Consider the following 54,887-nt stretch of genomic DNA (forward strand, 5'->3'; position numbering starts at 1 on the left):
CGCCCCCCCCCCCCGCCCCCCCCGCGCGCCGCGCCCGTCCCCGCCCCCCCCCCCCCCCACCCCCCCCCCCCCCCCCCCCGCGGCGCGCCCCCCCCCCCCCCCCCCCCCCCCCCCCACCACGGGTTTCGCGCGGTTAGGCGACGCCGCCTTCCTGCTCGACGTCCTCGATGCGCACGACGCTGGACGGCACGGTGATCGCGGCGATACCGCCCGGCGTCTCCACTACGACGGGCTTGGCCTGGGCGGCGAGTTCAGCCTTCGACAGGTCCATGGCGTTCTCCTCTTCTTCTCTGCTTCTCTGCGTGCGGCGCGGGCCGTTGCCCGTGCTGCGCCCCTCCCCTGGGCGGGGCGGGGGGTCGGTGCCGTCCCCTCTCGGGGGACGTGAAGGGACGGCACCAGGGCGCCGGGCCGAGGCCGGAGCCTTGCTCCTCGGGCCCGGTGCCGGTCTCAGGGCCGCCTGGCCTCGGCGGCGTACCGCATCAGGTGATCGACGCCTTTGGCCAGCAGCCGGAGCCGGGCGGCCGGATCACCGCCTGATTCACGGAGCAGCTTCTGGGCGTGCCGCAGGGTGCCCTCGGCGATGTCCCGGTCCCTGGTCTCGGCCTTGAGTGCGTGCACGTAGATCTCGGCGGGCTCGACGAGACCGACGATGTAGCCGCGCAGACGGCCCCGGACCGCAGTGGCCACGGCGCCGGTGGGGCAGGCGACGGCGAGGGCCATCGCGATCTCGATATCGCGGCACATGTCGATGCGTGTGGCGGTGTTCGGCATCTGGTCACTCACTTCCGGCCTCCGAAGCCCTCAGGGCCGTGGGCGAGTTGGGCCGGACAACCCACGGGCCCGTTGGTGGCCTTCGCGCTCGCGGCGCCGGCGTCGGTGGGTGTCGCTTCCGTGCTCTGGGGCATCAGGACTCCTCTCCGAACAGGGCCCATAAGGTCTGGCCGTCCTCGGAGACGCCGGAGGCGTTGGCCAGCTGGCTGATGAGGATCACGCCCGGCCCGTGGATCTGCAGGAACGACAGCGGCACGAAGCCGTGTGCGGCGATACGGATGCGGGTCCCGGCTGTCGACAGCGTCATCTCGATGCTGTCCGGCCGGGCGCCGAGGACGGCCGCGAACAACTCGTTCGCGATGAGCGGGGCATCGGGGTGTCCCAGGCGACCAGCCGTCCACACGCGAACGTTCCGGGCTTCCTCGGGAATCCCTTTGAAGGCCTTGCGCCAGGTGTGCCCCGATTCGGGCATGACCGTCCCCCAGGAACTTTCTGAGTACGGATAAAGCTTATCTGTACTCAGATTGTCGCGGCAGTTGGCGCAGGTCAAGGGGAAAGGGAGAGTATGTGTACACAGATTGACGCGATCATCCTGAACGGTGGTGTGGCAGTGGCACAGCCCGAGTACCTGCGGATCGCCGATGACCTGCGGCGCCGCATCAGCTCCGGCGAGTTCCGGTCCGGCGACCAGATCCCGACCCTGCCCGCACTGTGCGAGCACTACCGCGTCTCGGAAACCACCATCCGCAACGCGCTCGGGCTGCTCCGCAACGAGGGGCTCATCGAGACACGGGCCCGCGCCGGCACCCGGGTGCGCCCGCGGCCCCCGATCCACCGGATGGCCGCCGACCGCTACCGCACCACGCCCAGCGCCAAGTCCACGCCGTACACGCGCGATCAGGGCATCGGCTGGTCGGAGTACCGGCTCGACAAGCGCTTCGAGAAGGTCCAGGCCGGCGGCGAGCTCGCCGCCCTGTTCGAGTGCGAGATCGGTGAGCGGCTCCTGGCCCGGCACTTCGTGTTCTACGACAACGACCAGCCCACCCAGATGTCCACGTCCTACGTCCGCTGGGCCGATGTCGCCGGCACGCCCGTCGCCGACCCGATCAACGAGCCCTGGCCCGGCGGCACCCGGGCCCAGATGGCCACCCTCGGCATCACCGTCTCCCGCATCACCGAGTCGTTCACCTCGGGGATGCCAGACGAAACCGAGGCCGCGACCTTGCGGATAGGGGCCGGCGTCCCGGTCCTGCGCTACACCCGCCGCCATATCGCCGACACCGGACGCGTCGTCGAAGTGGGCCACCCCATCGTGCGCCGCGGCGACACCACCATCGTCGACTTCGTCATCGACCTCGCCGAAGACGGAAGTGTCTGAGCTGGTGTTCACGAGAGCTCCCGGTCCTGCGTCGAGTGGGTGCCTCAACCGTTTCAATTCGGGCTTTTGACGTCACGGTCGGCGGTGTCCAACTTTTTTGGCGCCGCCGCAGCATGACTGCCTGCGCGAACTGGATTTCTGCGGCGCTTTCTTGGGTGGATCGTGTCTCGCGCGAGCAGTGGGCAGGCTCCCCGCTGGGTTCCACGGTGGCTACGGTGAAGTCGTCCCTTCGCGCATGAGCAGGAGCGAGAGATGACGACACGTCCCCGGCCGGGCAGCAAAAGCGATCGGGATGCCCTGCGCCATGAGCTGGCCACAGCCGGGTGTGCACTCACGGAGATCGCCGTGGAGATGCGTGTTCGGTTTCGCATGCGGCCACGTGAAGCGTGGCGCCACGCCCACGGCTGGACCTTGCAGGAAACCGCAGACCGCATCAGTGACCTGCCCGGCCGGGCCCTGGCTGCGGACGCGTCGCTGATCAGCAAGTGGGAGAAGTGGCCCGGGCCCAGCACTCGCCGACCCAGCCTCTCCGCACTGGTGGCACTGGCATCCGTATTCGGCTGCCCCGTTGAGGACATCCTCGACGTCGACGACTACCGGGCACTGCCCGAAAGCGATCTGCGGGTGCTGCGCCATCAGACAGCTCCGCCGCCGGCAGAAGCAGCCCAACACCCCGTATTGATCCAGGTCGTGCCAGATCACCGGAACGACGTGCTCGTGGCTGCGACCGAATCCGCGGCATGGGCGCAGTGGGTGGAATCCACCAACGTCGGGGAAATCGCGTTGGAGCAGATCCTCGCGGACGTACGGAGTCTGGCGGGCGAGTACCTCACCGGCGATGCCGTCGAACTGTTCGGCCGCGCCCGTCGGCTGCGGGACCGGGTGTTCGCACTGGTCGAAGGGCACCAGCCGCCGCAGCAGTCAGTCGACCTTTACGTGTCGGCCGGCTATCTGTGCGGGCTCCTCGCCTGGATCTCCAGCGACCTGGGCAACCTTCGGGCGGCGGACACGCAAGGGCGTACGGCCTGGCTGTGCGCCGAGATGTCCGGTCATGCCGAGCTGCGGGCCTGGGTGGCCTCCACACGAAGCAAGGTGGCCTTCTGGGACGGCCGGCTGCGTGAGGCCATCCAGCACGCCCGCCGCGGCGCCTCCCATCACCCCCGCGGAACCGTGGGCGCCCTGCTCGCATGCCAGGAGGCCGACGCCTGGTCCAAGCTCGGCGCCGCCGACGAGACACAGGCCGCACTGCACCGAGCCGCCCTGGCCCGAGAGGACGTTGACCAGCCGGACGACATCGGCGGCATCTTCTCCTGCCCTGAGGCGCGGCAAGAGAATTACGCAGCCGGAGCGCACCTGCGCATCGGGAGCTTCGCCGATGCGCTGACCGAGGCAGATGCCGCGCTGGAACACCTCCGTGCCCAGCCGGTCCACGCCTACGGCACCGAAGCCCAGGTGCACATCACCCGCGCCATCGCCCTGCTCGGCAGCGGACAGCCCGAAGGCATCATGGCGGCCCTCTCCCCCGTACTCGCCATGCCGCCCGAGCAGCGCCTGGACCCCATCACACAACGGATGCAGGACCTTGCCCAGCTGATGGCCGTCGGCCGCGTGGCGACCGGTTCGGCCACCCTGGCGGCACGCCGGGTCCTGTCGGACTGGTGCCACGACTCAGCGCCGCGGCAGCTGGCCCTCTCGTCAGGCGATGGTCCGCACTGATTGGATTCCTGGTTATGACGACAGCACCCGAGCGCATGCGGGATCACTGGTACTGGCGTCCCGGTTGGGACGTGGGCCGCCGCTTCTATACCTGGCACCTCACCTTCGACGGCCAGGCAGATATCCACCGCTTCGCGGCCGCCTATCGCACCGTGCTCGAACCGGTGGGCGGCCTCGACCTCGTCCCGGACCGCTGGCTCCACCTCACCATGCAGGGCATCGGTTTCGTCGGCGAGGTCGACGAACAGGTCGCGCTCGACATCGCCGCGGCCGCCAAGGCCCGGCTCGCCGACGTACCCGCCTTCGACTTCACGCTGCACACGCCGGTCGTCGACCCGGAAGCCATCCTCGTGCCGGTCCAGCCCGACGGGCCCGTCCGGGCAGTCCGCGACGCCATCCGCGCGGCGATCGGCGATGTCCTGCCCGAAGTCCCCGAACGCGCCGAGGGCTTCAAGCCTCACGTCTCCCTCGGCTACAGCAACAGCACCGGCCCGGCCGCACCGTTCACCACCGCCCTCGCCGGCGCCGCCATCGCGCCGGCCCACGGCCGGATCACGCAGGCCGAACTGATCATCATCCACCGCGACCACCGCATGTATGAATGGGAGCCCCTCGCAACGGTGCCCCTCGGCTGAAGGAGAGCAGAGCACGACGCCTGCGCCACCTCCGCTCCACGTACGGCTCGTGCAGGAAGCGAGGATCGTGGAGGTCCCTTTCAACAGCGGTGGCGCCCCTGCCTATGCTGCCGCCATGGGACTGGACCTCACGCTCTGCATGGCCGACTGGGGGCAGCTACGCGAGATCCCCGTCGAGGACCACATCCAGGCACTGGACGAGGCGATCTGGCCGGCGGGGCTCGACTACGACGGCTACGACGCGCTGGGGTCGGCGGAGGGCTGGGTGTGGCCCCCGGGCCAGGATCCGGTGTGGTGCGCCGAGTACCGCTTCTGCTGCACCAGCGGCTCTTACAAGCCGCATTCCCGCGCAGGCGACGGCTGGGACGACATGCGGGTGCTCGTCGATGTACCCCTGCGCGACTCGATGGACCGCTTCCTGAACGGCCTGATCTGGGACGAGGACCCGGCGAGGGACCCCGCGCTGACCGGCGGCGGAGGCTTCTTCCCGTCGGCCACCGACCCCCGGCGGCCCCGCCTGCTCCTCGTCTGCCCGCCCGAGGCGGCACCCGGCAAGGCCCGTGCATGGGAGTGGGCGGCGCCGCGTCTGGAGCAGCTGAACGGGCCCTTCGCCGCGGAGTGCGAGGGCTGGGCTGGGCGCCCGGACACCTTCGATGAGTTCGCTGCCCTGCTGCGTGAATGGGGCGACGTGGTCACGGAGACCGCCCGCCGCGGCTGGGGACTCATCGGCCTGTCGTAGAAGCCTTTGGGTGTAGCTCGTCTGTAGGGCCTCGGTGGCGGGTCGTGTTCAGGTGCCGGTGTCGCGATGAGTGGCGTCGTACAGGTGCCCTGCATACAGCGGAAGCACGTCGCGGAGACGCTCGACCCTCACCCTCGCAAAGTCGGTCGCTGGGCGGCGATAGATGGCGTAGCTGTCGTCACTGCGCGCTTGGATGTGGTTCTCGGCTATCCACGTGGCTGCGGGGCGATGTGAAGGGTGGAACCAGACCACGAGGGCGGCTTTGCTGCCCTTGCCAGCAATGGCGATGCGTTCGAGGGAGTCCCAGCGCACCGACCACTGCTTAGTTCCCTCTGCGACCGTGAGCCCTTCACTGTCCAGAGTGAGGATGACGGGTTTGTTGAGGACGGCATTGACGACCCCTATGGGTATCCCGAGTGCGGCTCCCCAGCCGACGAACTTCAAGATCTTTGTGGCGTCGAGAGGCCCGGAGCCGGAGCCTATAGCCGCGCCGAGTGCCCATCCCATGACGCCCAAAAAGAGGAAAAGGCCAATGATCACCGCGCTCCCAAGTAGGAACGCCTGCCACGCCAGGTCTCGCCTGGGAACACTGATTGTTGTAGTGCTGCTTGGTGGAGTATGGCGTTGAAGATCTGGGCTCAGGGGCTGCGGGGGCTGGGCGTGTGTTCGTCGCCCGTCGGTGGTGGAAGGGTGGTGACTGAAAAGGTCCAGGAGGGCGTCTCTGACCTGGAGTGCGGAGGCGGTCCGGTCGGTGGGTTTCTTAGCCAGCAACTGCTGGACCAGACCGGTGAGTTCAGCGGGGATGTCGGGGCGAAGGTCGCCGAGATGTGGCGGCGGCGTGTTGAGGTGCTGGTGCACGAAGGCCGCTTGGGTGGGGCCGGGGAAGGGCGGCGTGCCCGCCAGGAGCACATGCAGGGTGACGCCGAAGGCGTACAGATCGGTTGCCGCGTCGGCCGGCTCGCCCCGCCACTGCTCCGGGGCCATGAATGGGGGCGTGCCCAGCACGCCGCCCGCTGGCGTGATCGGAGTGAGACGGTGGGCGGAGGCATCGGCGTAGCGGGCGATGCCGAAGTCGCAGACCTTCACCTTGTCCCCGCTCAGGCGCATGAGGTTGGCGGGCTTCAGGTCACGGTGCACCACCCCGCGGCGGTGTGCGTGGTCGAGCGCCTCGGCAACCTGGGCCATGAGCTTCACCGTGAGGTCGACGGGCAGCCCGCCCGGGTGCTCCTCCAGCAGGGCAGCGAAGTCCTGGCCTTCCAGGAGCTCCATCACGAAGTAGGGGCGGCCTTCGTGCTCGCCGACGTCGTGCACCACGGTGATGCCCGGATGCTGTAGGGCGCCCGCCGTACGAGCCTCGCGCCGCAGCCGCGCGATCAGCCCGGGATCCGTATCCATTCCCGCGAGAACGATCTTGATCGCGACCGTGCGATGGAGTTCCCTGTCGCGGGCTGTCCACACCTCGCCCATGCCGCCACGCCCCAGACGCCGCTCCAGCCGGTACCGGCCGCTCAGCACCACACCGGGTTCCATGCCCGTACTGTCCTTCCCCCGTAACCTGCCGCTCGCGCGTCCCCGCTCTCTTGGACAATCAGCAAGAACGCGGCGGGAGTTGCCCGACTTCACACACTGCCGGCGCGACCACGCGCCCGCCGGATGGTCGCAGCAAACCATGCGCCTTGTGAACCACCTGAGCCCAACCCCACTAAGGCGAGAGCGGAATGCCCCAACTTGCCCGTCGGGCTGCAGTTCCCCCCGGCGTGACGCCATTTCAATGGGTGTGGCTCCCCCTTCAGGGGGAGCCACACCCGAAGCCTTTCCATCAGCGGCTGGACGCTTCCACGGCAGGTGATGTGGAGTACCTGGCCTGCGATGCGTGCCGGAGCTCACGCCGGAGGGGTCGAGATCTCCCATCCGTCGCTGGTGGGGCCTGTCATCCTCAGGGATCTCACTCCTCAGCCGGCTGCGTAGGCGTACAAGTCCGCGACGGCCGGGTGGGCTCGGTGCGGGGCGAAGCGTTCGAGGGTTGTGTCGGCGAGCTGGATGCAGCGGGCTGCTTGGGTGGCGCGTGCGGTGGTGAGCGCTTCGCGGGCGATGCTGGTGGCCGTGGGCAGGTCGTGGCGGGCGAGGGCTCCTTCGGCGCGGTAGGCGAGCATGACGGAGCGGGTCCTGCCTCGGGCGGGGTCGAGGAGTTGGAGGCCTTCGGTCAGGGCGGTTTCCGCTCGCTGGTGTTTGCCGAGGTCGAGCCAGCAGCGTCCGGCGTCGATGGCGAGGTCGGCGGGTGACATCCAGGAGACCCAGGCGGGTGCGTGGCCCGGTCGGGCCCGGTCGAGTTCGTGCTCTGCGCTGTGCAGGGCGCGGCCGGTGTTGTGGTCGTCTCCGAGTGCGGCGAGGGCACGGGCTCGGCGCAGGTCGAGGAGGGAGCGGGCGGCTGCGGAGTGGGTGCGGGTGCGGGCGTGTTCGAGGATGTCGACGGCCGTGCTGGGTTGGTTGAGCCAGTTTGCGGCGTAGGCCATGTCGGACAGGATGCCGGCGCCCAGGTCGCGGTTGTCGGCGGCGTGGGCGGCGTGGAGGGCCCCGATCCAGTGGCGTACGGCGTGGGTGTGTTCGCCCTGGTCGAAGTGGAGCCATCCGGCGCACTGTGCGGCGGAGGCGGCGACCTGGTGCAGGCGGCGCCCGGAGGGGGCGTCGTAGACGCCGGTGTTGATCAGGCGGATTGTCGTCTTGAGCAGGGCGTCGATCAGGTCGGTGCACTCGGGCGCGGCGGTGTTGGTCAGGGCGCGCAGTTCGTCGGTGCGGGTCTCCAGCCAGGCGAGCAGGGTGGCATCCACGCGGCGGCCGTGCAGGGCTCCGGTGAGGCGTTCGGGTTCGATGGTGGCCCAGTCGCAGGCGGTGGTGACCAGGGCGCCGGTGGTGAAGGCGAGGAAGGCACGGCGGTCGGGGTGTTCCAGGGCCACCAGGACCTCCAGGAGGGCGGCGCGGCTGCCGTCGGCAGTGAAGGGGTGCGGAGTTTCGTAGGCCGGCAGCCACCAGGGCCAGCCGTGCCGGACGACGTCGTCGTGGTCGACGCCGAAGACGTCGGCGAGGAGCATCTGGTAGTCGCCGCTGGGGGCGTCGACGCGGCTGCTCTCCCACTTGTAGATCCGGTCCCGGCCGGGCCGGTAGATCAAACCGCGGCGGCATGCGGCGAGTGCGAGGCGCAGGGCGAGCTCGTCCATGCTCATGCCGCGGTTCTGGCGGACGTAGGTGAGCGGGTGCTGTGCGCGGCCGTCCCCGCCCATCACGGCCTCCCCGCCCCGGCTCCCGGTGTCTGTGCGTCTACGGTCCCGCGTGTTCGGGCCGGGCGGCAAGGGGCTCTGGCCGGGTCGGGCATACAGCGGGCATACAGACCCGTCGGGCGTGGGCGAGGACGGTGAGAACCATCGCCGATCCGGCGGTCGACCCAACCCACCAGCCCCGCAAGGGGTGTTCTCGCCGGGGCGATCGGGCCGATCGGCGCACCGTCACTTCGCACGGATGGGATCCCGTACTCATGGACAAAGTGCTTGTAACGGGTGGGGCCGGGTTCATCGGCTCGCACTTCGTCAAGCGTCTCCTGAAGGCCGATGACGTGGGCCAGGTGACCGTGCTGGATGCGCTCACCTACGCCGGACACGTGGAGAATCTGGGCGAGGCGTTCCTTAGCCCGAAGCTCGCCTTCGTCGAGGGCAACATCCTCGACATCCCGCTGGTGGATGAGCTGGTGGGCCGGCATGACGCGGTCGTGCACTTCGCGGCCGAGTCGCACGTCGACCGCTCGTTCCTGACCGCGGGCAACTTCGTGACGACGAACGTGCTGGGCACCCACACGCTGCTGGATGCAGCCAGAAGGCTGGGCGTCGGCAAGTTCGTGCACGTCTCCACGGACGAGGTGTACGGGCCGCTGGTCACAGGCTCGGCCTCGGAGCGTGATCCGCTGCGGCCCACCGTGCCGTACGCCGCGTCGAAGGCCGCCAGCGACATGGTGGCCCTCTCCCACTTCCACACCTACGGCGTGCCGGTGTGCGTCACCCGGTCATCGAACAACTACGGGCCCTGCCAGCACCCCGAGAAGATCATCCCGTTGTTCGTGACCAGACTGCTCAAGCACGAGCCGGTCACCCTGCACGGCCGTGGTGAGCATGTCCGCAACTGGCTGCACGTCGAGGAGAACTGCGCCGCGATCGAGCTCGTCCTGCGGGCCGGGGTGCCCGGCGAGATCTACAACCTCGGCGGCGGCACGGACCTGACCAACAAGGAACTCACCGGCCACCTGTTGCGCCTGTGCGGGGCCGACTGGGACGCCGTGCAGTACGTGCCGGACCGGCAGGCCAACGACATCCGCTACTCCATGACCTGGTCGAAGCTCTCCGCCGAACTGGGCTACCAGCCCCGCCGGGACCTCCAGGACGGGCTGGCGGAGACCGTCGACTGGTACCGCAACAACCCGGGCCGGTGGGCGCCTCTGCTGCGCAATCCCGCGGCCCCGCACGCCGAGATCCGCATCAAGCAGGCCACACAGAAAGGGATGAGCCATGCCTGACCGGGAACAAGCGTTCAGCCGGAACGCGAAACCGACCCTGCACGGAGGCGAACTCGACGCCGTGCGGGAGGTGCTGGACAGCGGCCAGTTCGGGCACGGAGAGATCACCGAGCGGTTCGAGGACGAGCTCGCCGAGTTCCTGGGCGTCCCCGAGGTCGTGGCCGTCGCCTCCGGCACCGCGGCCCTGCACATCGCCCTGCTCGCGGTCGGCATCGGGCCGGGCGATGAAGTGGTCGTCCCGTCCATGACGTTCTGCGCAACCGTGCAGGCGATCGTGGAATGCGGGGCGCAGCCGCGGTTCGCTGAGGTCGACCCGGTGACGATGTGCGTCACCAGCCGCGAAGTGCTGGAGGCGATCACGCCGGCCACGCGCGCCGTGGTCCCGGTCCTGTACGGCGGGCGGGCGGTCGTGCTGGACGACATCCAGGACGGCCTGGCCGAGCGCGACATCCGCATCGTGGAGGACGCCGCGCACGCCTTCGGCTCCTACCAGGACCAGCGGCGGGTCGGCGCAGACCGGAGTACTGCGACCTGCTTCAGTTTCGGGCCGATCAAGAATCTGACCTGCGGGCAGGGCGGAGCGATCGTCCCGCGCAACGGCCAGGAGGCGGCGCGGGCGCGGCGCATCCGCCTGCTGGGCATGGTCGAGTCTGCCACGGACCGGGCCGCGGCCACCTCGTACCGGGTCGTAGGGCCGGGGCTGCGCGCTCACCTCTCGCAGATCAACGCGGCCATCGGCAGAGTCCAGCTTCGCCGCTTCGCCACGGTCGAGGCCGGCCGCAAGGAACTGTGGCGCACCTACGCGGACGCGCTCAGGCCCCTGCGGGGGGGCGGGGTTGCCCTGGTGGATGTGGACGTGGAGCAGTCCGTGCCGTCCCTGTGCGTGGTGCGAGTCCCGGACCGCCGCAAGGTGTTCGCGGCCCTGCGCACGGCCGGCATCGGGGTGGGCGTGCACTACCCGCCCAACCACCTGCAGCCCGCGTTCGCCCGCTGGAACCGCCCGCTGCCCGTCACCGAGCAGACGGCCGGCGAGATCCTGACCCTCCCCTTCCACGGCGGAATGAGCAAGGGCGACGTGGACGTCGTCGTATCAGCCCTGCAAGGAGCGCTGCCGTGAGGCGGGCGGCCGTTCTCGGCAAGGGGGCACTTGCCGTGCACGCCTGCGAGGTGATCGCCGCGCTGCCCGACACCGTGCTCGACACGGTCATCCCGAACGCGGACGAACCGGCCTGGGACGACAGCCTGTCGGAGCACGTGGCCAGGCGCTGGCCCGAGGTCCGCATCCTGGCCTCGGGCGACTGGCGTGACCTCGAACCGGGCCGCTGCGCCCTCGTGTTCAGCGTCCTCTACGACAAGATCATCGGCCCCGGGCTGATCGACGCTACCGAAACGATCATCAACTGCCACCCCGGCCGGCTCCCCGAATACCGCGGCGCCAGGCCGGTGAACTGGGCCCTGCACAACGGGGAGAGCCTGCACGGCATCACGATCCACGCCATGGACACCGGGATCGACACCGGCCCCGTCCTGGCCGAGGCCCACTTCACCATCTGGCCCGACACCGACGAGGTCCGCGACGTGTGGAACCGCACGATGCGCTACGGCCGGGCCCTGATCAGCGACACCCTCCCGCGCCTTGGCCGCATCATCCCGCGGCCGCAGGATGAGACCCGCGCGGTGACGCACTATCTCCGCGACAACCACCAGCTCGGTGACCGCAGCGACTGGACCAGAGCGATGAGCCGTCAGCCCTGACCGGCCGCGGCCAGGATCACGTCGACCAGTCGCTCGGCCGCATCCGGCCTGCCGTGCGACCGGGCCCGCTCAGCCATCGCAGTACGGCGGGCGGGCTCGGTCAACAGCGGCTCCACCGCGGACTGCAGAGATTCCGGCGTCACCCCGTCCAGCAGGGCGACCGCAGCGCCGGAGTCGGCCAGGTGCCGCGCGTTGTGCGCCTGCTCGTTGCCCGCCGACGTGGCCAGGGGGATGAATACCGCCGCTTTGCCCAGCGCGGTCAGCTCGGCGAGCGTCCCGGCCCCACTGCGCGAGATCACCACGTCGGCCAGCGCCAGGACATCGGGAAGCTCCGCACCGACATAGGCCGTCAGGTAGTATCGGCCCGCCGACTCCCGGGGCAGGGAGGCGGTGGCCTGACGCAGCTGGTCGAGGTGGGCCGGCCCGCACTGGTGGACCACGTTGGCGTGGCCGAGCAGCCACGGCAGTACATCGCGCACGCACTCGTTGATCTGCTGGGCCCCCTGCGCGCCTCCGGTGACATACACGGTGGGCAGGCGACGGTCGAAACCGTGCAGGCCGAGCGCCGCGACCGCCTTGTCCGCCTGCCCGGAAAACACCTCCGGGCGCACCGGATTTCCGGTGACGACCGCCGCGCCCCGGGCGGATTCGGGCAGCAGTTCCAGGGTGGACGTTGAGGACACCGCGATACGCGTCGCTGCGCCGGCCAGAGTCTTGTTGGCCAGGCCCAGGCGGACGGTCTGCTCATGAATGACCAGCGGCCTGTGACACAGCCGTGTCGCCGCAATCCCGACCGGAACCGCGACGTAGCCGCCGGTGGCCAGCACCACCTCGGGGCGGAACCGGTTGATGACCGAGCGGGCCTGGACGACACCGAGCGGCACCCGGCTCATGTCCCGCACATTGGCCGGGGACATCATCTTCAGCGGATTGCTGGACCGGCGGATCTTGCCCGTGGCGACCGTCTCGAAGTCGATGCCCTCACCTGCCGCGACCCGGGACTCCAAGCTGTCGGGCTGCCCCACCCACAACACGTCGAGTGTGCCTCCGCCGACAGCGAGCCGATCCCGCAGCGTCCGTACCGCGGTCAGTGCCGGGTAGGTGTGCCCGCCGGTCCCACCACCCGTCACGATCAGGCGAAAGTTGTTCACAGAAGAGCTCCCCATCTGGCTACGACACGGCCCGCCCCGGAGCGGATTCAGGGCCGTACGGCTCGACGGCCCAGGCCAGCACGAGCCTGCCACACGCGCGAGCAGTACCCCTGCCCCAGCGCCCTTGCAGGAGAGGCGACCTCGCCCGCTTCCGCGCCCGCAGCCTATGAGGCGCGGCCGAACTCGACGAACGCTCCCGCGACTTCCTCGCCAACGCCCTCCTTTTCCGGGAGAGCAGGTAGGGCAGCGGCATTGGCACGGTGAAGGGCTTCCAACACGCGGGCGAGCAGGGCGGTGTCAGGCTCCCGCGACTCGACTGCTGCCCGGCCTTCCTCGTACCACTCGCCGAGCGCCGTTTCCCACGCGATCTCAGCTCGTATGACCTCGGCGCGCATCGCGTCCAGAACGCTCTCGGTTTCCATCCGCAGGAGAACGATGTCGGCAGGGGCCAGGCGGACGGTGAGGTGCCCGTCCTCGACACGGATGTGTTCCAGGGACAGCTCCACACAGCGGGACGGGTCGCCGTGCAGTTCGTCCTCGTCCATCAGGCGCAGCCTCACGACGCATGCCCCCGCTGCTTCGTGGGGTGGGCCTCGGCTTCGTGGAGGGCTACGCGGATGAGGAGGTCATCGATGTCGCCGCCCTGGGCGCACTCGTCACGCAGTCGCTGGCACGTCTCGCATTTTCTCTCCATCACGTGGCCTCGATGTTGTCGGCGGCCGTGGAGAACTCGATCCCCGAGGCCAGCCTGATGAAGGCGACGCGTACATACCTCCGGTCCTCACCCGCGCCGACCGGCTCGCGTACGACGCCGTTCAACTGCCCTGTCTGGCCGCTGGCGGTGTCGCGGACGCGGTGGCCGATCAGCGGGTGCGTCTCGTGCATCAGGGAGTCGTGGGCCATGGCCTTCTCCTTCTCGGGCGGGAAGTCCGCCCTCGTCGGGGGAGGCGGGGGCGGACTGTTCCTCATCGCGCCGGAGGGGGAGCCATCGCACTCCGGCGGCGTACGAACAGTCAACGAGATGTGCACACAGGGTGTGATCTGCCGCGCGGTCTGCCATCGTGTCTGCCAACGCGGCAGATTGACATGGGAGTTGGACTGTGCAGCAGCACCGGCAAGCAGGGATCGGAAAGGTGATCCGTGCGGCTCGCAAAGCGCACGACTTAACCCAGAAACAGCTCGCCGACCAGCTCAATGGCGTGTCCGGCTGGGGCACGTGCACCGCGAACGACGTCTACCGGTGGGAGACCGGGCGCCGCACGCCGGGGCTCTGGCTGCCGTTCCTGGTGGACGTCCTCTGCCTGGACACTGCTGCCGCACCGAAGCCCGGTTCGTGCACACTGCCGGAGGAGCCGCCCGCGCCCGGGGTGGCCATCCAGCCGTCCGCGCTCCTTGATGAGGACGATGTGCTCCGACGCTCGTTCATGAACGGCCTTGTCGCCGCGCCGCTGCTCGACCTGGCGGGGCTCGATCACCTCGCCGCCGCTGTCCGCGACGCCCACCGCTACAGCGACCGTCAGCTCGTCGAGCACCTGCGCAGCGCGCTGGACGAGACCGCCCGGACCGATGTCCGCACCGGCCCGGACCAGGCGATGCCTGCCGCCCTGGGCATCCTCTCCGTCATCAGCGCTACCGCCCGCGAAGCCAGGCCCGACATCCGCCGCGAGCTGTACGCTCTGGGCTCTCGCGCGGCCGAACTCGCCGCCTGGCTGCACCGAGCCGCCGGATCACCCCGGCAGACGGCCACCTACTGGCACAACCAGGCCAAGGAGTGGGCGACATTCACGGGCGACGGCGAGATGCACGCCTATGTCCTGCTGCGCCAGGCCCAGGCCCTGGGCCGCCACGACCCGGCACGGATCCTCGATCTCTCCGACGCCGCCACCGCAGGTCCCTGGACGCTGCCACCGCGCCCCCGTGCCGAAGCCCTCCAGCAAAAAGCCCGCGGTCTGGCGATGACCGGCGCCGGTGAAACCGAGATCGAGCGGGTACTGGGGCAGGCGCATGCCGCGCTCGACCGGGCCGCCGAACCCTCCGGCCCGCCCACCTGCACCGGCCCCCTCGGCGACGGCTACACCAGGGAACGGCTCATGGTGCAGACCGGGATCTGCTGGCGTGAGGCCCACCGCCCCGACAGAGCCGTCACCGCGTTCCAGACCTACATCCCCCGCGCCGCGTTCGGCCCCCGCGACCACACGCACTACAGCGCCTTCCTCGCCGGCGCACTCGCGGAGAGCGGTGAACCCGATGCCGCCGCCTCCGTGGCCCTGGAGGCCCTGGCAGTAGCCGGTCCGCCCCGCTACGGGCAGGCCCTCTCCGAGCTGAACCGCACGGCACAGATCCTGTTCCCGCACCGCGAACGCCCAGCGGTACGGGAACTGCGCGAGCGGCTCCTGGTCCTAGCGGCCTCCTAGTCGGCCAGGAACCCGGAGACCTTTGTGATGACCTCGGCCTGCCAGGCCTGCGACTGCGGGTCGGCGTACGCGGGGTCGTCGTGGACGGCGAAACCGTGCTGCGCGCCGTCGAGTTCGTAGAGTTCCGCGCCAGCGCCGAACAGCGGCCGGTAGCGCCGGGACAGTTCGATGTCGACGAAGGTGTCCTTCGTGCCGTGGACGATCAGCACAGGGGATTGAACTTCGGTACAGAGCTTTTCCGGGTCCAGGTGGAAGACCTCGTTCAGGAGCGCGCGGCCGGTCTGGACCGGCTGCCAGACGGAGAATCCGCGCTCGTCCAGCTTCGCTGCACGCTCCGGGGTCAGGTAGTCCCCGCGCCACCCGGCCTCTTGGGTCACGAATCGGTCCTGGTAGTTCATGCGGGGGTTGAGCAGGACGAGCTTGGCGACGTCGCTCGGCCGGGTACCGGCGTGCAGTGCCGCCGCGCCCCCAGAGAATGATGCGGCCAGGACGTGCACCGGACCGGGGCGGCCGGTGTGCTCGCTCAGGTGATCGGACGCGGCCCGGATGTCGTTGGCGATGCCTGAAATTGTGACGTCCTCCTGGCGCCCGCCGCTGGCACCGTGGGCGCGCAGGTCGAACCGGAGACACGTGATTCCGGTCGCGGCCAGAGCAGCGGCCAGGCGGCCGAAGAAGCCGCCCTCCTCGCGGGTCACGCCCGCACCATGCGCAAGCACCGCCAAAGCAGCAGGAGGAGCCGCAGACGGCGTGACCGTTCCGAACAGCTTCGTTCCGTCCAGCGACCGGAATGCCGTCTCGTAGTCAGTCATCGGGACCTCCGTGGGTACTCCGGATGCAATGACCACACGCTAGCGGCTGGCGTTACAAATCCGATAGGAACAAGCCCAGTTGCTCGGCCCTCCCCGAGGCCGCGGTATGTCGTGAGCCACCATGTGCCCGTAACCGAGAACCACGTTCCCGGCCCGGAGTAACCCTCAGTCGGGGTGACGTCAGAAGAGGGCGTCCTGTTCGGGCTCCTGGTGTGGCAGTGGAGGCACGTCCTCGCCTCTCCACTTCGCTTCCAGGTGTTTGCGCCATCCCTGCGGGGGCGGCCACGGGACTCCCCACTCGGCGAGCTGTTTTCTGGTCCAGCCGCCTGTCGGCGTCTGGGCGGCGGCTATTTCGTCGGGAGAAGGCACGTAGCTGGGCATGACGTGATGATGGCCTAAGTGAGCGACGGGGCACCACAGCGGCAGGCTGCTCACGCATCGAGTGGACCGGCGACGCCGACAACCCACCAGCGCTTCACTTCTACGAGTCCTACGGCGTGGCTCCGAAGAACGATAAATTGTTCTACCGCATGGAGCTGTAGCCGGGGTGTGGACTGCTAGCGAGACGCGCTTATGCAACAGGCGCGTTCAAGCCCACCAGTTGACGATGACCTGCCCCTAGGCGCGCGGCGCGGCGCGGCGCCGCGCCCACCGGGACATCCGCGGTGCTGTGGCCGCGTTGACGGCCCGGCCGAACGCGTTCAGAGCAACTTCCAGACGCGCGGTGTCCTCCACGTCGGGCAGGGCGTTCAGCAGATGCTCGGTGGCAGTGGCGACGGCTGGGTCGGAGCAGCGCATGAGCGGAGCGGCGGCGGTGGCGGCCCGGGTGAGTGGCTCGCGCACGGCGGCCGTGCTCTGTTTGCTGGCCACCCTCTCCCGGCTCAGCAACTCGGCCGCGCGCCCGGCGCCCGCCTGGAGGCTCTGTGCGTCCGTTCCGCCTGCGATCCGAGCCCGGGCGGCACCGCCGACGTAGGCCATCAGGGCCAGCAGATACGACCTCGCACGCTCGGCCGGCCCTTCCCACAGCAGCTTGTTGGCGGCGGCCGCAGCCTGCAGTTCCGCCACCGCCACCGTCATCGCATCCGCCTGCGCCCGCAGCGCCCCGATCTCGGCCTGCTGCTCCTGGCGGTTGCGGGCACGGCTGGTCAGCCACGATGCCAGGACGGCGATGACCGCCCCCGAGACGAGCGTGCTGGCCAGCTCCATCAACTTGTCCATCCCGGCAGGCTGGCCGTGCATCCGGCGCCAGCGCCCGCTCGTTGCGCACCTGACGCACAACGCGGACGCTCCTGTTGCCGCGTACACATCGGCTGCGGGGCACAGGATGATCTCGGCCATCACAGGCTGCGAGTCGGGCAGTTCTGCCCATCAGTGGCGTGTCCCTGAACCAGCACCGTGATGATCGGCGGCGCCGGTCTGGTTCAACCACAACTTCTCGGAGGCAGCCGACTGTGACCGAACGCATCACTCTCGCCGACGACCCCGACCTCGCCCACCTGATCGACCTGCTCGACATGCTGAGGGGGCCAGAGGTGACATCCCTTTGGGGCGAGGGCGACCACAGCATCGGAGAAAAGTTCGCCTCCCGGCTCAGGCCCATCCTCAACGGTCAGGGCCGCGCGCAGGACGTGGACTATCTCGCGGTGTACGTCCTCAAGTACCTCGGAAAGGACAACACGCATATCCCAGAAGAGCAGATCACCAAGTGGCTGCGCGGGGTGAACGGCCTTCCCGCCGCGGGACACGCGTGGGTGGAGGACGCTACTCGGACCGCGTGGACCCTGGTTACCCGGTACAGCCTGCCCCGCTGGCGTCTCACTGATCGCGACGGCACCCCCGGGGAGCACTGGCTGGCGACCCCGTAGCTCGCCCTTTGGCGTACATCACAGCTGCCCGCGGACCGTTCCGTGTGGCCCGGCGGTGGATGCCTGCTCGGCTTCCCAGTTGTCGAGTTCGGCCTGCAGCACGGCGCAGGCCCGCTTGGCTTCCGTTTCGTCGCGCAGATGTTCCAGCCAGCCTTGATCCGGCAGCGGGAGGGCGGCTTCGCGGCGAAGCGGCACAGGCCGGTTGTAGGCGCGGGCTGCGTAGATCTCCCGGGGGCTGACATCGGGCCCGTATGCCGCCTCCAACGAGACTGACTGCAGATGGACTTCCTCGGGTTCGCGCAGCCAGGGCTGGTACTCCGGCACCGGAGTCTCCGAGACCGCGCTGCGCGCCTCCTGGAGTCGTCGACGGAGCTCGGGACGCAGCTGTTCGGCGTAGCGCTGCCAGGCCGGGTCGCTGTGCTCGTGTCGGGCGCGGAGCATGGCTTGGTAGCGGGTGCCGTCCTCGTCGACCTGGTCGTCGCGCAGGGCGGGAGTGCCGGTGTAGGCGAGATGCCCGTGCTGCTGAAGACGTGTGAGTTCGTGGCGTACGTAGGCGGCGGGGTCCCGGAGGTAGCCCGGGACGCCCCAGGTCCGCAGTTCGGCGGCGAGAGACTGCCAGGTCCACCCGGCGGCGATCAGGGGGCGCAGGACGTAGGCGAGACGGCGGGCGCAGCCGCGGTGCAGCCACCACACCTCGTTCTGGAGTTGTTCAGCGATCGCGATGCCGTGGGCGCAGTCGGCCACGGTCGTGCGGTGCTGGTTCGAGGGTTTAGGGATGTTCTTTCGGCCCGTCGCGCGCGTGCGCGAGGTGTAGTTACTACCTCTCTCTACCTTTAGCTGACGGTGGTCCTGTGGGACCACCAAAGAAGGGGTGCACGGCGTCGACCGCCGGTGAGCTCGGGCAGATGCCTTCTTGCTGGCCTCGGCGACGGCCCGGGCCCGGCCCTTCTCGGTGACGCCGACAGGCCGCGCCTGGTATCCGGTTCCGTCGATCCGGCGGCCCATCGCCTCGTCCCAGATTGGCGGAGCGACCGCTGCGAAGATCGTGCCGGTGCCGCGGTACCCGTGCTCCTGGGTCCAGGCCGCCCCGTGCCTGGTGCGCTGCGCGTTGGTGCGGGAGCCGTGCTCGACGTAGGCGGTCAGGCCGAGTTCGCGCAGGATCTTGGCGTGGTTGAGGACGGCACGGCGCTGCAGCCCGAGCTCCCGGGCGGTTGCCGCGATGTTGAACGCGAAGGTCCCGCCCCGGCTGCGTTCCATCCGGGCGGCGAAGACCTCCGCCAGGCGCAGCGTCGTACGGCCGGCTCTGGGATGGAAACCGGCGCCGACCATGAACGTGGCAGCCGCCCGGAAGTCGTCGGCGCGGCGCAGTTGACGAGAGGCGGTGGTGGTCACTTCGTGGTCGGAAGCCTCTCGTACGAGTGTGAAGGCATGCCGACGTGTGTCCGGAGTCGCCGAAGACTCGGACACATCGGGGCATGCCACCGAGTCGATATGGCGGCATGCCAAAACGTCAGGCATGATGAAGCCGTTCTCCGACGCATCTGAGTCGGGGCACAACGAAGCCCATCTGGTGCTTCGTGGTTCAGGGAGAACCGAGTAACTGTCCGGTGAAAGCCCGGACACTTCGCCTGACCAGGGGTTACGACCTGGGGATGGCGGTGGCAGGTTGGCCGGTGGGCCCGATGGGGATCGGGTGTCCTGGCCGGGGCAGCAGGTGCGGACCTTGGGGAAGGCGCCGCGGACGAGCTGCCCCTCGCGTGGGCTACGTCATACCGCTCCCCTCAGGGGGGATAGCAGGAAGCCCGCACGCCGGACGGCATGCAGAAATCCACCAGGGGCCCGGCGCTGACACGGGCACCATCTGGCGGTGCTTGTTGTGTCCCGAAGGACAGTTACGGGTACGCTGCATCGCAGCGGGACCTCGTTTCCGAGACCTCGGTCCCGCACCGTGCGAGACCTTCTTCACCAAGAGCTTCCTCGCACCGGCTCCGGCCCTCTGTAGCGCGGTACCAGGTTTCGCAGACCTGGAGCTACGGGGGGCCTTCGTCGTGTACGAGCGACCGGCCCCGGCGATCGGGTGAACGCAGAGGACGGCGCGCCTCCACCCTAGTCCCCTCGGCATCGGAGTTGTCACACGTTTCATGCGTCCCTCCACCGTGTCGTTGAGGTGCTCCTGACGGGCCATCGCTTTGCTGGCCTGGGCAAAACGAGCGGCTCGTACGGGCAGTGATGTGGCTTCAGGAAGCAAGGCGGCGCTCCTCAACGGAAGGGACTTCGGGGCTCCGGGCTGACGGGGCCGCTGTCGTACGGGAGTTGCGCGGGGCGAGCAGGAGGTCGTCTATCGTGCCCTGGCCGTCGGTCTGGGTGGCCCACCCCTCCAGGAGGTGGTTGATGATCGAGCGGGCGGTCATCTGGAACTCGTTCACGCAGCGCTCTTTCTGGGACAGGGCACCGAGTGGTCGGGTGTGGCAGTAGATCGCCATCAGCTCGGCGATCAGTGGTGAGTAGAGGTCGGGAAGGGCCTGCAGTGCGTCGCACTCCGGCAGCATGCACGCAGGCAGCGGCACGTCGGCTGTGGTGGTGGCCGACGGGCGGTTCTTCAGGTGGAAGAGGCGGAAGCGCACGGGAACTGTCCTTTCGCGACGACGGGTTGTCCAGGGGGATCGTGATGAATCGGGCTTCGGCGGTGTGGCTGTCTCCCTGATCTCAGGGGCCCGTGGGAGGCCTCTGCGGTACCGGTAGCAGGGGCTTCCGTGACCGCGCGGTGGGGAGAGAGCCGTTGAGGCCCGCCGTGTGCCTTCCGGTTGGGGCCGTGGGCTGTGGTGTGCGGAGCGGGGTGAGAGCGTCGGCCACGGCCGCGCGGTGGTGTGCCAGTAGGGCAGGGCCTGGCTGCGTGTGCGGGCTGCCTTCCGCAGGCGGTCGCGCAGTTCGGCGTCGGTCAGCCAGGACCGCAGGTCCTGCGACCAGGCGGAGACGGATCCCGGAGGCGGCAGAAGCCCCGGACGCTGACCGCCGCGAACGCAGCCCAGGGCCTCTGGCACGCCGCCCACCTGCGAGGCCATGACAGGGATGCCCCGGGCCAAGGCCTCGGTGACGACGAGGCCATACGTTTCGGAGAAGCTCGGGAGCACGAGCAGATCGGCCGCTGCGTAGGCGGCGTCCAGGTCGGCGCCGGACTTCGGGCCGTCGATGACGATCCGGTCAACGAGTCCCCGCGCGTTGATGAGGTCGCGGAGCAGACGGACGTGGCCCGGGTTCTGCTGTACTCCGCCGACGAGCCGGAGATGCCAGGGCAGTTCGGTTGCGGTGGCGAGGGCGTCGATGAGGACCTGGTGGCCTTTGACGGGGGTGAGCGAGGCGACGCACAGCAGTTGAGAGACCCCGTCGGTGCCCGGCGCCCGCGGCACGATCCCTACGCCCGGGTGGGCCGTGTGCACGTGCGCGGGCCGCAGTGCATGGTGTGCTACAAGCTGGCGGGCCGTGTGGGCACTCGGGGCGATGATCACGGATGCGCAGCGGAGGACCCGGGCCTCGCGGGCATCGAGGTCAGCGGCCCCGGCCGCGGACAGGCCGCGCTCGTCGGCGAGGGGCATGTGGACAAGTACGGCCAGGCACAGCCGCGGGGCTACGGCCTCCACGATGTCGGGGATGCAGGCCAACAGCCCGTCCAGGAGCACGACCGCGCGCTGGGCACCCGCTCCCGGCCATGGCCAGCTTCCTGCCAGCGGGTGCAGGTGCACCTCCCACCCCATGTACGGCAGGTTGCGGGCCAGGTTGAGGTCGTAGGTGTTGCCCCCGCTGGGCCGCTGGGGGTCGTGGATCGTTGCCGGGACGATGAAGTGGACGCTGGACGGGGGCATGTGCGCTCCTTTGGTACGGGTCTTGCGGTAGCTGGACCGGCGGCAGCCTCAGTTCCGCGGCTCGGGAGCGGTGTTGGCGGGGCGGCTGGGGTAGTGGGCGGTGATCTCGTCCAGGAGCACGCTGATGCTGCTGGTGTTCATCGCGGCCCAGATGTTCATCTGCTGCTCGCTGACGGTGCTCCCGCGGGGCAGCAGGAGTGCGGCCGGGGTACCGGCGAGCGTCGCGGCGTTCTTGAGGTGGGCAAGGGCGGCGACCAGTTCGGTGATGAACGGGGTCTCGATCGTCTCGATGTTGTGCACGTGCGCGCAGGTTCCGGCGAGCTGGAGGGCGGGCGACGCGGTCATCTGGGGCTCCTTGGGCGAGTTGAGGCGGTGGCTGGGCGAGGTGGTCATGCGGGGAGAGGGGCTGTCGGGTACGCGGTACGCAGCCATGCGTCGGTGAGGTCGGCCAGGCCGAGGACGGGAGTGAAGATCGGCGCGAAGGGGCCGTGTTCGCCGAGCTGTTCGAGGGTGGTGACGCCGGCGCGCAGCGGTGTGGTGGTCAGGAGGGGGTCGCTGGCGGCGAGGCTGCGCAGGTCGGCGATGCGCCGTTCCAGCCGTGAGGGCGAGGCGCCGGTGAGGACCAGGAGCAGGCGGGGGAAGGCGGGGTAGCGGGCGCGCCAGGCCGGGGCGGCGGGGCTGCGCCGGGAGCGGGGGCCGGCGGGCTGGGGGGCGAACTTTTCGTAGGCGGCGTAGGCGTGCAGTTTCGCTGCGAGGCGGGCGATGGTCATCTGGGTGCGGTCGACCTCGATGAAGAAGGTCAGCATGGTGCGGGTGCGCCGCTCGCGGTCGGTGTGGACGTAGTTGAGGACGGCGTCGGGAATGAGGGCGAGGTCTTCGCCGGGCCGGGCCTCGTCCCGGTAGGCGTGCGCGTTCTCCGGGGACCAGTCCAGCGGCCCGCATTCGTGGCGCAGCCGGCGGGCGTGGGTGACGAACGCCAGGCCTGTGTCGACGGTGGCCAGGGTGTGCTCCTGCAGGGGTCCCAGGGCTGCGACGGTGCTCATGCGGTAGGGGCGCGGGGGCAGCAGGCCGACGGCCTCGACGGCCTGGGCGCCCTTGTCGGTGAGCCACCACAGCAGTTCGGTCTGACCGCAGCGGCGTCGGCCGACGGTGTCGGCAAGCCCGGCCGTGCGCAGTGTGTGGAGCTGGCGGCGCATGTATTCGGCGTGGGCGTGGTGCGGGGTGATCAGCTGGTGAAGCTGGCGGGTGGAGAGCATGCGGTGCTGGTAGATGACCTGGGCGGCTTCTTGGGCCAGGGGGCCAAGACCGGCGGGCGCAGCATTCGGGTAGGGCATCAGGCGGCGTCCTTGTCGTCGTAGCTGGTAGTGGGGTCGTCGCAAGCGGTCGGGGCGGGGCTGGCTGGCTCGGGGCCGCTGTGGTGAGCGAGGATCACGTCGTCCAGAGCCTCCAGTTCGGCGAGGATCTGTTTGAGGGGGCGGCGGTTGAGGTTCTTGTCGATCGCTTCGTCCAGGGCCGGAACGCCGTCCAAGTTGTGGTACTTGGCGAAGACCTCTTCGACGGACAGGCCCCTCACGCGGAACGGGCTGGTGCGGCGGCCGTTCAGGGCGATGGACATGATCTGGTGGTATTTCGGGAGTTCGGTGATGGTCTCCGGGGTGACCTGGCCGTTCCAGCGGCGGGCCACGAAGGCCGCTTCGTCGTAGTCGGCGGCGCAGGTCGACAGCAGCGACTGGTTCTGCATGAGGGCCTGGCGGGTGATCGCGGAGAGCCGCAGGGCCATCTGTGTCATGCCGGTGAAGTGCACCTCGTACTTCCTGAGCTGCTCGGCGATCGCGGCGAGGAAGCCCTTGGACGAGGAGTCGACGGCGGTGAGTTCATCGCCCCAGGCCCAGAACGTGCGCCGCTTGCTGCGGTGGGTGTCCTGGCGGGAGCGGCCGGCGCGGTAGAGGTCGTGGATGAGCAGGCAGGACACCAGTGCATCGGCCTCGGAGCCGTCGGGGCACAGGAACACCACCTTGCCGGTGTCCATGGCGGTGCGTACGTCGTAGCCGGAGCGCGGCGAGCCGAAAAACGCCTGCAGGGACGGGCTCGTGTCGAGACGGTCGATGGCGTAGGTGACGGTGGGCACCGCCTCGGAGGGCATGTCGGCGAACGTCTTGAGCCAGTACCGCTGCACGCTGCCGGGCAGACGGGGCAGCAGCTTGCCGCGCCACTCCTCGTCGATCAGCCACCGGCGCAGCTGGAAGAGCGTGCCCTGGGCCTCGGGATGGCCTGCGCTGACGGCCTGGTGGTTGAGCAGGGCGATCGCCTGGCAGGCCCGGGCCAAGATGGTGTGCGCCCGGGGAGCCTGGTCACCCCAGCCCTGGGCGGCGGCGATGGCTTCGGTGACCGCGCGCACCACCTTCTGGATGTCGGACTCTTTGCGGTGTTCCATCGACAGGGGGTTCCAGGACACGACCATCTGGTCCGGGTCCGCCTCGCCCAGGTTGATCTCCCACATCCGGTCCATGAGGCCCTCGTGGGCCAGGTACGGCTTGGCGCGGTCCCAGGCCTCACCGTGCGGGTCGAGGAACCAGCAGCCGTGGCCCGTGTGCGCGAGCGCGATGCACTGCACGAGGGCTGCTTCGGTCTTGCCGTGGCCCGCCTTGCCGAGCATCAACGCGAACAGAAGATCGGCTGCTCGGGCGGCGCCGATGCGCTCCACGCCGTCGGGGTAGACGACCGCGCCGAGCGGCACCAGGCCCGGCTGCCCGGTGTAGACGGGCAGGTCTGCCGGGGCGGGCGGAACCAGACCGCCGGAGCGCACGACGCTGGAGGCGGTGCACGACTTGGTGGGGGGCTTGAGGAACCCGGCGAGCTCGGCCACCGTCATCCACTGCCGCCGGACCGGAGCGAACTCCCCTGTCCTAAAGCGGCGGTCGAAGAAGGCCACGGCCCGGCCGGTGCGGGGCCGTCGGGTGCCCAGGTGGTTCTCGCCGCTGGTGATGGAGAACGCCGCAAGCAGCTGGTTCATCCGCGCGAGCGCCTGCTGCGGGTGCGGGGCCTGGGTACGCAGCAGGATCTGGACGCCGAAGACGGCTCCGGCCGATGGGTCGAACTTCCCGACCTCCGCCTTGAGATCCGTCATCCGCGGCAACCGCTTCGCCCCCGAAGCCGCGTGGGCACTCTTGCCGCCGGACCAGGCCGCGCTCATCGACCCCCACACACCCGCCCCGCCCAGCCCCCCGCCCAGCCCCCCGGCCAGCCGCTCGCCGTAGGCCGAGGGACCACGGCGCCGCGAGCGGGCCAGGAGCCGGCGACGGCGGCGAGCCAGCCGCCGCTCGCCCACCGGCACCAGGTCCACGACCACCTCGGCCCGCTCCCCCGCCTCCGTGCGCACACTGGCCATCGCGGCCGCCAACTGCTGCAACGGGTCCGGAGAGAGCCCCAGGTGGGCCAGCGGCTTCTGGTCGGCCAGCGCCAGGACCAGCTCGGCGCGCTGCACGAACCGCGCCCGCCCAGCGGTGCCTTCGCCCTCGCCGTCGTCCCCATGGCCCGGCTTGATGAGGTCGACCGGCGCGGTCACGGACGGCCCCCATCACGCTGCCGGGGGAAAGTGATCGGCTCGATGCTCTTCCGGCCGCGGTGCGTGCGGACTTCCACCCCGTCGAAGCCGGGCATGCCCAGCACGGCGGCCGCCTGGATGGGCCCTTCGATGTAGCAGTGCATCTTGCTGCCCGTCTCGGCGCAGTAGCGCAGCCGCACCGCAGCACCACGCTCCGGCACCCCGTCGGCTGAGCGCGTGACCCGCCCCAGGTGATGAGCCCAGCGGTGGATCTCCCCCTCCAGCGGGGCAAATCCGGAGGTCGGTACCACCTCGACCACGGATCTCTTGAGGAGTGCTGTCCGCGCCTTCAGGCGCCGCCGCCAGGAGACACAGGTCCACACACCGGCGCCGACCGCGACCATCACCGCAAGGAGAGGGGCGGACCAGGCGATCCAGTGCGCGGCGGTGAAGGCGGCCTGGACACCGGGGAGTTCGGCATTCATACCGTGCCGCCGACAGGCGCGGTCCGCGGGTGAGGAGCGGTGCACATGGTGGCCTCCAAGCGATCGGAAAACTTCCCTTCACTTGGACCAAGTCAGTGCGCGAAGCCCGTTCAGACACCCGAGGCCATGCTTTGCTTTTCTTTTACCAATGGCTGGTCGGTGCCCGCCCCGCGGCCTCGGCACCCAGCGCGCCGTGCAGCCGGGCACCGAAGCAGGCCAGGGCGTTGAGTGCCCAACGGCGGTGGCCTGTCCGGCAAGTGCACGTGTGGGGCTGTTGCGGCTGATGAGCAGAGCGTTACGGTGATCAGGCCCGGGCGAGGAGGGATCACGATGGCGTCTCGCCCGGTGGCGCGGACCCGGGGGCCTTGCGGGCAAGCAGCCGCCAGTGGCGCGTAGTTGGTTTCGGTCGAACGCCGGTTCCAGGCGTTCTGGAATGTGTGGATTGCGGGGGATGGCTGATGCGGCCGGTGTGGAGTACAGGGCGGGTGGCCCGGGGAGTGTTGTGCGGAGTCGTTGCAGGGGCAGCGCTGTCGGCGTGCTCAAGTAGCGGGTCCACGACGGCGGGGAAGGACCGGCCGGCCGCACCTGCGGCGCAGACGGCGGAGCAGCCGCGCAAGGCCTTCGATCCGCCGACGCGGTTCGGGGCCGTCTCAGGCTCGGACACGTCGCTGGAGGATGCGGGTCAGCCGAGTACCGCAAGCGGTGACTCGGCGCGGCCTGCGGTGTCGCTGTGGCACGGTGTCGCGTATGTGGCCGGCGAGGACGGCCTGAAGGCGGTCGACACCGCCACGAGCAGCGTCAAGTGGTCGGTGGACACGACCCATAAGGCGGACCGAGGGGGATTCGGCACCCGCCGCGCCGCACCCCGGGTCGTCGCGGGCCAGGGTGGGGCGACGGTATTCGTGGCGTACGACAGGACCGTCCCCGGTCAGGGGACCCTGCCTGCCAGGGCTGCCATCGAGGTCCTCGCTGTGGATGCGGTGTCGGGAGAGGCGGCGTGGCGTGCCGAGTTCATGCCCACCCCCTCGTCCCGCGTCGAGGGCAGTGGTCTGGCAGCGGACGAGAACGTCGCACCGAAGGTGGTCTCGGCCGATACGGCATCGGTGGTGGTCACGGCTGACGAGACAACGTACGTGCTGGACCGGGGCACGCACCAACTGCGCTGGCAGCAGAAGGGCTTCAGCGCCGTCAGCGTCGCCGACGGCGTGGTGGCCGGTGGTGAAGCGGCAGGCGCGGGGGGCTTTCAGGGCCAGCTCGGTGGCTTGGCCCTCGACAGCGGGCAACGCCGCTGGACGGCGACGAGCTCCGACCGGGCCGTGCACGCGTCCGCGGCCGGGCCGGGGCTGCTGGCCGGCAATGTGCGGGAGAGCCTGATGTTGGTGGATGTCCGCACCGGCGCCGAGCGCGCCCGGTATGCGGGCGGCGGCCGGCTGCATCTGCACCCATGGCGGTGCATGGGAGATGAGCAGTCGCTCGTGCTGTGCCACGACCAGTACGCCGGGCAGGTAAACGCTGTGGTCGTCTTCGACGCGGCGACCACGTCGAAGGTGTGGTCACTGCCCGATACCTCGGGCCGGATCGTGCCCCAGGTGACCGCGTTCTGGCATGGCGCGGTGTATGGCCGGACCAGCAACGGGCCGGTGGTGCTGGACGGCCACACCGGAAAGGACCGCGAGACCAAGCCAGGCGCCGCTCCGTTCGAAGTCGACCAGTACGGAGGCCTGGTGGACGACAGCCGAGCGCCGCTCGCCGTTCCCGCCTCTGCCTGACCCTTTTCCGGGCGGGGACGGAGCTGTTGCGGTAAAAGCCCCCAAGCGCGAATCCTCCTAACCACCAGGAGCATCAATGACGTTGGACCACCCCGTGCCGTCACTGCCGCCCGGGCTGCGGGCACGCTGGCGCGACGTACCGCGTCACGCGCGGCTGCTCCAGCACCGTCTCAGCGCTCGCGCCCTGACCCCGGCCAGCCCGGCGGTGGAGATGATGTTGTGGGTCACGGCCCTGTCCTGTTGGCAAGGGGCGGGGCTGCTGTTGTCCCGGGGCACGGCCGTTCTCACCGTGCTGGGCCCTCGTGTCGGCTGGCGCCGCAGGCTGGCCGGCGGATGCGCCTTCCTCGCGGTTGTCGCCTCCATGGGCCTCTTTGCGGGCGGCGTGGTCATCGTCATCAGCATGGTCGTCGCCGTATTCGGGGGCCCGGCTGTGCTGGTCGGCTACGTCCTGCTGGGGACTATCTGCGTGCTGCTGGCTGTCGAGGTCGTCCGATCATTGCCCCGAGTACCTGCGGCATCTGCTGTGTCCAGGTCGCGTCGCGCTCATGAACGCCAGGGTGGCGTGTGGTGGGAAGCGGGGGCGCTGGCTGCCGCCGCAGAGGACCCGGTCTCCGCAGGACGCCTCGTGCATGAGGCGTTGCGTCATGCGGACGCCCACAGCATCGGGCTCGTTGCCGCAGCCCGAACGCCTGATCTCGCCTCTGCCTACCAACGGCTCGGTTTCGTGCCCGATCCCGACTTCCCGCCCGCCCTGATCCGCCGGCCGTCACCTCTCATTGAGGAGAGGCCCCGCAGGGAGCCACGACGCGGGTAGTCTCACGCACCCCTCGCCTCCCAGTGGCACGTCAAAGACGCCGGGGGCTGCTGTGTTCCCTGAACAAATGGCTCAAGTGGGGCGGTACGGCCAGGTGAGGTGACGCGCCGGACAGTCTGGTCAGGAGGCAACCCGTCGCACGGCCAGGATGCGTCGTCCGTCGATTTGGGCCACTTCAACGACGCGGCCTGGGCGGGGTGCGTGCACGAGCAGGCCACCTCCGATCGCCATGGCGACGTGTTCGGGCTGGGCGGCGCTTCCCTCGCTGAAGAGGAGGTCGCCGGGCTGGACGGCATCCAAGGGGATGGCGCGTCCTTCGTTGATCTGTGTGTCGGTGGTGCGGGTGAGCTGGATGCCAGCGACGCCGTAGGCGCGCTGCATCAAGGAGGAGCAGTCGCAGCGGCCTTGGGGGTCGCTGCCGTGGGCGTTGGTGCAGCTGCCGCCCCATTGGTAGGGGGTGCCGAGCTGGCCGAGTGCCCAGCGGATCGCCTGCTGTACGGCCGGGGGTGCGGCGAGAGGGATCTGGTAGCCGGCGGGCAGGGTGCCGGACGGGATGGTCCCGTAGTCGGTGCCGGCCGCGGCGCCACATCCCGCGCTGCCGACGGCGCCGTTCAACGCGGGAGCAGCGGCCGCGGAGCCGAGCGTGGGCGCGATGGCCTGCTGCAGCGCGGTGGCGAGCTTCTCGAATTCCGCGTACGCGTCGGGATAGGCCGACTTCTGCACCTTCTGGGCGGCGACGGTGACCGGCATCTGCTCCCAGCCCTCGACCGATTGGAGGCCCTTGTAGAACTTGGTGCTCGCGTAGACGGGATCGAGTATCTGTTCCCGGGTTCCCCAGCCCTGGGAGGGGCGTTGCTGAAAGAGGCCGAGGCTGTCGCGGTCCCCGTGGTCGAGGTTACGGAGGTCGGACTCGGCCAGGGCGGTGGCCAGTGCGATGACCTGGCCGCGGGCGGGGATGTTCATCTGGATGCCGGTGGCCACGATCGTTTTGGCGTTGGGGAGTTGCTCGGCAGGCCGGGTCAGGCCGGACACCTTGATGGTGCTGGTGTTGGAGGAGGCCAGAGCGGCCCGCACCTGCTGGGCGACCTGGCCCGTGTCGACGTCCGAACCCGCTGCTCCCCCTGCGCAGCGGGTCTGGTTGCGGGACGCGGCCTGCGCCTGGTCCTGGGCGATCCCCGCGACATGCGCGCCGATCGCAGCCATCAGGATCACCGGCAGGATGACTAGGGCGGCGCCGGCACCGATCAGCCGGGTGGTCTTCTTGGTCATACGCTGTCCCGGGGCGGGGTGCGGCGGCGGGCGAGCTCGGCGGCTTCCCTCTCAGAGAGCCAGGCGGAGAACGCACCCGGTACCGCAGCGTTGGGCGGCCTGCTGGAAGACCTGACGGTTGCGGCACGGGGCCTCGACCCGCGGACGGGATCGACTGCCCGGCGGTGCGCGGGACGCGGGGCCGGCGCGGGCGCCGCGGTGGGACGCGGCGGCGCGATGGGACGCGGCGGAAGCGGCCGGGTCCCCTGGGGGCCCGTGCCTGCAGGGGCGGTGCGGCCGGGGCGGGGCGCAGGCCGGCCGGCGGGGCGTGCCGGGCGGCGGGAGCGCTGGGTGTGGCGGTGGGAGCCGGAGCTGATCCGGGACATCAGCGCGGTGGCGCCGACGCTGCGGGGCATGGCGTAGCCGATCGCGGCGAGTGGGTTGCCGTGGGCGAGGGCGACGCCGGCCATGGTGGTGCGGACCAGGCCGCGGGCGGTGGCCGCGGCGATACGCGGTCGGCGGGTGACGGGTGTGGAGGCTGGAGTGAGGATGCTGCCGCCTGTGCCGCCGATCCGGCTGCTGGACATCTTGGAGCGGAAGTTGTTGGCCACCTGCTGGGAGCGTGCCACGAGCTTCTTGCGTTTTTTGATCGCGGCGATGCACAGCAGGTCCACGCCCAGGAAGCGCAGGGTGAGTTCGTGTCCCCAGGCGTCCCCTGCGGGGGTGAGGACGGCCTGGAGGAAGACGATGAACACCGACAGCCCGATGACGCTGGTGAGCATCATCTGCAGGGAGCGCAGCACGGAGGCGCACCAGTCCCACAGGAAGGTCCGGCCGGCTCCGGGCACGGTGCCGGCGACCAGGGCGATCTCGCCGCGGACCGCGTCCCAGGCGATGCGGCACTGGGCCAGCAGGAACGAGCCGGTGAGTCCGGAGATGAGGACCGTGACGATGAGGGCGGCGAGCAGGAGGAAGATGGCGCCACCGACCTTGTCCATGCTGGCTCGCCTGGCCGAGCCGACGTCGCCCTTGACGCATTTCTTCTCGAACTTCTCCATGGGCGGGTCACCGAAGTGGTCCACGGCCCACCGCTTGGCCATGTCGATCTCTGCGCCGTACCAGGTGTTCAAGGGCCCGCTGCCGGCGGGGAGGTAGGAGGTGAGGCGGTAGGTGGCGGCCTTGAGGCGGTTGGCGTAGGAAGTCATCTGCCGGTCGTAGGCGAGCTGGGACAGCTTGGTCTTGGAGTACTCATCAGCGCAGTCCGCCTGGAACACCTGGCCGTACTGCAGCAGCATCGCTGGCTTGACCACGAAGGCATCGACAAGCGCGTCGGTCAGCGGGCGGGTCAAGGTGGTGCTGTCGACATCGAGGTCGTGCTTGCGCTTGGGGGTCCCGGGGTTGGCCTCAAGGATGACGTCGGCGACCTGAACGGCCATGCCCCGCACGACGGCGATCGCACCGGAATCCTCGCCCATCAGGGTCTGGGGAGCCGAGGCGAGCAGGGTGGTGGTCAGGGCCGCCAGGACCACGGACAGCGCCGCGTCTCCCCATCCCTTGGCGCGGTCACCGAAGAAGATCCGTGCGACGCAGATCAGGGCGCAGACGGCGAGGAAGACGGACGGCAGGCCCATCTCCATGATGACCCCGGTGTGCAGCGAGTTGGCGACGGCGGCGACCGGCGGCAGCAGGATCTTCGCGAGGCCGAACGAGAGGGCCCAGGAGATCAGGGAACAGCAGAACGCCATGACCCATTTCGTGATCATGAAGGGGAGTTCGGTGAGCAGGTTCTCGATGCCGAGGTCCCAGTCGAGGAGGCCGCCGGTGTCGCCCTTGATGGTGTAGGCGGAAATCGGCATGCCGTTGGAATCCGTCACGTTGAACGCACCGAGAACGCCGCCCTCGTGGGGCAGCAGTTTGCGCAGTTCGTCGGTGCGCTGCTGGATCAACTCCTGCTGGGCGGCGGCGGACAGCCGCTCACCCTGCTCGCGCATCAGATCCTCGATCCGCTTCGTCTCCTCCGGGGTCGGAGGGCGCTGGACGCCGTCTGCCGGCACACTCGCCGAGGTCGACGGGGTTGGTGTGGGGCTGGGGTCGGCGTGCGCGGGCAGGGCGGTCAGCAAAGTGAGCGCGGTGGCCGCTATCGCCGCGAACAACAGGGCCAGCCGCAGGCGGGTGGTGCCCAGCAGCCGCAGCCGTGCCCCGTAGAGGGTGAAGGCGTTCCTCGTGCGGGCGTTCATGCTGCGGCCTGGAAGTCGCCGGGCGTGGTGTGAATGACCTTCAGGACGGCTTCGTCCGCAGGGGGCATGACGCGCATCAGGCCGATGCGGCTGAGCAGGTCGCGGTAGAGGCACTCCCCAGCCCGGGCGGCTTTCTCCTCGTCGGGCAGGCCGATCGGGGACAGTCCGGCGGTCACCAGGTCCAGCAGGTCGGGGTCGGTGGCGTCCACGCCGAGGAATTCCAGGCCACGCTGGGCCAGGGTGCGGGTGGTCTGGCGGAACAGGAACCGGTGCGGGATCAGCCCGCGGATGATTGCGCCCTTCTCAGAGTCGGCCGGTCCGATGTCGTCCGCGTCATGGGAGCCGAGGTACGCGGCGGCGTGGTGCTTGCGGCCGTCACGGATCAACTCCAGCAGCAGCTCCAGGCCCTCGTCGGAGGAGGTGAGCCACCAGCATTCATCGAAGACGGCGACACCGAACTCATACTTGTTCTTCATGACCGTCTCGCGGGCCACCGCCGCGATCAGGTACATCAACGCGCGGCCGGCGACCTTCTCGAACTCCAGCCGCTCGATGCGGTGCTCCGAGGCGAGTTCGGACTTCTTGGGCAGCTGCAGGGAGTTGACGGCGAAGACGACGGAGTCAGCCCGCTGCGTGTCGACGATGGGCAGACTCTCGTCGAACACGACCCGGGACAGGTCCTTGCGAGCGACCGCCTTCAGCTTGCGGGCCAGATTACGGGCTGCCGGATCGTCGCCGCCGCGGGCGGTGAGCTCGTCGACCAGGGCACGCATCGAGGGAGCCGGGCGCTCCAGAACGGCCTGGACCGCCTCCGAGAGAGCAACGCCTTCCAGGTCCATGGGGCGTACGCCGAGGAGCAGGGTCAGGAAGGACTCGGTGAACCGGGCCGCGACCTTGGGGCTGTCACCCACGAACAAACGCAGCGGGTCGAGGGAGACTTCGGCCCGCTGGTCGATACGGATGACCTGGGTGGTGCCGGGGCAGGCCCTGGCGAAGCGCACCCATTCCTCGTCGCTGGTGCGGTCGACAATGACGGCGCGGCCGCGGGAGTGAGGGTCGCCGGGCCGATGGCCGCGCGCCAGCACGTTGTAGCAGGCCGACTTCATCGCGAAGGACTTGCCCGCGCCGAGTTCACCGAGGAACGCCATGCTCGCGGAGGCGTTCTCGCGTGGACCGCGGGCCGGGTCGATCAGAACCGGACGGGCGCCGCCGGACGCGAGCTGCACGCCGAACAGGCCACCGCGTTCATCGCCCAGGGCACTGCCGCACCAAGGCATGGCCATCGCGAAGTCGCCTGCCAGCAGGTACTGGGCGTAGCCGAGCATGACGCGCGGGGTGCGGCAGCCGGGCTGCATGGCCTGCCACAGGCGAGCCTGCTCCCCCACCGGGCGGGAGAAGGTGTATTCGGTGGCGCCGAAGTCCGCGGCCAGCGAGGCGGCGCGGGCCTGGGCGTCGTCGGAGGTGGCGCCCCAGACGGCGAGGGTGACCATGGCACGGATCTCGACCTCGCGCCGGTTCGCGGTGATCCGGTCGCGGAACTCGTCGTTGTCCCGCTCATGGTGGGCGATCGAGGCCGGCGGGCCGGCCGGGTCGCCCTCGTACTCCGCGGCCTGGGACTTCAAGTGGGTGGCCCGCTTCCGCGTCTTGGCCTCTGCTTTGGTGCCGGGGGTGATGACCAGGCGGGCCGTCCAGTCGACCGGGTAGGCCAGATCGTCCAGCTGCTGCAGATAGGCGGCCCCGGGCAGGGCGAACGCCTCCGGCATCTCCGACAGCGCCAAAAGCGCCTGGTAGGAGTTGCCCCACTCGCTGGCGACCTGCAGGAAGCGCCGGCCGAACGGGTTACCCGGGGCGGCGCGGCGGCCGCTGAAGTCCGCGCCGCCTTCCGCGAGTACGAATTCGTTCAGGGCGGCGGTGGTGCGACCGCGACCGCGCACCGGCTGCTCGGTGCCGTCGGGCAGGAAGGGTTCGGCCAGCCCGCGCCGCGCGGAGTGGCCGTAGATCCACAGGATTTCGGCTTCCGACGCCGGCCGCATGGACACGCCCGAGGGCCACTGGGCGTGGAGGCGCTCGGCCTGCTCGGTGCGAAGGGCGATGTCCTCGGTAGTGACCGGGGCGGGCAGCAGGCCCAGCTGGAGGTCGAACTCGGCCTTGGCTGCGGAGAACGCGGAGGTGACAGCGTCCTTGCGGGACAGTGCCGGCAGTGGCACGGCGAGCCAGTCGGTGCGGCCGGTCAGGTCCATGTTTTCCAGCTGGTCCAGGACCGCACCCCCCAGTTGCTCGTAGCGCGGCGAGCGGGCCAGGTCCACGTCGGCGACCATGGCGCGGACGACCGCGACCGGATCGACCTGCGGGCACAGGGACAGCAGCATCGGCTCCCCGGTCAGCGACTTGAACAGCGACTCAAGTGCCTTGAGCCGGCGCTTCTTCGCCGTGGACGGAGCGTGGCTGTAGTTCGCGGCCGCGACCCGCCATACCGCCCAGCAGGTGCCGTGCGTGGTGTAGATGATGTTGTTGGCGATGTGCCGGATCGGCAGGCGCATGACTTCAGTCCTTGCTGGGGGTACGGCGGGCGAGGAGTGCCTGCACACCGGAGGCGACGGGCAACGGAGTACCGGAAGACGGCGAGACGGTCAGCAGATCCGGCGGAACGCGGCGGCGCGGCCCCGCGGCGGACATGCCAGCTCCCGAAGACCCCGGGGTCTTGAGTACGGCAGGAACAGGGGCTGCGGCAGCAGCGGGTGATGGCTCCACGGCCCCGGGGGCTGGGGCGGGTTCGCCGAGCGTGATGAGCGCGGCGGCTCGGGCTGCACGGCTCAGCCGGCAGGCCCGGCCGTGCAGCCGGCCCGCCCGGGGAGCCGCGAGCAGCATCACGACGCTGGCCATCGCCGCGACGGGGTTACGGCCGTCGATGTGCAGCTGGCGGACAGCGAAGGACACCGCGAACGGCAGACCGATGAGCAGGGCCGCATCCACCCAGCCGTGCCCGCCCCACACCGGCCGCGACAGCAGCAGCACCGCCACCGTGGCGATGATCGAAGCAAGTTGGGTGAGCGTGTACGGGCCGCCAGGCAGCCGGATCCCCTGCCCGCCGCGCACATCCCGGATGACGCCATAGACCAGCGGCGCACGCCGGGCCTTGGTGTAGCAGCGGCCGATCAGCTCCGGCTCACCGTCCGCCACGCTGGGGGTCGTCACTGGTCACCGGTCCGCACGGTGGAGCCGTCATAGTGCGTGATGGTGTCGGTCGTGGTGCTCTTGATCGTCGTGCCCATGCTGGCGGACAGGCCCCACACGATCCCGGCGAAGATGACCGCCATGATCGTGGGGCCGGGTGCCTTGGTCTTGAACCCGATGACCAGGACGAAAACCCCGCACAGCACGGGGATTCCGACGTTGAAGATCAGGCCCTTGAGGTCATTGCCAAAGCCTGTTCCCAGGGAGATCCAGTCGTTGGCAAGCGTGACGGTGTCGTGCATGACGTACTCCGTTGGGTCGCAGGGGCGGTTCAGGACGGGGAGCCACCAGGCGCCGGTGCGCCCGTGGCCGTGGAAGGGGCGGAGGCTGGGGCGGTGGGCTGGATACGGGCCGGGGTCGGGGCGCCGTCCAGGGCGGCGATCTCCCAGCGCCCGGCCCGTGCCGACAGGGCGAGCGCGTAGGTGAGCGGGACACGGATGCCGTCCTGGCCGCGGGCGCGCAGCTGGACCACCAGGCGCAGCCGGGTCCCGTCGGCCGGGACGGCGGCGACCGGCTCTCCCCCGCTCTCCCCCTCGATCGCAAGCTGGTCGACGGCGAGTTCCGTGTACGGGACGGGGCTGATCGCGGTGAGCTGGGTGCCGGGCGCGAGGTAGCGGTCCAGGCCGCCGGTGCCTGTGAGGTAGGCGTTCAGGAACTGGGTCACGGCCTGGGTGCGCGGGTCGGACGGCAGAGCCGGCCGCAGCGGCCCGTAGACGAGGGCCGGGGGTGCGATCCGGGCGGGCGCGCTGACCTCGCCCGGCATCGCCAGCGCCACATACCCACTCGCCCCGCCCGCCGCCACAGCGGTGGCGACCGGGACCTGGAAGTAGTGCACGGCGCCAGCTGCAGACGCGACGGCATCGGCTTTGGGATCGCGGCGGGCCTCGTCGGCCGGGCTGCTCGGCGTGGGCGTGGGGTGGGTGTCGGTGATGCGGGCGGCCACGGTCACCGACCACACGTCCCGGTCGGTCTGGCGCAGCCGGACCACGGTCAGCTGCTCACCGGTGTGCCGCTGGGAGGCGCCCTCAAGGCGCAGCCCAGCTGCGGGCGGGTAGTAGGCGGCGAGCTTGGCCTGGTCGCCCTCCCCCGCGCTGAGGAACGCGGCGACAAACAGCTGGGCAAAGCCCGAGGCTCCTTGGCCGCCCGCCGCCGGAGCGGCCGGGGCCGCCGGGTGCGGGGCCGGGCGGGTGGCAGCAGGGGCGGAGAGGAAAGCGGTGAGGCCGAGCAGCGGGCCCAGTAGGAGCAGTCCCCACAGTCCGTACCGAATCAGGGCGCTGGTGTTGGCGCGTGCTCCGGTCGACCATCCCGCCAGCTCACCGGGACCATCTCCGGCCGGGCTGTCGGCGGTGGCCTCGCTGTGCGGCTCGGGCTGCTCGGGGCGGTGGCGCAGCGTGTTCATGCCTCGCCCCCGCCCGAGACGGCCGGTACGAGGTGGTGGCCGGCCAGTTCCGCGATACGGCGGCGCAGTTCGCGCTCGGGCCGCTGCTCCAGTGCGTGCAGGGACGCCAGCACGGCGGCGGCCTCGTCCGACAAGAAGGTGAGCAGCCGTTCGTGGACGGCGGGGTCGAAGGGATGGTGTACCAGGGCGGCCCCGAGGCCGATGAGCAAGTGCTGGGCGCGGGTGACGCGTTCCTCGTCCGCGTCGACAGCACGGGACTTGGTGAAGGAGGGCATCTCATTCCTCTCAGTGGACGGCAAACAGGCAGGGGCGAGTCAGACCGTGGTGCGCGCGGCGGACTTGAGGCGGTGCACAGCACGGGAGCGGTGGCGCTGCCAGGCGCCAGGCGTCGTCCCGGCCAGGCGGGCCGCCCGGGCATCGGGCACCGGCGTCGCGGTGTGGTGCCAGGCGATGGCGCGGGCCTCGGATGGCGAGAGCGTTCCGGACTCCATCGCCTCCAGGACCAGCTCCAGCAGCTCCAGGCGCGCCTGGCTCCACTCCTCCACTCCCGCGTCGCGGTCCGGGGCCAGACGGGCGGCGGCCGCCGCCGACTGCACCCACTGCGCATGGGCCCGCTCGGCCGGGCCGGCCTCAGGGTCGGCGTAGTCGTCTGCCAGCGCGAGGTCGTCGCCGAGCCGCTCGTGCTCGCGGGCCAGTTCGCGTCCGACCCGGCGCAGCATGTCCAGGGCGAGATTGGCCGCGGGCCGGCCGGGCCGGGTGTGGATGCCGCCGGCCCGGGCCACCTCGTACAGTGCGACGACCACGATGTGGCTGGTGTCATCGAAGACGCGCCCCTGCCGGGCCAGTCCGCGGGCCATGCGCACCGCGGCCGGCACCATCGCCTGCACCACGATCCGCGCCGCCAGGACAGCCGAGCGGTCCTGACCGGCCGCCCGCCTGAGCAGAGCGCGCAGCACTGCATCGGTCAGTGCATCGGAGAGCACCCCGTCGCGTGGCCGCAAGGCGGCCAGCAACTGCGCGGGTCCCAGGGTGCGTACCCACGCACCGGTCACCTCGGCCAGATCGTCGGCCAGGTGATCGGCCATCAGCCAGTCGGCCACCGCGGCCTGGACCGCGGTATCAGCGCACAGCGCCGCCCACTCGGCGTCCAGGCGATCGAAGATTCCGCACACGTTGCGGACGGGGTACGTCTGATCCACGGCACAGCTCCTTTCGGATCTCGTGCCGTGAACACTCCTCACAACCCCTTGCCCAAAAGCTTGCCCGCGCCCCGGACAGCCCAGATCAATTCCTTGCCCGCCGAAACCGGGGCCCGACAAGGCCGCTTGGGCAAGGAGTCACAGGGCCGGGCAAGGAACTCCAGCAGGTGCGGGCAAGGACATTGGCTGCCGGGCAAGGAAGGGGGCCGACGCCCTCAGGGCGCGGCCAAGGACCGACGGCCGAGTCGGCGCCACAAGCGAAACCGCCCGCAGCGAACCATCGGTCCGCTGCCGCCCATGCGCAGCCAGCAATCGGCCAGCCATCCGCGCTCGACAGCGCTGCCCGCCCCGGTCTTGGAAGCCTGATCGGCCACGATGAGCGTGGCCGATCAGGGCGTGACCGTCCATGGCCAGTGGCCGATCAAGTCCTCATCGGCCACAGACTCCGCCGCGCCCGCCTCCACTCGACCTGCCGCATCGGCCCTGGGCAAGGACCAATCCAGGCACCAGCCGACGTCATGACCGGTCCCTGGACCCACCGTGCGCACGCATTCCAGCACGGCGAGGCATCAGCCACGCTGCCCGTTCCAACTCCAGCCAGGCAGCCTTCGCATCGAGCACAGCCGTTCCAACCCGCTCCCCAGACACAGCCTCAACGGCCGCCCCTCGGCATTCCAATCGGGCCTCATCAGCATCCCGGAGCCCCCTGTGGACCGTCCCCTGCCGGGGCGTGCGAGTACAGGTCTGGCAGTCAGTAGGCTTTCTGTCCGGCAGCTTGACTGAACCCCTGGAACAGCTCACACAAATGCTCGCCAGTTGGAAAATCAATGGTCACAGACTTGGAACTCCCGATACGCCGTAGAAGACCGACCGGCCATCACAGCTGAAGCGGAGCATCTGCGCACTGTTCCCGGGCACCGTCAGGACGTCTCGTCAAGCTGCTGATCGCCGGGAGCAGCAGCCGCCGGAGGCATGGAAATTCCACCCTGGCCACGCACCGAAGCGGTGCCGCGGACGTCCGGCCCGGCGTTGGAATTCCAGGCGCGCGGCAAACGGTCCCGCTACGCCTTCTTGATCGCCCCGAGGTACTTGCGCACCGTGCCGACCTTGTAGCCGGTCCGCTCCGCGAGCATCGGGGCAAGGCTGTTCGCCGACATCGCCTGCTCCTTCGGGCGCAGAGCCCGGTAGTAGAACTCGACCAGCGCGATGCCCTTGAGGTCCGCCGGCGCCGCCGCCCTCACGTCCTCTTCCTCAACGACCGGCTCCTGCACGGCGTCCGCCACGGGCCCCGTCGTCCCGTCATCAGTAGAAGGCGTTCCGGACTCAGCCAGTTCCTCCCGCGCCGGGGGAATCCGCACCTGCACGCTGACCCGGCCACTCCCCCCGGTCCGGTCGGCCGCCACACCCTCGAACTCCCGCGCGTTGGAATGCTGGAATTCCAGCACCGATGCAGTGTCCCGGTGCAGCTCCATGTTGGAATCCGCACCATCGGGCCCCATCCCGAAGGTCTCGGCATTCGCTGCCTGCGCGTGGCTGGGGTCTACTGAGACCATCACCGGCTCGCGTTCATGGGCCTGTTCGGGCTGGGGCTGGGGCTGAGGGGCGGCGTCGGTGAAGGCTGGGTCATACGTGCCCTCGTACACCTCGGGCGAGACGTGCTGGGCAGCGAACCAGGGACTCGCGGGCGCGGCCTGCTCCCGGTCCTCGGCCTGCTCCCGCTCCTCCTCCGGTACGTGCCGCTCCCCCACCGGTTCCGACTCCAGGCGACTCGCAGCAACCTGCTGGAAGAGGTGTTCGGATACGGACGCAGGCACCTCTCCTGCATCCACAGTCCGGTCGGGCTCCTGGTCCATCTCCCTCCTAGCAAGGGGCAGGTCGGTGCGCTCGATGGATACCGACGGCAGGAGCACCGGCTCCATGCCGGCGGCGGCGAGGCCGGCCGGGGCGGTCTCGGCGAGCGGGACGCCGAACTTCGCCAGGCGCAGCGGCATCAACGATTCGACGGGGGCCTTGCGGCGCCAGGCGCGGCCGTAGACGGACTGGAGGCGGGCGCGGTAGACGAGGCGGTCCTGTTCGAGCTTGATGACCTGCTCGTAGGAGCGCAGCTCCCAGAGTTTCATGCGGCGCCACAGCAGGAAGGTCGGGACCGGCGACAACAGCCACCTCGTCACCCGAACTCCCTCCATGTGCTTGTCGGCAGTGATGTCGGCGATCCGGCCGACCGCGTGCCGGGCCGCCTCGACCGAGACGACAAAGAGCACGGGAATCACGGCGTGCATGCCCACGCCCAGCGGGTCCGGCCAGGCTGCCGCGCCGTTGAAGGCGATGGTGGCGGCCGTCAGCAGCCAGGCGGTCTGGCGAAGCAGCGGGAACGGGATGCGCATCCAGGTCAGGAGCAGGTCGAGGGCGAGCAGCACACAGATGCCCGCGTCGACTCCGATCGGGAAGACGTAGGAGAAGTTGCCGAAGCCCTTCTTGAGCGCGAGCTCGCGGACCGCCGCGTACGAACCCGCGAAACCGATCCCGGCGATCACCACGGCACCCGCGACCACCAACCCGATCAGAATGCGGTGCGTGCGTGTGAGTTGCAGCGGAACCTTCTTCCCCGCAGACACGTGGGGCTGTCCTCCTGTGATCGTGATCCTGAGTGCCCCTCACACTCTCACGTGACAAGTGGGACTGAGGGAGGGTCCTGGGGTGCGAGGTCTGATTGTCAGCGAACTGAGATCGCTTCACCTGGCCTCGGCCGTCCGGTCCAACCCCTGCTGGACGCTCTGGCCGAAAGCGCGGTGATCGTCATGTGCCTCTCGTCGATGCCGCCGGGCTGGAGCGGCGGGGCAGTGGGGCTCGGGCCCGACTGAGAGAGAACGAGGTGGGACGTCGACCGGTGGACAGCGGACGGCCCGGCCCCCCAGAGAGGTGGGGGGCCGGGCCGCCGGCGTTTCCATTGGAAACGGCAGTCAGGTGCGGTCGGGGAATCCGATGCTGGTCATCAGCTTCCGATAGTCAACGGCTGGCACCGAGTTAGGCAGGAGGATGGGCAGGGGGCAGCAGTCGTCGTACAGCTTCTTCGCGTCGGCCGAGTAGCGGATGTAGGGCGTGAGAATGTCGCCGTACAGAGATTCGGCGAGCGCTGTTGCCTTTCGGGCCGACGCTTCGGTGTAGCTGGCGGTCGGGGTACCGGTGAGGATCAAGTGGTTGACCGTCGGGCGGCCGGGCACCGACCGCCGGAGGCGATTCTTCTCCCTGACACGGCCCAGTTCCTCGAACAACGGGACCAAGAGCTTGACGTCCTTCGGATCGGCACGGACCGACGGGATCACAGAGTCGTCTTCGTCGAGCATGCGGATCACGGAGTAGACCATCTTCCCGTAGCTAGCGGGGAAGTCGAGCCAGAAGATGTCGTCCTCGTCACCGTCGTAGGCGAGCAGGATCTCGGCGAACCAATCCTGCCGGTCCGCGTCCTCGGCGATGGCCGTGTCCGCGGTAGACATCTCCTTGCAGCTGGGCACGATGCGCAGGCCGGGGATATAGGCGAAGGCGTCGTCGTCGTAGCCGTCGCCGATGCGGTAGCGGGCCGGGAGCGCGACCTCGTCCAGGGTTGCGGTTCCATGGATAAGGTCGAGGACGGTCTTCCGACCCTTCATGGCCTCTTCGTCGTAGCCGAGGATCGTGGTGGTGGATCGGTTGGCGTCGAAGTCGAAGATGGTGCCCGGGTAGCCGCGCAGTGCGGCTTCGGTCGCCATGGAGGTGGCGCTAGTGGTTTTGGTGGAACCGCCGCACTCGAGGATGAAGGCATAGATCTTGGGGTGGCGCCGCCTCCGGGGGCGAAAGCGGGGGTCGACGGTGCGCGTCACGCTGTTTCTCCTGTGGTGTCCAAGCCGAGTTCCTTCTTCTCCCACGCGGTCTCTGGGGCGTATTGCGCGTGATCCTGGAGGAGGCGCAGGTATCCGATCTCGCGGGTGCCCCACGAGTGCCGACGGGCGGCGGTACGGAGTTCACCGGCAGCGAGGGCGCTCGCGAAGGCGGCGAGCCGCTGCAGGTCGGCATCGCCGGAATCCTGGACGGCGTTGAAGTACGAGCTGGCGTTCTGGTCGTCGATGCTGTGGCGTTCGGCTCGTCGGAGCCAGACCAGAGCGCGCTGTTGTGCGGCGGACTGCTGCTGCGGGGCCAGCAGGGCACCGGTCATGGCTTTGAGGAGGAGATCGGTGTCGCCGGAGTCGCTGACGTCGACGGCTTTTACGAGAAGCTGGCAGGCAGCATCCCGGGCTGCAGCTGCGGTGCTGCGGTCGCGTTCGTACTGGTCGGCCGACGGCTTGGGCTGCTCCTTCTTCGGCGCCATCCTCCGCTTGGGGGCAGCGTTTCCATTGGAAACGCCTGCTGGCTTCGGGGCGCCGTCGTTTCCATTGGAAACGGTGTCGTCATCTGTGGGGTTGTCGGAGTCCGGTGCGTCTTCGACCTGCCGCTGGCGCGCGAGGATCTGCGCCTGCGCCTCCAGCGGACGCATGCCGCCCTGAACCAGAGTCACCGCTTCCCGCTGCTCCTCGGCGCTCATCTTCTGGAACTTCTCCGCCGTGCTGACGACCAGGGTGCCGTCCCTGAGAGCCCCCCGGACTTCCGGCTCCAGCGTGAGCAGCTGTACACGCTTCCACACGGTGCCCTTAGAGATGGCTCCCTTAGCGGTCTCTCCGACCTTCTGCGCGATCTGCTCGTACGACAGTCCGCTGCTCCGCAGAGCTTCGTAGTGCTCGGCTTCTTCCAGCGGGCTGAGCTGTGCTCGGCGGAGGTTCTCGATGAGGGTGATGAGGCGAGCGTCCGCGACCTTGTCGTCCATCAGGACACTGGGGATCTCCTCCCAACCCAGAGACTGGATCGCACGCCAGCGATGCTCCCCGAAGAGGATCACGTTCGGGGCAGTGATCTTCTCCGCCGTCTCCGGGTAATGCTCGATCCAGAGATCCGCAGGGATGTGGGCGATGCTCTGGAGAAGGCCAACCGTCTCGATCGTGGCCGCGAGCTCCTCAACGCCGGACATGGCCCGCCGATTGAACGGGTTGGGGCAGAGGCTCGCGGGGTCGAGTTCGACGGTGTCCCCGCTGCGATCCTTGCCGCCCCGGTAGAACGCCTCTTCCTTGGAAGGAGCAACGGGGGCCTGCTTGGTGCTTGTGCGCTTGGGCCTCGGAAGGTTGGCAGCCATAGGTTCTCCAGGACGACAGAAAGTACGGCCAGAGACTAGCCGTTCCTCGTGGAATACCTGACTCCTGGTACGGTCCGGCCGGGGCAAGACTCGATCTGCCGCAGGCCGGATTGCCGTTTCCAATGGAAACGCCTGCCCACATCAGAGGTCTGACGGATAGCCACCTGAGCACCGCTGTCTCGTCTCAACGAACCGAGTCGGGACCGATTCGTCTCATCGAACTCAGTCGCCGCAGGCCAACGACAGGTAGCCACGGAGGCGATCTGGGAGCGGCCGTCTCAACGAAGTTAGTCGCCCCAGGTCAACCGCTTGCCGACGACTGGGTTCGATGAGAACGGACAACCGCAGCCTCAGGCCGGAACCTCAACAGGGAGGGGAAGGCGGCAGCGGTCCGACAGTTCCCGATGCACAAAAGGCCCGGCTTCCCGCGTGAAGAGGATCACGGGGAAGCCGGGCCTTGGTCCTACCTGTTGAGCGTGTCAGTCCACCCAGGTCGCGATCGGACAGGGTCGCGGTCATGCAGCGGCTACTCCCTCGATGGCGGCGCCCAGGAGCGCGACGGCGCCGGGCTCATAGGGGTCGGTGAACAGCCCGCGCTCGCTGACTTCGAATAGCGCGGGCCGCGTCGTGCAGTGAGACGGGTTAAAGCAACGAATCCCGCCAGTCCAGCGCAGAGTTGAGGTAGTCGACACCTTGAGAGCGTGCCGAGTTCAGGTCAGGAGCAGCGTCGGATGCGGTCCAGATCTGCATCGAGGACGGCAAGGTCAGGATGGTCTCGTAGCTGCTGCTCGCCCGCCCACTCCTTGAGGTCGGCCTTGTGTGCGGCCTGCACGGCGTCGACTGTGGTGCCGGTCATGATGGCGAGGGCTCCCTGATCCATGAGGCTCAGACCACGGAACCGGTTGGCTGGGGCGAATGTGGAAGCAAATGTCAGCGGCGCAGCCGCTGCCCGCGTCGGTGAGTTTCTCGAACAACCATCGCCGGAACCAAGTGTCCTGGGTCTCCCAGGCAGGGTCGTAGTTGTCGTACTCGGGGTCGTCGTGGCCCGGTCCGATGACGGGCATGAGTGGTCCTTTCCAAAGCTGCGATGGGTAATGCGGGAGGCTCTTCGTCGCGATACCTCAGCCAGAGATGTGAGCCCGCCCCCTGAGACGACAAAAGGCCCCGCCCCTCCGGACACACCGGAGAGACGAGGCCTCGTCATGTGGTCTGAGCAGTGGCGGCGGAGCAGTGATCGAAAGCCGCCCCGGGCCGATCGGGGTGGTTCTTCAGCGGCGGTGTAGCAGGGTGCGCCACGAGCGGCGGGGTGGCGTCTTAGCCGCGAGAGCTTCGGCCCACTGCCGTGCTACCTCGTCCATCTGCCGCTCCGCGTAGTAGTCGGGTTCGCAGTTCTCGCCCTGGCAGACGGGGCAGCAGTGGGGGTGGTCGGCGATGCTCGCCGGAATGCGGCAGCCGAGTTCTTCGCAGGTGGGGAAGGTGGGGTCGTCGCCCATGCCGTCGCAGTAGGGGCAGGGCGTGAAGCGGTAGTCGATGGGGGCGCCGGCCAGGTCGCCGTGCAGGGTGGCGAGTCCGGGGACGCCCAGCTCGCGCAGGAGCGCGTCGGCGCTGAGGATCTGCCGGGCGAGGGTGGTCTGGTGGTGCTCGGTGAGCATCCGGACGGCGGTGCACCAGGCGAGGCTGGAGCGGTCGATCTCCGGCGTGGGGCTCATCCAGCCGTACTCATCGGTGGTGAAGGGGCCTGCCGGGACGGTGAGCGGCATGTCCAGGCTGGCGAGTTCAGCGGTGACCTCGGTGACGCGGTCGGTGAAGCGGTCCATGTATGTGGTCATCGGGCGGACTCCGTTTCGCGGGCGGGGCGGGTCCAGGGCAGGGCGAGGCCGTCGCCCGCGGTGCGGGGGAGCAGATGACCGTGCAGGTGCCGGACGGTCTGGGTTGCCGCGTCGCCGCAGGAGGTCACGTAGTTCCACTGGCCGCCGATCTCGGCAGCCAGTTCTGCGGCGCGGTGCTGGGTGGTGGCGGAGACGACCGGGTCGACGGTGAAGTCGTCGACGTGACCGCGCGGGATGACCAGGAGGTGCCCGTTGGTGCAGCCGCCGCTGCGGGGCGCGATCGCGATCGTGTCGTTCCATTGGCGGACGATCTCGGCTGGTGCGCCGTCGTGGACGATCGCGCAGAACGGGCAGCCGGGGCGCGGGTGTTTGCGGGGGACCGGCGGCCGGTCGATGTGGTGGTGGGTGACGGCGACGCGTAAGCCGTGGTCGCGGAGCCGACTGCTGATCGCGGAGGCGACAGCCGGGGCGCGGTGGCGGCCGTACCAGCAGTTGACCAGGAGTTGGACGGGGCGGCCGTTCGCGGCGGTGAGCAGCGCGGTGAGCTCGTGGAAGGCGTCGTCGATGATGCGGGCCGCGCCGGGGGTGCCCAGGACGTAGGAGTTCACGTCGGCGTCCAGGCCGGTCTGGCTGGCGATGGCGTCGGCCATGGTCGGGTCGTCCGGCGGGTTGAGCAGCTGGTCGGTGAGGTTGATGGAGAGGACGGCGGCGCGGTAGCGGGGCGGCGGGGCGTCCTGCCAGCGGGCGCCGAAGGAGTCGATGAACACGTCGTACGGCATGGGCTCTCCGGGAACGGAGGCGGGGGGGGGGGGGGGGGGGGGGGGGGGGGGGGGGGGGGGGGGGGGGGGGGGGTCGGGCCTGGGGGGTGCGCTGTAGTCTATTAACCTGTCGTTCGTGTTGGGGTCTCGGGTACCGGTGGCGGGGGGGCCGGGGGGCGGCCCGCCCCGCGGAGCGGGTGGTGGGTCAGCGGGTGGCGAGGGCGGCGCGGTGCTCCTGGCGGTGCTCGATGGCGGCCGGGTCGGCGAACAGCTTGAGGTAGTGCGGCTTTCCGACGGCGCCGTGCTCGCTGCACACGACCTGGAACTGGGCGCGGCCGGTGCAGCCGGATTCGGGGTCGCGGGGCCGGCCGGAGGTCTTCACCTCGTGCTCGCACTTGGTGAAGTCGGCGTGCTGGGGCTCGATACTGACGGTGATCCGGGCCATCAAGGGCTCCTTGTCTCGGTGTTGGCGCTCCGGGTGGGGTGTTACTGGGGCGAGGTGTCGGTGACCACGAGGAACTCGTCGCTGTCCAGGTCCATGACGACCCGGGCGTCCTTGCCCTGGGCGTGCTGCTGGGCGGCGTATGCGTCCGCGGGCCACGAGCCGCGCGGGTGACCGGCGGGGAATCGCTCCAGCACGGTCCGCGTGGAGATGTCGGGCATCACGGGATCTCCGGGTCGGGGAAGGGGAGTTGCGCCACGGCGGGGCCCTTGCGGGGGACCGGCGGGCACGGTGGGGTGGGCGGCTCGGTGCGGATGAGGTCGGTCTCGGTGAGGAGACCGAGCTGTCCGGCAGCGGCCGCGCGGGCGGCGCGGGTGATCGAGCGGGTCACCTTGTGGTGGCCGTGGTCGATGCGGAGGTGGCAGCGCTGGCAGGCCGCCAGGAGCACCTCCTCCCTCACGTCCTCGGGGGTGTGGTTGAGGTGAGCCGTGGTCAGCAGCACCTCGGAGCCGGTATCCGGGTGAGGTTGGCCGTGGAGGGCGGGGCAGCGCCCGCCGGGGTGCTCCAGGCCGCACTGCCCGGAGCACTCACAGCGGCTGGCCGCCCGCCCGAACCGGATCCTGGCGCTGATCTCGGGCCAGTTGTCCGGGTAGCGAGCGAGGTTCTCGGGACGGATCGGCACGACGGCTCCTTCACGCGTCGTCGGCCGCCGGGCCGCGCCCCTCGAAGGCGTCGATCAGGGCGCCGATGGCGGCGGGGCCCGATGCCTCACCGACCCACGTGCCGAACTCGGTGAAGACCGGCACACCGTCGCGATCGGCGTCGAACACCACGACGTACGGGCCGAACCGCTCCAGCGTCATGTGCAGGATCGGGCCCGGGGCGGCGTCCAGGACTTCCAGGCCGTCGACGGTGAACTGGGCGGGCTGGTCCGGCTCTTCGTGCTGGACGACGATCCCGGAGACGCGGAGCAGGTCACCGGGCTGTATCTCGGTGAGCACCGCGTCGACGATGCGAGGGTCGTAGGTGGTGCAGGAGAACACCGTGTCGGGGTCCGGGTCGCCGGGCGAGACGATCAGGTCGAAGCAGGCGGTGCCCGCTGTGGTGCCGGGCTCGGGGATGGCGTCGACGTAGCCGTCGACCGCGAGGTGTGTGGTGTCCATCAGCTTGCCTCCGCCTGCGGTCGGGCGGTGCGGTCGGTGCGCAGGGCGTCCAGCAGCAGTTCCTGGTTGTGCTGCTGCTCGGCGCGGGTGAGTGGGCTGCACCAGGGCCGGGCCGTCCGGGACCACAGCGGGTGGGGGGCGGGCTCGGGGTAGGCCAGGGTGTGGTCGTCGGCGCACTGTCCTAACCGGGCCTGCGCGCGCTGGATGGAGTCCATACTGGGGATCTCCTTCTCGTCTTGTACGGGATGGATGGGCCCGGGGCGGCCGACTGGTTTTCCGGCCTTTGGCGGCCGTCCCGGGGCAGAGCTACAGCTCGAGGTCGCTCACGCGGGTCCAGCTGTACGGGTTGTTCCAGCGGCCCGCCTCCGCCTCGGACCAGTCGAGCTCCCAGCCCACGCGGTAGCCGCGGGCTCCCCAGCCGTCCGGCCGCTGGTCGGGAACCTCGCTCCCGGCCTGCCGCGCGGCGCGCGCGGCGTCGTACACCTCGTGCACGATGCGGACCGCTTCGGCCATGGAGTCGGCCTTGCCGGCGAAGATGTGCGTGCCCTGAACGGCGGGGTTGTCGGTGCGGTGTATGGGGACGTCGACCTCGTAGAAGTACGGGTTGTCCATGACGTCCAACTCCCTTCGTGGTGCGGCTGGTCGTGAGGGACCACCGCGACCGCCCCGGCCCCCGCGCAGTGCGGGGGCCGGGGCGGCATGGAGCGTCCGTCGCGTTAGTCCGCGGCCGGGGGAGCGGACAGCGCCCGGCAGGTACCGGCGTGCTCTGCGGCAGCCGCACGGATCACGTCGAAGTCCTGGGCGCGGGTGCCGCTGTGATCGCGGCAGCCGGTGCAACGCCACCAGGCAGGACCCGGGGCGTGCATCTGGTAGTCGGGCCACGGGAACGCGCCGGTGACCTCCACCTCGGCTCCACCGCCGGCGCGGCCGTCGAATCGGACCCACAGGTGCTCGGGCCCGCCGTGGGACGGCGCGTCCAGCCGCAGCAGGATGTGACCGGTGGCGGTGAGGCGGATCTCCCGGTCGTGTTCGGCGGCCTGCAGGAGCTGAAGGAGACGGGCCCGGCCGCCGAACCTCGTGGATCCCGGGATCGTCTGCAGGACGGTCCACAGCTCGGAGCTGGTGGTGCGGTCCGCGAGAGAGCGCGTGTACTCCAGCAGGTGCAGCAGGACGTCGTAGGCGTCGCCGCGCTCGATGATTCCGCTGAGCCTGCTGACCTTGAGGCCGGTGAACAGGTCGTCGATGGTGCCGGTGCCGGAGGTGGTCATGGGGACGCTCCTTGTCGGAATGGCAGATGGATGGTGACCGGGGTGCCCAAGTCGGCGGTCAGGCGCGGTAGACGGGCGGGCGGACTCCGGCACGGAGTTCACGCTGCTGGAGAGCCAGGGAGGCGATGGCGACCGCAGCGCGGACGCGCTCCAGGCGCGTACGGGAGTTCGCGGTCACCGGCGGCCGCCGGGGCGGGTGGTGAGCCAGGTGGTGACGGCGGCGGCACCGATGCCGATGGCGCGGTGCAGTGCCGCGTCCAGCTCCATCCACGCACTGCCCGGCCCGGTCAGCTCGGAGGTGGCTTTGCCGTCGTCGTCGAGACGGACCGCCTGGCAGTGCTCGATGTAGCCAGTCTTCTTGGCCTTTTTCGCCAGCCACAGCAGTAAGGCACCGCGGTCGATCGCGGCGTGCGTCGAGGCGTTGATGGCCGCGCCGGCGAGCAGCGCGGTCGGGGTGACGCGGTAGCCGAACGCGCGGGTGATGCCGATGGTCGCGGCGAGCTGTACGGCGGTGTAGGACGCGACATGGCAGGCCACTGCACGCCTGCCGAGCGTGCTGATGGTCATGGTCGGGCGGGTGGAGTCCGGCGTGGCGGGGGAGCCGTCGGCGTGGACCAGGTCCTCGCCGCACAGCCGCTTCCGTGAAGCTGTCTTCGACCCCTGCACCCATTGGTCACAGGCAGGATGCAGCTCGCCGAAGGTCGCCAGCAGGGTGCCGAAGAGGGCCAGGCGCTCGGTGGTCAGGGACAGACGGGGCATGCTGGGGTTCTCCTGATCTCGGGTTCGAGTGAAGGGGCGGGGCGGCCGGCCTCTTGCCGATGCTGCGGTCGACCCCGTGTGCGCCTTCGCCCCGGCCCGCGTGGCCGGGGCGAAGGTCGCTCAGAACGGCGGTTCGTCCGGCCAGGCCGGGATGGGCAGGGAGCCGGATGCGGATCTCGCGCCGGATCGACCAGCAGCCGCACGCCTCCATCTCCGGGTTCGCGCCGCCGACCCACCAGCCGCCCGCGCCCCGGCAGTCGGGGCAGGAGCGGCGGGCGACGGGTGTGAGGTGGATGCGGTGGCGGTCGGCGTACAGCTGCCAGTGGCCGACCTTGAGGACGGCGGCGGCCGCCGCGACCGTGGCAGGCACAGCGGCCGCGACCAGAGCGGCGGTTCGGGCGCGCACGGTCAGAGCCGGCCGAGGGGCTGGACGGTGAAGCCTTCCGGTGTCCAGGTCTCGGGGGCGGGGGCGGGGCGGGTGAACAGGCTGCTGAGCATCGGTGACTTCTCCTTCGGGTAGGTCGTTATTCAGGCGGCCAGCCGGTGGGTGACCAGGGCCGTGGACGCGAAGTAGGTGTCGGGACTGGGCTCATAGCCCTTGTCGCAGGGGTCGCAGCGGCCCTGGGTGCGCAGCGGGAGGCAGAAGTAGTAGCGCCTCTGGCACTCGGGGCAGGTCGACCTCGCGGCCATCGCCCGGTCCAGCGCCCATTCCTGCGCGAGCGTCGGCGTCCGCTTGGGCCGGGCGAGGTTTACGTCGTAAAGCCAGGCCCGGGTGGGGTGGTTACACGACTGGTCGGGCCGGTACGCGCAGTACTTGCAGCGTAGGACCGCGACCGGGGCGTGTCCGCCGGGGCTCAGGCCCCTCTCGCGCAGCTGCCTGCGGGTGATCAGGCCCTCGGGACAAGTGCGCCGGTCGAACTCCTCCAGCGTCGCGGAGCTGCGCGGCACCTTCTTGACCTCGCGGCGGCGCCCCTTCTTCCGGGGGCGGGGCATCACCTGCTCCAGGTGCCGGGGAGCCGGGCGGGGTGCTGCGGGTAGCGGGGGCCGGGGCGTTGCGGGCGGGGCCGGCCGATCCGGCGGCGGGGGCGGGGAACGAGCACGGCGAAGTTCCTCCAGGACGACGTGGGCGGGCAGGCCGGTTGGACGGGGTCAGGGGGAGCGGGTGAGGCCGGGAAATGGCTCGACTGAGGTGCTGGGGCTGGGGCTGCTGTGGGTGGGGCAGGGGGGAGCGGGCTGGGGGTCGGCGCCGCTGGAGCCGCTGCTCAGCTGCCAGCCGAGGAAGACACCGGCCAGGAGCAGCACGATGTGCCGGTTGACCTTCCACCAGCTCGCCTTGGGGAGCTCGGTGACCATGCCGATGGGTTTCGGGGGCTTCGCCAACGCTGCTTCTCCTCATTGGGGTTCGGAGTTCGTACGGGCCGGATGGCCTGTCCGGTCCTCGCACACCGCGCCGGAGCGGGTGGGCGAGGGCCAGGCAGAGCGTCCGGTAGTCAGTCGCGGAACCGGCAAGGGGTGTGGGGGTGCTGTTCGGCGGCCGGGGGCTGGGCGGGGACGTGGATCTCGGGCTTGACGGTGACCACGCGGCGGCGCAGGGTCAGGCCGCGCATCGCGAACGCCGACAGGAACGTCCAGGCGAGGACGGCGAGTCCGGCCGCGATGGGGCGGCTGGTTGCCGGGGTGGTCGTCCAGACCATGGACACGGTGGCCGCGCCCCACGCGGTCCACATCGCGCGCACTCCGTTGTTCCGGGAGAGGTAGCCGAGGACCAGGCCGACGATGCCGGTGAGCAGCCACAGCGTGTAGACGGTGGAGCCTTCGACGGCGAGGCCGGCGGAGTGCTGCGCGATGTACGTGCGCACCGGCTGGTCGACGACGGCGACCACGCCGCTGGAGGTGTCGACGCCGACCTGCACCTTGGGCACGGCGGTGAGCAGCTGGTGCAGCGCCTCGAGGACGACTTCACCGGCGGCCTGGGCCATCAGCACGGCGAAAGAGACTCCGGCCACCATCAGGACGGCGCGGATCCAGGGGGCCATGTGCCGAAGGCCGTCCTCGGGGGCGCTGAGGATGTCCTCCCACATGGTGTGCAGGACGCCGTCCTCTTCCCACGCGGTGTTCCACCAGGCGCGCAGCGCGGCGAACCGCGGCTCCTTGGGCGGCGCCTTCGGGAAGGGCACGGGGAGGTAGGTGAGCTCCTGGCGGTTCTGGCCGTGGGTGTTGTCGTTGGACTGCACGGGGCAACTCCAAGGGTGTCGGTGGGTGGGCACGGAGAAGAGTGCGAGTGGGCCACGCGGTGAGCGGCGGGCCTGGAGGAAACGGCTGCAGGTCGGCGGGCAGCCCCCGGGGCCGGGGTCGATGACCACGGCTGCGACGGGACCGGCTGCGACTGGCCGCAGGGCCGGAGGGCCTGTCCCGCACCCGAAGCCCGGCTTGTGCGGCGGGTGTCGGATGCGAGGCAGGGCGTCCGGAGTTCAGCGGACGTTGTTGCGGGTGCGGGAGAACATCCCGCGCTGGGTGCTGGTGTTGTTGATCTGCGTGTTCTGGGTGACTGGGCCCTCGTACACGTTCTTGGTGACCGCGCCTCGTGCCTTGCTGATTGCGCCGCCGATCGCGGTGGCGACCATGGCGACGCCCGCGAAAGGGAGGGTCACCATCAACACGCCGTAGAGCGTGACGGAGGCCAGGCCCTGGAGGACCAGCCAGGCCCCGCAGCCGATGCCGGTGATGCCGGCGCCCACGCCGATGCTCGCGACGGCGATCCCGGCCGCCCAGGCGGGCACGATCCGGCGGTCGTCCTGATGGACGGGCGGGGTGTCGCCGTACGCGGGCAGCGGGCTGTCGTCGCGGAACGACGTCGGGATGTGCCGCACAACGGGCACCTCAGGGCGGAAGTTCTCTTCGATGATCCGCTGTGCTTCGGCCTTGGCTTCGGCGTCGGTCATCGGGCGGGTGATGCGATCGGCGTCCACGGTGTTCTCCATCCGGGCAGATGCGGGGCGCCCTCCCGGCCGTGATGACAGGGAGGGCGCCGGGGCGGGGGAGCGGGGCTGTTCAGCCGATGCTGCTGAGCATTCCGGCGACGCTGCTGATGAAGCCGGTGACGGCGGGGGCGATGCCGGTGGAAGCGAGGGTGAAGCCGAACAGGACGGCAGCGAGGGCGGGCCAGATGCGCAGGGAGCCAGTGCGGAGCAGGAGCAGCACGGCGATTCCGGCGAGGACGACCAGGGAGACGGTCAGCGCCACGGTGGGAAACTCCTTCGCGAAGGTCGGCGTAGATGACAGCGATGTGGGGGCGCCCTCCCGGCCGTGGCGGCGGGGAGGGCGCAGAGGGTGAGACAGCAGGGGCGCGCCGGGGTCGGTCCCGGGCACCGCTAGATCACATGGCGAGACTGATCAAGCCAGATGCATCCCTCGGGGCGATCTTGTCCTCGCCTCGCAGGGTGCTGATCGTGGTGCGCACGGAGCCGAGCTTGGCTTCCTTCCCGCCGTCCTCATCGAGGGCCGCGCGAAGGTCTGCCTCGGACAGGGGACCGGACTCCAGTGCCGAGAGGATCCGCTCCTTGAGCGTCCTGGGCATCGGCGGCAGCGACTCGGACTCGGCTTCGTCGCCCTCGCTGTACTCCAGGTCGTCGCCGTCCTCTGCCGCCGCCTGGCCTCCCTTGGCGTCCTTGGGCGGCGGGAAGATCAGTTTCAGGGGCTCACCCGGAGGCGGTGCGGAGCCGTAGAGCTGCCGGATCACCGGGTCGTAGCCCTCGTGCGGTGAGAGCGAGCCGACCAGGAAGAAGCGCGCCATCGACGTCGGCCGGGCCGACGTCAGGTGGTAGCACATACCCTGCGAGTTCGGCTTCTCCTTGCTTCGGTCGACGGGCGCTCCCCATCGCTGGATACGACGGGCGCGCCCGAGGATCTTCGGGATGGGCTGGAGGTTTTCACCGGTCGGCAGCAGGCCGTCGCCTACGAGCGAGGCCATCATCTGCGAGCTCCACCGAAGGAGGATGACCTCGCCTTCCTTGAGCATCGCTCGCAGGGTGTCGCTGCCACCGAGTTCGTCAAGGTGGCCGGCCTGCGCGGCGAGCACGATGCCAATGCCGACACTGCGCCCGGTCCGGCCGATCTCCTTAATCAGCCGGGCCGCCTCGGCCCTGAACGGGCTGCCCTTCTCCAGCAGGCGGTTGGCTTCGTCGATGACGACGTACTCAAGCGGGTCCGGATTGTTGATCAGGAACCCGGAGCGGCCCATGTCGCCGTACCGGTTGAACCGCGCTTCGGCCTTGGCGACGGCGGCCCGCAGCAGGCCCATCGCCTCTTTCAGCGTCCGTACGTGCGTGGCGACGTTGCCCTTCGCCTCGGGCACGGACTGCCCGCCCTTGAGGTCAGCGAGGTGCACGACGATCCCGTTGCGCTTGCACGCGGCGAGGAACGCCTGAAGGGCACGGCTCTTACCGGCGCCGGTCGTGCCGAAGATGATGATGCGCTGGGCGTTGCCGGTCTCGGGGTCGTGCACCCGCATCCGCAGCGGCTCGCCGTCGTAGTACGAGCCGATCCGGATGCAGCCGTTCTCATCCAGCTCAAGGTCTTCGAAGGTGATCGCCCGCATCTTCGCGAGCGGGTTCACGGGGAAGACGCGGACGACGGCCTGGCGGCCCCGCCCCTGCTCGAAGATCACGCGCGAGGGGTCGTCGACCTCCAGGAGGTCGCACAGGGCGTCATGGTCGGCGCCCTTCACGCCGCCCGGCCTGGTGCGCAGCATGTACTCGCGCATCACCTCCTGCTTTTCCTCGACGTGGTTCTTCGCGAGGGCGGCCGGCGTCACGGGTTGACCTCCTTCGACATGTCGTATTCGTTGATCTCGGTGAGGGTCACACCGGGCAGCGCGGACCGGCCGATCTCCGCCCACACGTCCTCGTCAGCCACGGGGGCGGCCTCGGGCTTGGGGCCGATCAGCAGCATCGCGACTCCGGCGCCGTGCCCGGGAATCGGTTCGATTTCGAGCAGCTGCTCGGGGACGTTCATCAAGGCCGACAGGCGCTTGACCTTGATGTCGGGTACGGGCTCGCCCTGCTCGATCGCGGCGAGCGCGACGGCGACGCGGCGGCGGTCCTCGATCGCCCGCACGGCGATCACGCGCGTGCCTTCGGCGACGCCGTCCTTCTTCGCCGCGTTCAGGGCCCACCACCGGCCCGCCGGGTCGTCGGGGAGTTCGACGGCGACCTCGACCTCAGCGCCGGTGGCGTCCTGGCCGTCCTCGGTGCCGTCGGTCTCGACGACGGGCTCGGGCCACTTCGCGACCCGCTTGGCGAGCTGACCGGGACGCAGCCACCACACTCCGGCCGTCCACAGCGCGGCGACGCCGCCCTGGACCAGGCGGCCCGCGGTCGCGTCCCACACCAGCTCGGTGACGAGGTTGGAGACGAGCAGGGTGTGCGGCGCCAGGTAGATCGTGAAGACGATCGGCTTCTTCATCGGGTGGGCGAGCTGGAGGCGGGGCGACAGGAACGCCCCGCCCAGCCCGGCCGCGATCGTGGTGAGGATCGCGGGCACGGTGCCGGCGTCGGTGAACAGTCCCGCAGCCATGGCGCTGCCGCCCGCGAGGGTCGCGAGCCGGCCGACGCCGCTGATCGCGGCCGAACCGGCGCGGCGGGTGGTCTGGATGTACGTGCGCAGCGGCATCGTCGGCACTCCTTTCAGGTGTGCGGAAGGCGCCGGCCCCTCGTGCGGGGACCGGCGCCTTCGGGATGGATGGGGTCAGCGGTTGCTGTACCACTCGCGTTCGGCGACGTCGTACGGGCCGGCCTGCATCGCCTCGTTGACGTCGCCGTAGTCGCTCTCGTGGTCACGGGCCGCGTTGTCGAACTCGGTCGACATCTCCGCCGCCTCAGCGGCGAGCGCGT

59 protein-coding genes (1 of these 59 cut by a window edge) are annotated in these 54,887 nt (G+C 70.0%); 11 read left to right on the plus strand and 48 right to left on the minus strand.

What is annotated here, in order from left to right:
* Positions 1-133: 133 nt before the first annotated feature.
* The 4 genes from ACIBK6_RS36375 to ACIBK6_RS36390 form a co-directional block, all read right to left on the minus strand.
* Positions 134-271 (minus strand): hypothetical protein, encoded by a 138-nt coding sequence (locus ACIBK6_RS36375; RefSeq protein ID WP_399056797.1) that lies wholly within the window; start codon positions 269-271, stop codon positions 134-136.
* 176 nt (positions 272-447) lie between these two features.
* The gene (locus ACIBK6_RS36380; protein ID WP_399056799.1) at positions 448-783 is read right to left on the minus strand and encodes a DUF6415 family natural product biosynthesis protein; all 336 of its coding nucleotides are present in this window, start codon (positions 781-783) and stop codon (positions 448-450) included.
* On the minus strand, positions 780-905 hold the full coding sequence (locus ACIBK6_RS36385) for a hypothetical protein (protein WP_399056801.1): 126 nt from the start codon (positions 903-905) through the stop codon (positions 780-782). Before ACIBK6_RS36385 ends, ACIBK6_RS36380 begins: the two co-directional genes overlap by 4 nt.
* Positions 905-1,243, minus strand: a complete 339-nt coding sequence (locus tag ACIBK6_RS36390) for a hypothetical protein (protein ID WP_399056803.1) — start codon at positions 1,241-1,243, stop codon at positions 905-907. The genes ACIBK6_RS36385 and ACIBK6_RS36390 overlap by 1 nt, the downstream gene beginning before the upstream one ends.
* Positions 1,244-1,336: 93 nt before the next feature.
* Here ACIBK6_RS36390 and ACIBK6_RS36395 point away from each other — a divergent pair, with 93 nt between their 5' ends.
* From ACIBK6_RS36395 to ACIBK6_RS36410, 4 genes are all read left to right on the plus strand, one after another.
* Positions 1,337-2,149, plus strand: coding sequence for a GntR family transcriptional regulator (locus ACIBK6_RS36395; RefSeq protein ID WP_399056805.1), 813 nt, complete (start codon positions 1,337-1,339; stop codon positions 2,147-2,149).
* Between the two features lie 411 nt (positions 2,150-2,560).
* On the plus strand, positions 2,561-3,865 hold the full coding sequence (locus ACIBK6_RS36400; RefSeq protein ID WP_399056807.1) for an XRE family transcriptional regulator: 1,305 nt from the start codon (positions 2,561-2,563) through the stop codon (positions 3,863-3,865).
* Between the two features lie 14 nt (positions 3,866-3,879).
* A complete protein-coding gene (locus tag ACIBK6_RS36405; protein WP_399056809.1) occupies positions 3,880-4,500 on the plus strand; it encodes a 2'-5' RNA ligase family protein in 621 nt (206 codons plus the stop codon).
* Between the two features lie 115 nt (positions 4,501-4,615).
* Positions 4,616-5,239, plus strand: coding sequence for a hypothetical protein (locus ACIBK6_RS36410; protein WP_399056811.1), 624 nt, complete (start codon positions 4,616-4,618; stop codon positions 5,237-5,239).
* A 48-nt stretch (positions 5,240-5,287) separates the two neighbouring features.
* On the opposite strand, the gene ACIBK6_RS36415 is transcribed toward ACIBK6_RS36410, so the two are convergent.
* Both ACIBK6_RS36415 and ACIBK6_RS36420 read right to left on the minus strand, forming a co-directional pair.
* Positions 5,288-6,769, minus strand: a complete 1,482-nt coding sequence (locus ACIBK6_RS36415; protein ID WP_399056813.1) for a serine/threonine-protein kinase — start codon at positions 6,767-6,769, stop codon at positions 5,288-5,290.
* A gap of 422 nt (positions 6,770-7,191) precedes the next feature.
* The gene (locus tag ACIBK6_RS36420) at positions 7,192-8,517 is read right to left on the minus strand and encodes an XRE family transcriptional regulator (protein ID WP_399056815.1); all 1,326 of its coding nucleotides are present in this window, start codon (positions 8,515-8,517) and stop codon (positions 7,192-7,194) included.
* A gap of 251 nt (positions 8,518-8,768) precedes the next feature.
* Here ACIBK6_RS36420 and rfbB point away from each other — a divergent pair, with 251 nt between their 5' ends.
* From rfbB to ACIBK6_RS36435, 3 genes are read left to right on the plus strand one after another with little or no spacing between them, the layout of a single operon-like run.
* On the plus strand, positions 8,769-9,797 hold the full coding sequence (rfbB, locus tag ACIBK6_RS36425) for a dTDP-glucose 4,6-dehydratase (RefSeq protein ID WP_399056817.1): 1,029 nt from the start codon (positions 8,769-8,771) through the stop codon (positions 9,795-9,797).
* The gene (locus tag ACIBK6_RS36430; RefSeq protein ID WP_399056819.1) at positions 9,790-10,914 is read left to right on the plus strand and encodes a DegT/DnrJ/EryC1/StrS family aminotransferase; all 1,125 of its coding nucleotides are present in this window, start codon (positions 9,790-9,792) and stop codon (positions 10,912-10,914) included. The genes rfbB and ACIBK6_RS36430 overlap by 8 nt, the downstream gene beginning before the upstream one ends.
* Positions 10,911-11,552 (plus strand): formyltransferase family protein, encoded by a 642-nt coding sequence (locus ACIBK6_RS36435; protein ID WP_399056821.1) that lies wholly within the window; start codon positions 10,911-10,913, stop codon positions 11,550-11,552. The genes ACIBK6_RS36430 and ACIBK6_RS36435 overlap by 4 nt, the downstream gene beginning before the upstream one ends.
* Here the strand turns inward: ACIBK6_RS36435 and ACIBK6_RS36440 are convergent.
* From ACIBK6_RS36440 to ACIBK6_RS36450, 3 genes are all read right to left on the minus strand, one after another.
* Positions 11,543-12,718 (minus strand): UDP-N-acetylglucosamine--N-acetylmuramyl-(pentapeptide) pyrophosphoryl-undecaprenol N-acetylglucosamine transferase, encoded by a 1,176-nt coding sequence (locus ACIBK6_RS36440; RefSeq protein WP_399056823.1) that lies wholly within the window; start codon positions 12,716-12,718, stop codon positions 11,543-11,545. The two genes, ACIBK6_RS36435 and ACIBK6_RS36440, sit on opposite strands and share 10 nt — an antisense overlap.
* Positions 12,719-12,867: 149 nt before the next feature.
* Positions 12,868-13,248, minus strand: a complete 381-nt coding sequence (locus ACIBK6_RS36445) for a hypothetical protein (RefSeq protein ID WP_399056825.1) — start codon at positions 13,246-13,248, stop codon at positions 12,868-12,870.
* Between the two features lie 148 nt (positions 13,249-13,396).
* Positions 13,397-13,606, minus strand: a complete 210-nt coding sequence (locus ACIBK6_RS36450; protein ID WP_399056827.1) for a hypothetical protein — start codon at positions 13,604-13,606, stop codon at positions 13,397-13,399.
* A 230-nt stretch (positions 13,607-13,836) separates the two neighbouring features.
* On the opposite strand from ACIBK6_RS36450, the gene ACIBK6_RS36455 reads away from it, so the two are divergent.
* On the plus strand, positions 13,837-15,117 hold the full coding sequence (locus ACIBK6_RS36455; protein WP_399056829.1) for a multiprotein-bridging factor 1 family protein: 1,281 nt from the start codon (positions 13,837-13,839) through the stop codon (positions 15,115-15,117).
* On the opposite strand, the gene ACIBK6_RS36460 is transcribed toward ACIBK6_RS36455, so the two are convergent.
* The 3 genes from ACIBK6_RS36460 to ACIBK6_RS36470 form a co-directional block, all read right to left on the minus strand.
* Positions 15,114-15,926 (minus strand): alpha/beta hydrolase, encoded by an 813-nt coding sequence (locus ACIBK6_RS36460; RefSeq protein ID WP_399056831.1) that lies wholly within the window; start codon positions 15,924-15,926, stop codon positions 15,114-15,116. The two genes, ACIBK6_RS36455 and ACIBK6_RS36460, sit on opposite strands and share 4 nt — an antisense overlap.
* Before the next feature lie 180 nt (positions 15,927-16,106).
* The gene (locus tag ACIBK6_RS36465; RefSeq protein ID WP_399056833.1) at positions 16,107-16,307 is read right to left on the minus strand and encodes a hypothetical protein; all 201 of its coding nucleotides are present in this window, start codon (positions 16,305-16,307) and stop codon (positions 16,107-16,109) included.
* A gap of 237 nt (positions 16,308-16,544) precedes the next feature.
* Positions 16,545-17,144: a hypothetical protein gene (locus tag ACIBK6_RS36470; RefSeq protein WP_399056835.1), complete on the minus strand. Its 600-nt coding sequence runs from the start codon at positions 17,142-17,144 to the stop codon at positions 16,545-16,547.
* A 233-nt stretch (positions 17,145-17,377) separates the two neighbouring features.
* Here ACIBK6_RS36470 and ACIBK6_RS36475 point away from each other — a divergent pair, with 233 nt between their 5' ends.
* Positions 17,378-17,791 (plus strand): hypothetical protein, encoded by a 414-nt coding sequence (locus tag ACIBK6_RS36475; protein ID WP_399056837.1) that lies wholly within the window; start codon positions 17,378-17,380, stop codon positions 17,789-17,791.
* A gap of 18 nt (positions 17,792-17,809) precedes the next feature.
* Here the strand turns inward: ACIBK6_RS36475 and ACIBK6_RS36480 are convergent, their stop codons facing one another.
* The 6 genes from ACIBK6_RS36480 to ACIBK6_RS36505 all read right to left on the minus strand — a co-directional run bounded on the left by ACIBK6_RS36480 (position 17,810) and on the right by ACIBK6_RS36505 (position 25,680).
* Positions 17,810-19,183 carry a hypothetical protein gene (locus ACIBK6_RS36480; protein WP_399056838.1) on the minus strand — a complete coding sequence of 458 codons (1,374 nt, stop codon included), beginning with the start codon at positions 19,181-19,183 and terminating at the stop codon, positions 17,810-17,812.
* An 845-nt stretch (positions 19,184-20,028) separates the two neighbouring features.
* Positions 20,029-21,651 (minus strand): glycosyltransferase, encoded by a 1,623-nt coding sequence (locus ACIBK6_RS36485; RefSeq protein ID WP_399056840.1) that lies wholly within the window; start codon positions 21,649-21,651, stop codon positions 20,029-20,031.
* 48 nt (positions 21,652-21,699) lie between these two features.
* Entirely contained in the window at positions 21,700-22,044 is a 345-nt protein-coding gene (locus tag ACIBK6_RS36490; RefSeq protein WP_399056841.1) for a hypothetical protein, read from the minus strand.
* A complete protein-coding gene (locus ACIBK6_RS36495; RefSeq protein WP_399056843.1) occupies positions 22,041-22,985 on the minus strand; it encodes a replication-relaxation family protein in 945 nt (314 codons plus the stop codon). Before ACIBK6_RS36495 ends, ACIBK6_RS36490 begins: the two co-directional genes overlap by 4 nt.
* Positions 22,985-25,216, minus strand: coding sequence for an ATP/GTP-binding protein (locus tag ACIBK6_RS36500; protein ID WP_399056845.1), 2,232 nt, complete (start codon positions 25,214-25,216; stop codon positions 22,985-22,987). Before ACIBK6_RS36500 ends, ACIBK6_RS36495 begins: the two co-directional genes overlap by 1 nt.
* Positions 25,213-25,680, minus strand: coding sequence for a hypothetical protein (locus tag ACIBK6_RS36505; protein ID WP_399056847.1), 468 nt, complete (start codon positions 25,678-25,680; stop codon positions 25,213-25,215). Before ACIBK6_RS36505 ends, ACIBK6_RS36500 begins: the two co-directional genes overlap by 4 nt.
* Before the next feature lie 749 nt (positions 25,681-26,429).
* Between ACIBK6_RS36505 and ACIBK6_RS36510 the strand changes: the two genes are divergently transcribed.
* Positions 26,430-27,449, plus strand: a complete 1,020-nt coding sequence (locus ACIBK6_RS36510; protein ID WP_399056849.1) for a hypothetical protein — start codon at positions 26,430-26,432, stop codon at positions 27,447-27,449.
* Between the two features lie 76 nt (positions 27,450-27,525).
* Positions 27,526-28,263, plus strand: coding sequence for a hypothetical protein (locus ACIBK6_RS36515; RefSeq protein WP_399056850.1), 738 nt, complete (start codon positions 27,526-27,528; stop codon positions 28,261-28,263).
* A gap of 120 nt (positions 28,264-28,383) precedes the next feature.
* Here ACIBK6_RS36515 and ACIBK6_RS36520 read toward each other — a convergent pair whose 3' ends face one another.
* The 30 genes from ACIBK6_RS36520 to ACIBK6_RS36665 form a co-directional block, all read right to left on the minus strand.
* On the minus strand, positions 28,384-29,532 hold the full coding sequence (locus ACIBK6_RS36520; RefSeq protein WP_399056852.1) for a C40 family peptidase: 1,149 nt from the start codon (positions 29,530-29,532) through the stop codon (positions 28,384-28,386).
* Positions 29,529-31,748 carry a hypothetical protein gene (locus ACIBK6_RS36525; protein WP_399056854.1) on the minus strand — a complete coding sequence of 740 codons (2,220 nt, stop codon included), beginning with the start codon at positions 31,746-31,748 and terminating at the stop codon, positions 29,529-29,531. Before ACIBK6_RS36525 ends, ACIBK6_RS36520 begins: the two co-directional genes overlap by 4 nt.
* A complete protein-coding gene (locus ACIBK6_RS36530) occupies positions 31,745-34,288 on the minus strand; it encodes an ATP-binding protein (protein ID WP_399056856.1) in 2,544 nt (847 codons plus the stop codon). Before ACIBK6_RS36530 ends, ACIBK6_RS36525 begins: the two co-directional genes overlap by 4 nt.
* A gap of 4 nt (positions 34,289-34,292) precedes the next feature.
* Positions 34,293-34,943, minus strand: coding sequence for a hypothetical protein (locus ACIBK6_RS36535; RefSeq protein WP_399056858.1), 651 nt, complete (start codon positions 34,941-34,943; stop codon positions 34,293-34,295).
* Positions 34,940-35,224: a hypothetical protein gene (locus ACIBK6_RS36540; RefSeq protein ID WP_386141343.1), complete on the minus strand. Its 285-nt coding sequence runs from the start codon at positions 35,222-35,224 to the stop codon at positions 34,940-34,942. The genes ACIBK6_RS36535 and ACIBK6_RS36540 overlap by 4 nt, the downstream gene beginning before the upstream one ends.
* A gap of 29 nt (positions 35,225-35,253) precedes the next feature.
* Positions 35,254-36,381, minus strand: coding sequence for a conjugal transfer protein (locus ACIBK6_RS36545; RefSeq protein ID WP_399056860.1), 1,128 nt, complete (start codon positions 36,379-36,381; stop codon positions 35,254-35,256).
* On the minus strand, positions 36,378-36,656 hold the full coding sequence (locus ACIBK6_RS36550; RefSeq protein WP_399056862.1) for a hypothetical protein: 279 nt from the start codon (positions 36,654-36,656) through the stop codon (positions 36,378-36,380). Before ACIBK6_RS36550 ends, ACIBK6_RS36545 begins: the two co-directional genes overlap by 4 nt.
* A gap of 39 nt (positions 36,657-36,695) precedes the next feature.
* Complete coding sequence (locus ACIBK6_RS36555) at positions 36,696-37,580, minus strand: hypothetical protein (protein WP_399056864.1); 885 nt, start codon at positions 37,578-37,580, stop codon at positions 36,696-36,698.
* A gap of 1,061 nt (positions 37,581-38,641) precedes the next feature.
* A complete protein-coding gene (locus ACIBK6_RS36560; RefSeq protein WP_399056866.1) occupies positions 38,642-40,195 on the minus strand; it encodes a DUF2637 domain-containing protein in 1,554 nt (517 codons plus the stop codon).
* A 345-nt stretch (positions 40,196-40,540) separates the two neighbouring features.
* Complete coding sequence (locus ACIBK6_RS36565; RefSeq protein ID WP_399056868.1) at positions 40,541-41,437, minus strand: ParA family protein; 897 nt, start codon at positions 41,435-41,437, stop codon at positions 40,541-40,543.
* Entirely contained in the window at positions 41,434-42,777 is a 1,344-nt protein-coding gene (locus tag ACIBK6_RS36570) for a ParB/RepB/Spo0J family partition protein (protein ID WP_399056870.1), read from the minus strand. Before ACIBK6_RS36570 ends, ACIBK6_RS36565 begins: the two co-directional genes overlap by 4 nt.
* A 715-nt stretch (positions 42,778-43,492) precedes the next feature.
* Positions 43,493-43,633, minus strand: a complete 141-nt coding sequence (locus tag ACIBK6_RS36575) for a hypothetical protein (RefSeq protein ID WP_399056871.1) — start codon at positions 43,631-43,633, stop codon at positions 43,493-43,495.
* A 412-nt stretch (positions 43,634-44,045) separates the two neighbouring features.
* Positions 44,046-44,606 (minus strand): hypothetical protein, encoded by a 561-nt coding sequence (locus ACIBK6_RS36580; RefSeq protein ID WP_399056873.1) that lies wholly within the window; start codon positions 44,604-44,606, stop codon positions 44,046-44,048.
* Complete coding sequence (locus tag ACIBK6_RS36585; RefSeq protein WP_399056875.1) at positions 44,603-45,385, minus strand: HIT family protein; 783 nt, start codon at positions 45,383-45,385, stop codon at positions 44,603-44,605. Before ACIBK6_RS36585 ends, ACIBK6_RS36580 begins: the two co-directional genes overlap by 4 nt.
* A gap of 184 nt (positions 45,386-45,569) precedes the next feature.
* Positions 45,570-45,809 carry a hypothetical protein gene (locus ACIBK6_RS36590; RefSeq protein WP_399056877.1) on the minus strand — a complete coding sequence of 80 codons (240 nt, stop codon included), beginning with the start codon at positions 45,807-45,809 and terminating at the stop codon, positions 45,570-45,572.
* Between the two features lie 41 nt (positions 45,810-45,850).
* Positions 45,851-46,027 carry a hypothetical protein gene (locus tag ACIBK6_RS36595; RefSeq protein ID WP_399056879.1) on the minus strand — a complete coding sequence of 59 codons (177 nt, stop codon included), beginning with the start codon at positions 46,025-46,027 and terminating at the stop codon, positions 45,851-45,853.
* On the minus strand, positions 46,027-46,488 hold the full coding sequence (locus ACIBK6_RS36600) for a hypothetical protein (protein WP_399056881.1): 462 nt from the start codon (positions 46,486-46,488) through the stop codon (positions 46,027-46,029). The genes ACIBK6_RS36595 and ACIBK6_RS36600 overlap by 1 nt, the downstream gene beginning before the upstream one ends.
* Positions 46,489-46,498: 10 nt before the next feature.
* Positions 46,499-46,969, minus strand: a complete 471-nt coding sequence (locus tag ACIBK6_RS36605; protein WP_399056883.1) for a hypothetical protein — start codon at positions 46,967-46,969, stop codon at positions 46,499-46,501.
* Positions 46,969-47,184: a hypothetical protein gene (locus ACIBK6_RS36610; RefSeq protein ID WP_399056884.1), complete on the minus strand. Its 216-nt coding sequence runs from the start codon at positions 47,182-47,184 to the stop codon at positions 46,969-46,971. The genes ACIBK6_RS36605 and ACIBK6_RS36610 overlap by 1 nt, the downstream gene beginning before the upstream one ends.
* Before the next feature lie 91 nt (positions 47,185-47,275).
* Entirely contained in the window at positions 47,276-47,581 is a 306-nt protein-coding gene (locus tag ACIBK6_RS36615) for a hypothetical protein (protein WP_399056886.1), read from the minus strand.
* A 104-nt stretch (positions 47,582-47,685) separates the two neighbouring features.
* Positions 47,686-48,237: a hypothetical protein gene (locus tag ACIBK6_RS36620; RefSeq protein WP_399056888.1), complete on the minus strand. Its 552-nt coding sequence runs from the start codon at positions 48,235-48,237 to the stop codon at positions 47,686-47,688.
* A gap of 174 nt (positions 48,238-48,411) precedes the next feature.
* Positions 48,412-48,996: a hypothetical protein gene (locus ACIBK6_RS36625; RefSeq protein WP_399056890.1), complete on the minus strand. Its 585-nt coding sequence runs from the start codon at positions 48,994-48,996 to the stop codon at positions 48,412-48,414.
* A gap of 528 nt (positions 48,997-49,524) precedes the next feature.
* On the minus strand, positions 49,525-49,989 hold the full coding sequence (locus ACIBK6_RS36630) for an RRQRL motif-containing zinc-binding protein (protein ID WP_399056891.1): 465 nt from the start codon (positions 49,987-49,989) through the stop codon (positions 49,525-49,527).
* A 156-nt stretch (positions 49,990-50,145) separates the two neighbouring features.
* Positions 50,146-50,376 (minus strand): hypothetical protein, encoded by a 231-nt coding sequence (locus tag ACIBK6_RS36635; protein WP_399056893.1) that lies wholly within the window; start codon positions 50,374-50,376, stop codon positions 50,146-50,148.
* 110 nt (positions 50,377-50,486) lie between these two features.
* Complete coding sequence (locus ACIBK6_RS36640; RefSeq protein WP_399056895.1) at positions 50,487-51,230, minus strand: hypothetical protein; 744 nt, start codon at positions 51,228-51,230, stop codon at positions 50,487-50,489.
* Positions 51,231-51,467: 237 nt separating this feature from the next.
* Positions 51,468-51,977 carry a hypothetical protein gene (locus ACIBK6_RS36645; RefSeq protein WP_399056897.1) on the minus strand — a complete coding sequence of 170 codons (510 nt, stop codon included), beginning with the start codon at positions 51,975-51,977 and terminating at the stop codon, positions 51,468-51,470.
* Between the two features lie 70 nt (positions 51,978-52,047).
* A complete protein-coding gene (locus tag ACIBK6_RS36650; protein WP_399056898.1) occupies positions 52,048-52,239 on the minus strand; it encodes a hypothetical protein in 192 nt (63 codons plus the stop codon).
* Between the two features lie 133 nt (positions 52,240-52,372).
* Positions 52,373-53,809, minus strand: a complete 1,437-nt coding sequence (locus ACIBK6_RS36655; RefSeq protein WP_399056900.1) for a DNA/RNA helicase domain-containing protein — start codon at positions 53,807-53,809, stop codon at positions 52,373-52,375.
* Positions 53,806-54,666 carry a hypothetical protein gene (locus tag ACIBK6_RS36660; RefSeq protein ID WP_399056902.1) on the minus strand — a complete coding sequence of 287 codons (861 nt, stop codon included), beginning with the start codon at positions 54,664-54,666 and terminating at the stop codon, positions 53,806-53,808. Before ACIBK6_RS36660 ends, ACIBK6_RS36655 begins: the two co-directional genes overlap by 4 nt.
* A 75-nt stretch (positions 54,667-54,741) precedes the next feature.
* On the minus strand, positions 54,742-54,887 hold the 3' end of the coding sequence (locus tag ACIBK6_RS36665) for a hypothetical protein (protein ID WP_399056904.1). 391 nt of this gene lie beyond the right edge of the window; only the last 146 of its 537 coding nucleotides appear in the window; its start codon lies beyond the right edge, outside the window — the gene reads right to left on this strand; it ends in the stop codon at positions 54,742-54,744.

The sequence above is a fragment of the Streptomyces sp. NPDC050485 genome (assembly GCF_044458185.1).
GTDB lineage: Bacteria > Actinomycetota > Actinomycetes > Streptomycetales > Streptomycetaceae > Streptomyces.

Excerpts from the sequence above, each read along its gene's own strand:
- ACIBK6_RS36395 (WP_399056805.1), top strand. The coding sequence starts at position 1,337 with ATGTGTACACAGATTGACGCGATCATCCTGAACGGTGGTGTGGCAGTG.
- ACIBK6_RS36445 (WP_399056825.1), bottom strand. The coding sequence starts at position 13,248 with ATGGACGAGGACGAACTGCACGGCGACCCGTCCCGCTGTGTGGAGCTG.
- ACIBK6_RS36545 (WP_399056860.1), bottom strand. The coding sequence starts at position 36,381 with ATGAACACGCTGCGCCACCGCCCCGAGCAGCCCGAGCCGCACAGCGAG.
- ACIBK6_RS36540 (WP_386141343.1), bottom strand. The coding sequence starts at position 35,224 with ATGCACGACACCGTCACGCTTGCCAACGACTGGATCTCCCTGGGAACA.
- ACIBK6_RS36520 (WP_399056852.1), bottom strand. The coding sequence starts at position 29,532 with ATGACCAAGAAGACCACCCGGCTGATCGGTGCCGGCGCCGCCCTAGTC.
- ACIBK6_RS36470 (WP_399056835.1), bottom strand. The coding sequence starts at position 17,144 with ATGGACAAGTTGATGGAGCTGGCCAGCACGCTCGTCTCGGGGGCGGTC.
- ACIBK6_RS36440 (WP_399056823.1), bottom strand. The coding sequence starts at position 12,718 with ATGGGGAGCTCTTCTGTGAACAACTTTCGCCTGATCGTGACGGGTGGT.
- ACIBK6_RS36505 (WP_399056847.1), bottom strand. The coding sequence starts at position 25,680 with ATGAATGCCGAACTCCCCGGTGTCCAGGCCGCCTTCACCGCCGCGCAC.
- ACIBK6_RS36495 (WP_399056843.1), bottom strand. The coding sequence starts at position 22,985 with ATGCCCTACCCGAATGCTGCGCCCGCCGGTCTTGGCCCCCTGGCCCAA.
- ACIBK6_RS36605 (WP_399056883.1), bottom strand. The coding sequence starts at position 46,969 with ATGGACACCACACACCTCGCGGTCGACGGCTACGTCGACGCCATCCCC.
- rfbB (WP_399056817.1), top strand. The coding sequence starts at position 8,769 with ATGGACAAAGTGCTTGTAACGGGTGGGGCCGGGTTCATCGGCTCGCAC.
- ACIBK6_RS36550 (WP_399056862.1), bottom strand. The coding sequence starts at position 36,656 with ATGCCCTCCTTCACCAAGTCCCGTGCTGTCGACGCGGACGAGGAACGC.
- ACIBK6_RS36430 (WP_399056819.1), top strand. The coding sequence starts at position 9,790 with ATGCCTGACCGGGAACAAGCGTTCAGCCGGAACGCGAAACCGACCCTG.
- ACIBK6_RS36385 (WP_399056801.1), bottom strand. The coding sequence starts at position 905 with ATGCCCCAGAGCACGGAAGCGACACCCACCGACGCCGGCGCCGCGAGC.
- ACIBK6_RS36615 (WP_399056886.1), bottom strand. The coding sequence starts at position 47,581 with ATGGACAACCCGTACTTCTACGAGGTCGACGTCCCCATACACCGCACC.
- ACIBK6_RS36405 (WP_399056809.1), top strand. The coding sequence starts at position 3,880 with ATGACGACAGCACCCGAGCGCATGCGGGATCACTGGTACTGGCGTCCC.
- ACIBK6_RS36570 (WP_399056870.1), bottom strand. The coding sequence starts at position 42,777 with ATGGCTGCCAACCTTCCGAGGCCCAAGCGCACAAGCACCAAGCAGGCC.
- ACIBK6_RS36595 (WP_399056879.1), bottom strand. The coding sequence starts at position 46,027 with ATGCCCGACATCTCCACGCGGACCGTGCTGGAGCGATTCCCCGCCGGT.
- ACIBK6_RS36530 (WP_399056856.1), bottom strand. The coding sequence starts at position 34,288 with ATGCGCCTGCCGATCCGGCACATCGCCAACAACATCATCTACACCACG.
- ACIBK6_RS36620 (WP_399056888.1), bottom strand. The coding sequence starts at position 48,237 with ATGACCACCTCCGGCACCGGCACCATCGACGACCTGTTCACCGGCCTC.
- ACIBK6_RS36460 (WP_399056831.1), bottom strand. The coding sequence starts at position 15,926 with ATGACTGACTACGAGACGGCATTCCGGTCGCTGGACGGAACGAAGCTG.
- ACIBK6_RS36465 (WP_399056833.1), bottom strand. The coding sequence starts at position 16,307 with ATGCCCAGCTACGTGCCTTCTCCCGACGAAATAGCCGCCGCCCAGACG.
- ACIBK6_RS36645 (WP_399056897.1), bottom strand. The coding sequence starts at position 51,977 with ATGGAGAACACCGTGGACGCCGATCGCATCACCCGCCCGATGACCGAC.
- ACIBK6_RS36525 (WP_399056854.1), bottom strand. The coding sequence starts at position 31,748 with ATGAACGCCCGCACGAGGAACGCCTTCACCCTCTACGGGGCACGGCTG.
- ACIBK6_RS36485 (WP_399056840.1), bottom strand. The coding sequence starts at position 21,651 with ATGCCCCCGTCCAGCGTCCACTTCATCGTCCCGGCAACGATCCACGAC.
- ACIBK6_RS36415 (WP_399056813.1), bottom strand. The coding sequence starts at position 6,769 with ATGGAACCCGGTGTGGTGCTGAGCGGCCGGTACCGGCTGGAGCGGCGT.
- ACIBK6_RS36630 (WP_399056891.1), bottom strand. The coding sequence starts at position 49,989 with ATGCCCCGCCCCCGGAAGAAGGGGCGCCGCCGCGAGGTCAAGAAGGTG.
- ACIBK6_RS36390 (WP_399056803.1), bottom strand. The coding sequence starts at position 1,243 with ATGCCCGAATCGGGGCACACCTGGCGCAAGGCCTTCAAAGGGATTCCC.
- ACIBK6_RS36625 (WP_399056890.1), bottom strand. The coding sequence starts at position 48,996 with ATGCCCCGTCTGTCCCTGACCACCGAGCGCCTGGCCCTCTTCGGCACC.
- ACIBK6_RS36585 (WP_399056875.1), bottom strand. The coding sequence starts at position 45,385 with ATGCCGTACGACGTGTTCATCGACTCCTTCGGCGCCCGCTGGCAGGAC.
- ACIBK6_RS36660 (WP_399056902.1), bottom strand. The coding sequence starts at position 54,666 with ATGCCGCTGCGCACGTACATCCAGACCACCCGCCGCGCCGGTTCGGCC.
- ACIBK6_RS36590 (WP_399056877.1), bottom strand. The coding sequence starts at position 45,809 with ATGGCCCGGATCACCGTCAGTATCGAGCCCCAGCACGCCGACTTCACC.
- ACIBK6_RS36375 (WP_399056797.1), bottom strand. The coding sequence starts at position 271 with ATGGACCTGTCGAAGGCTGAACTCGCCGCCCAGGCCAAGCCCGTCGTA.
- ACIBK6_RS36515 (WP_399056850.1), top strand. The coding sequence starts at position 27,526 with ATGACGTTGGACCACCCCGTGCCGTCACTGCCGCCCGGGCTGCGGGCA.
- ACIBK6_RS36450 (WP_399056827.1), bottom strand. The coding sequence starts at position 13,606 with ATGGCCCACGACTCCCTGATGCACGAGACGCACCCGCTGATCGGCCAC.
- ACIBK6_RS36575 (WP_399056871.1), bottom strand. The coding sequence starts at position 43,633 with ATGACCGGCACCACAGTCGACGCCGTGCAGGCCGCACACAAGGCCGAC.
- ACIBK6_RS36420 (WP_399056815.1), bottom strand. The coding sequence starts at position 8,517 with ATGGGCGGGGACGGCCGCGCACAGCACCCGCTCACCTACGTCCGCCAG.
- ACIBK6_RS36410 (WP_399056811.1), top strand. The coding sequence starts at position 4,616 with ATGGGACTGGACCTCACGCTCTGCATGGCCGACTGGGGGCAGCTACGC.
- ACIBK6_RS36580 (WP_399056873.1), bottom strand. The coding sequence starts at position 44,606 with ATGACCACATACATGGACCGCTTCACCGACCGCGTCACCGAGGTCACC.
- ACIBK6_RS36610 (WP_399056884.1), bottom strand. The coding sequence starts at position 47,184 with ATGGACTCCATCCAGCGCGCGCAGGCCCGGTTAGGACAGTGCGCCGAC.
- ACIBK6_RS36490 (WP_399056841.1), bottom strand. The coding sequence starts at position 22,044 with ATGACCACCTCGCCCAGCCACCGCCTCAACTCGCCCAAGGAGCCCCAG.